The organism is Nocardiopsis xinjiangensis YIM 90004, from assembly GCF_000341145.1.
GTDB lineage: Bacteria > Actinomycetota > Actinomycetes > Streptosporangiales > Streptosporangiaceae > Nocardiopsis > Nocardiopsis xinjiangensis.
This window is the reverse complement of the sequence record NZ_ANBE01000017.1, coordinates 115,166-167,469: the sequence shown is the minus strand read 5'-3', so window position 1 is coordinate 167,469 and position 52,304 is coordinate 115,166. Positions and strand designations below refer to the sequence as shown.

The window sequence follows — 52,304 nt, the reverse complement described above, 5'->3', positions numbered from 1 at the left end:
CCGGCCCCCCCCGCCTGCTCGCCTGCCCGTGCACGATCCGCCCGAGGCCGCCTTCTCCAGGCTCGTCAGCAGTCTCCAGGGCATCTGCGCCCGCAGGCCGGGCCAGGAGTTCCCGGGCCGCATCGCACGTACCTGGGGCGAACACTTCTGCTCCCCGTCCTACCTCACGGCCTCCTGTGGGGGTGGCGCCGCTCGCCGTGGCCGAGAAGTACATCGCGAGCCTTGGGAAGCGATTCCTCCCGGCGTGAACCAAGAGATGACCTTTTCCTTATCATTCAATTCACTACGATCAAAGAGCATGACCTCAGAAGGAACTCGGTGCCACTTCAGGGCATGCCAAGAAGTGGCGTGGCCGATATCGGACAAAGAGGAGCTGCGTCGTTGAGACTCGTATATCTTGTCCAGAGCTTTCGCGGCAATCACACGCTCGAAAGGACCGGTAAACTCTTTGACTGAAACAGGAATTTTCTCTCTCTGTATTGTGGAGTGTGCTGTCGGTAGTTGTCGGAGAAAACGGCGGCGGCCCGATCCGCGCGCGACCAGGATGCCTTGACGGTGGCGGCGGTCGAGGACTTCGTGGCGAGGGTCGCAGGAGGGGAAGGGGGCGTGCTCTTCATCGAGGGCGAACCCGGGTCAGGAAAGACCCATGCCCTCGACCATCTCGACGAAGAAGCTCGAACGAGCGGGGTCCGAGTCCTGTACGCGCAGTGCTCCCGGCGCGAAGCAGCGGAACCCTGGGGTGTAGTCCGGCAACTCCTGGACTTTTCACTACAGGAGAATCTTGCCGAGAGCGCCCCCGACACCCTGCATCAGCTCGAGGCCGAACTAGCGGGCATCGCGGCGTCCCGCCGGCCGCGAACGGACTCCGTCTATGACCTCGTTTCCTGCGTCCATGCGTTCTTCGTCCGTTTGTCCTCCACCATGCCGACGGTCGTGGCGGTCGACGGTGTACCGCATTCCGACGCCGAGTCCCTGAGAGTGCTGGCCTTCATCGCCCAAAGAGCACACAGAGTAGGCCTGGGCGTGGCGGTGACCGCCGGGCTCGAGGGAACTGCCGTTGGACCGGAAGCACTGTCCGACCTGTATTGGACGAAGACGGCGCGGGTCCACACACTCGGTCCGCTCGGGGAGGAAGAGGCTGAAGAGATTTCGCGGCAGGTTCTCGGCCGGACGAGCCCTGCTCTCACTTCCCTGTGCACGCAGTTGTGTGGCGGGAACCCGCTCTTCTATCGCGAACTGATGAGGGCCCTCCACAAAGAGGGAGGAGACCTCGACCTGGTGCGCCGAGGCGGCCCGGAGCGTTTGGACCTGCGTTCGCTCGCCCGGTACGTGGCCGACCGCGTCGAGGAGCAGGCCCCAGGTGCCCAGCGTCTGCTCATGTCGCTCGCGGTTCTCGGCCCTGTCGGACCGGAGCTTCTCCTGGCCGCCTCGGGAATGGAACCGGGGCAGGGCGAGAACGTACTGGCCCACCTCATCCGAACGGGAACCGTGAAGGAGGGAGGACACCTGCGGTTCGCCCAGCCGGTGATCGAACACGGTTTCCGGCAGATCGCGGACGGCGGGCTGACCCAAGAGGTCCATGCCGAGTGCGCCCGCCGGCTGTTCGAAGCCAGGGAGCCGCATACCCGGGTGGCCCGACACCTTCTGCAAGCCCGTCCCGAGGGAGACCAGGCCGTGGTCACGGCCTTGCGCAGGGCCGCGAGGGAGGCCGTCCTGGGACAGGACACTCATGCGGCCCGCCTCTTCCTGGAGAGGGCCCTCGGTGAGGGGTGTTCCGGAACTGCCGCCGCACGGGCAGTGACACGCGACCTGGGGGGACTGCTCCTGGAACACTGGCCCGATGAGGCGACCGACGTCCTGCGCCGGGCCCACGGTGCCGAACGCAGACCCGCCCACCGTGCCGCACTCGCCTGCGCCCTGGCCGAATCCGTCAGCTGGAGCAAGGGACCACGAGAAGGGCTCAGGATTCTGCGGCAGGCGCAGGCATCCTCGAGGCGCCCTGCCGCTGCCCGGATCATCCGTTCTCGGCGTCGGCTGATCGAGTGGCCAGAGGAACCCGGGTCCGAACAGGTGCCGAACGGCACGGTCTCCCGCCGCGAAGCCTCATCTCCGAGTACCGAAGAGACACCCTCGGTCGGAGCTGCTGTGGAACAGGCCATGGCGGGTGAGCGCGACAGCGCTCTGGTCTCCGCGAGGGCCGTTCTGAGCGGCGGGCGCCCCTGCCACAACAATCCAGGGACTCCCCCGCACTCGGTGTTCGCGGTCCTCCCACTGATCTGGGCGGACCGAACGGAGGAGGCCGAGGTCGCTCTGAAGAACGCATCGGGGAACCTGTCCGCAGGGCGGGGGCCGCTGTCTTGTTGGACAGCCGCTTTGGAGAGCGGGATAGCGCTGAACAGGGGCCGGGTCGAGGAGTCCGCGCGTTCGGCGGAGCTCGCCCTCACCCGCCTACCTGTCGAGCCCTTCGGTTGGTCGGACTGGCTCCTGCGTTTCCATCTCCTCCAGGCTCTCTTGACGGCCGGAGAATTCGACGCGGTCCGAGAGCAACTCGACCGGCTCCCCCCGGCGGCGGCATCCACGTGGGCGAGTGCGGTTCGGGGCCAGATCGAAGGCGGCTTGTCGGCGTTCTCCGGCTACTACGGCGAGGCGGCGAGGGCTCTGAGCGCCAGCGGATGCGTGCTGGAGCGGATGCGTGTGTCGAACCCCGCCGTCACCCAGTGGAAGAGCTGGACAGCCCTTCTGCTGACGGAGTGCGGCCAGATCCGGTCCGCAGTACGCATGTCCGAGTCCGCATCAGAGGTGGCGCTCCGATGGGGCACCCCACGATCGATCGGCCGGGCGAGGATCACCATGGGGTATGTGCTCCAGCGCGACGGTGCACCACCCCACCAGTATCAGGGCCTCGTCAAGGACGGATTGGCTCTGTTGGAGCAGTGCAGCGACCCGGTCTCGCGGGCCATCGGTTTCCTGGTCGCGGCGTTGTCCGCTCAAAAGGACCGTGACCCCCGTGTGGTGCGTGAACGCCTCGCTGCCTGTTCACGGCTCGCCCGATCCGCGGGCGCCCGGAGCTTGGACGACCATGCCAACATGCGGCTGCGGGAACTCGGGGATACGGCCACGGCCCCCGAGACAGCCGCCGCGTCCATCTCCCTGACCGATTCGGAGCGGCGGATCGCCGAAACGGTGGTGAGCGGTCTGACCAACCGCCAAACTGCCGACCAGCTCTTCGTCACGTTGCGCACCGTCGAGTTCCACCTGACGAACATCTACCGGAAGCTCGCGATCAGCGGCCGTGACGAGCTCCGAGAAGCACTGCACCACTGTGGGAAAAGAGGAATCCGATGAAGTACGAAGTCATCGTCGTCGGAGGCGGTCCTGCGGGCATGAGCGCCGCGAACCTGCTCGCTCGTGCCCGGCGCAAAGTTCTGCTCCTCGACTCGGGCTCCGGCCGGAACGCGAACGTGGACAGCATCCACCTGTTGGTCTCCCGGGACGGGATCGCTCCCGAGGAGTTCAGGTCCGAGGCCCGCCGGCAGTTGGAGGAGTATCCCGAACTACAAACGGTCGCCGGTGCCGCCGTACGGGTCTCGGGGCAAGAGGGTGATTTCACCGTCGAGGCCGAGAACGGGACCGAGTACAGGAGCAGCCGCGTGCTGCTGACGACCGGGCTGGCCGACGACCTTCCACAGATCGAGGGGCTGGAGGAGAAGTGGGGCAGGAGCGCCTTCCTCTGTCCTTACTGCGACGGTTGGGAAGTACGTGACCGTCCGATGAGCGTGCTCGTGACATCGCCGGAAGACCTCCCCTTCGCGATGATGATGACGCGCTGGAGCCCGAAGGTCACGGTACTGACCGGAGGAGAGCTCGACATCAGTGAGCGTGACCGCGGGATCCTCGGCTCGCTGGGCGCTGCTGTCGAAGAGCGTCCCGTTGCCGGGGTCACCGGCCCGGGGGGATCCATGGACAGTGTGGTCCTCGATGACGGGGGCACGGTCCCCAGTTCGGCGATGTTCCTGCACACGAGGACCCAGCAACGCAGTGACCTGCCTCGGCAGCTCGGCTGCACCCTGTTGGAGGACGGGTGTGTGGAGGTCGACCACGCCAACAAGACGAGCGTGTCCGGCGTCTACGCGGCCGGAGACATGGCCAGGCCCGTCTACCAGCCGGTCCCCATCGCCTACGTGGCGGCTGCCGCCAGCGACGGACTGGTCGCCGCCGGGTTCCTCGATGCGGACCTCTTCGGCGCGAGCTTCCAGCAGTGACCGGGAAGGAAGGGGAGCACATGGACACCGTCAGTAAGACGGCCCGATGGACGGCGGCGGCCAGGGCGCACGAGAACGAGCGGGAGGACCGCCTCTTCGAGGACCCCTGGGCACGTTCCTTGGCGGGGACCGAGGGGCTGCGCTTGGAAGAGAGGTTCTCGGCGATCGCTGGAGGCAACCCCTACCTGCCGATCCGCACCCGTGTCTACGACGACCTGTTGAACGGACTCATCGCGGACGGCGCCGACCAGATCGTGCTCCTGGGCGCTGGTCTGGACACGCGGTCCCTGCGCCTGGGCTGGCGGCCCGGTGTCACGATCTACGAGGTCGAAAGGCCCGAACTGCTCCAGGCCAAGGACGAGGTCCTCGCCGAATACGGGGCCCGGCCCACCTGCAACCGCAGATTCGTCGGTGCGGATCTGAACGGCGAGTGGACCTCGGCCCTGATGGAGGCCGGATACGAGTCCATCCGCCGGTCCGTGTGGGTCGCGGAAGGACTGTTGTTCTATCTGCCGGGGGAGAGCGCCCGCGATCTGTTGTCCGAGGCTTCCGCGATCGCAGCGCCCGGAAGCCGCCTCATGGCTGATCTGATCGGGGAGGCTGCCCTCTCGGACCCCCAGATGCGCCCGTACCACTCGGCGCTGCGTTCGGAGGGGGCACCCTGGGTCCACGCAGAGGACCGGCCCGAGGAGATGCTGGCCGCATGCTGCTGGCGCCTCGACCGCACCCTGCGCCCAGGTGACGAGGGTGCGCACTTCGGCCGCTGGCCCTACCCGAGAGTGGACCCGGATTCTCCGGGGGCGCCCTGGTCCTACGTCATGGTGGGGTCACGCGCCACCTGACCCCCATGTGGCCGCGCTTTCCGGCGCGGCCACCCCCATGGCCTCCTCCACCGTGCGCGCAGCCGTGTGGCACAGAAGGTAGCGTTCCAGAGGGCCGACCCCCACACGCGCCATCTGGGCGTAGGTGGCGTTGAGCAACAACCGGTAGCAGCGAAACCATGGCGCGGTACGGATCTCGTCCCACTCCCCCGACCGTTGGAGACCCTCGAGGAAGCCGCTCGCTCGCGCATCCTGGGCGGAGGCGGCGTCAGCGTCGTCGAAGTCAGCCTGTCCCAGTTCCAACAGACGGTGTGCGCGGGCACGGTAGGTCTCCCAGACACCGATCCACTCCGATATCCCCAGAACGTCCTCGGAAGTGGTGGGGTCGGCCGAGCGCAGGGCGTGGTCCAGGATCCGTGCCGAGCGCTCACTGTTCGCGGTGTAGCGCTCCTCGAAAGCGGTGCGAGTCCGTTGTGGAGCGGAACAATTGGCCAGGAACGCTTCTGCGTGCGAGTGGTAGGAGAGGAACCCCCGGGAGACGGGCGGGCACTGGGTGTGCGCCAGGGCGAACATCAGACCCAGACACAGCTCCTGCCTGGAGTCCTGTGCACGGATCCGGTCGAGCATCCGCAGGACAAGCGCGTTCGTGTCCGCGTGGAAATCGTTCATGAAAGCCAGGACCGTGTTTCCGCCCAGATAGCGCGACCGGTCTTCTTGAACACCGAACTGGAGCGAGTTGTCCGGGTACCAGGGCAGGAGCGGTCCCTCGACGTGTTCCAGGACGGCCAGCCTGCGGTGCTGGAGGGCTTCCCGCTCAGGGTCCGGGCAGCCCAGCGATGGGGCCCCGGACAGGTGGGCGCCGATGTGCTCCTCCAGCGTGGGGCGAATGTGTTCGGCCCACACGCGCGGGGTGGCGGCCACGTTCAATCGGATGTGCGGCCCCAGGTGCCAGCCTCGATCGAAGAAGGTCCCCGAGTGCGTGCCGGCGACTGCCTCGAGGGCGGGACCCACGCAGTCCAGAATGAGGTCGTCGTGCCGGTCGCGTGCGTAGTAGCGGACCGTGCACGTGTGCCAGGCTGTGCTCTGCTCATTCATCCCGGTCTCCGTTCTTCGCAGCGATGTTCTCCAAGGCCTCGCAGGCCAGGGCGAACAATGCGCCCTCCGCATCGCCGGTGAGTCCTGTGCGGTTGTTGAACAGGTGGGTGCATCGCAGCAGCAGCGGCAGATCCGGTGCTCCCTCGGGGCCGGGTCCGCCGTGGGGCAGGAAAGGTGAAGCCGCCCGTGCGCCCGCCTCCGTCGATGGTCCGGAGTGTGCAGCGCGCAACCGTGCCAGGGAGCGCGCCCACATACCGAGGCCGTCGCCGCTGTCCAGCGAACCGGGCGAACGGGCGGCGTGCCAGAGCCGCTCCGCCTGGTCGAGAAGCGAGGCATCGGCCCGCATGCCGACGGCCGGCGGGAGTTCTGCCGTGGTCGAGGCGCGCCAGTCCTCCCAGGACGTTCGGAGCCAGCGGCTCAGCGTCCTGGACCGGCACGGGCTGCCGGCGAGAGCGATCATGAGCAGGAAGAATGCGGTCCTGGCGCGACTGCCGCCCTGATGTGTCCTGTTCAGGACCGAGAGGGCGAGGGCGCTGGACTCCTCGAAGTGCGCCTCCGCCGCGGCGAGGGCGTGGCCCGTACCGAAGACCCCGTGTTCGGGACGATAGGGAACGGTCTCCACCGTGTCGTTGGGGCACAGCGGGAGCGGAGGGCGCTCGAACCCCTCCTGTGCGGCGAGGATGCGCGCTCGTTCCGAGTACTCGTCGGCGTCGAGGCGCGTTGTGGAGGGGTTGTGCGTCAACCAGTCGCCCATGGACCGCCTGGCTGTGGACAGCACGGCGGCGTCCGGGTCCCCGCGGTGTCGCGGCAGGAGGCGCAAGCGCAAGTGCGGGCCACCGTCCCAATAGCGGAGAAAGAACCAGCGTTCCAATTCCCCTTCGTGCTGCAAACGTTTCACCAGGGGTGCGACCCCATCCACCAGGAGGTGGTCGAGATTGCCCTGGTGATGGATGTGCAGACCGACCCAGCCGTTACTCAAGGCTCGCTCCGTCGGAGAGTTCGGCCACGTACTCGGTGGTGTACCGCTCCGCTCCCAGGTACGGAGCCTCTCGAGGGTCCGGGACGGCCTCCTGGAGGATGACGAGGTCGTCGTCCGAGGTGATCGCGCGTTCCAAGGAGGCAGACAGGAACATGTTGTCGAAATCCACGTACATGGGTTTGCGGGCCTTGGTGAGGGCCGAGCCGCGGCCGGAACGCCACTCCGGGTTCAGGACCCGCACGAAACAGCGCCGGGGCAAGCCGTGTTCCCGTAGCCAAGAGATGAGGCGTACCACATGGGCGGCGTCGTCGGCGCCCTTCTTGCGCACCGGGAAGTTCCGGGCGTGCACGTAGTGCGTCTTTCGGGCGACGACGAGCCCTCCCACTGTCACACGGGGCGCTTCGAGCACACCGTCCGGTTCTCCCCCGTCGGCCCAAGGTGTCATGTCGACGAAGGGCGACCAGGCTTGGTAGATGAGTGACGGGGGTTCCCCGAAGGCCTTGATCAGGAAGGCGAACGCACTCGGAAGCAGGAAGTCCCCCAGCAGGCCCAGGTGGAGTGGCCGTACCGGGAGCCCTATTCGTGGAGATCGGAGCTGTAGCAAGCCGCTCGCCGGATCGGACTCGACCACGAGCTCGCTGAGTGGGATCCGCCGCTCCCCGGGTCGGTCACTGAAGGATCCGGGGTAATCGATGCAGTGGTCGGTGGCGGGTGGTCGCACGTTGAGGCGGTGGCCGAAGTTCGCGTCGCACTCGGCCAGAACCAGATCGCGGTGCCGATACCGCTGAGGCGCGTAAGGGGCTTCTGAACGGCCGCGGAGGAGCCCGTCGAGCCGTCGTCGCCCGCGCCCGTATCCCGTGGCACATTCGTTCATGACTGCGAGGGGTCCGGTCCCGTCGCTCGGGCCGGGCAAGAGCTGCAGGTAGAAGGAGACCGATTCGGGCGCCCGGACGTGTCCGGGCCATTGCGCCGATATCCGGTTCAGGGCAGAGCGCTCCAAGTGGATCCCATGCTCACCGGTCGGACCGTTCAGCAGGGATGAACGGGCCCGGTCGCGCAGCTCGGCCACCTCTTCGAGAGCGGGAACCGTGCTCTCTTGCAGATCCCACTGCGGGCCGAAGGGACCCGAGAGGTGGGCGGCGAGCTCGGATCCTATCGTCCTCTCCGTATCCGTTCCGTTCATCGACCGGATCGCGTCCCGGTAGAACTCCATGAACGGCACCTGCCGTCCGCGGGGGTAGTGCTCGGCGAAGAAGTGCGCGCATGCCAGCTTGAAGGGCAGATCCGGGCGGAACAGCGCCGTGAAACGCCTGACGGAGTCGAGGTCGGGACGTATCTCCTCCCAGCGTCCTTCTTTCAGCGCGGGCGGCACTTCCGTCAGGAGTGCGGTCTCGTGCACGGCGTTCTTCGGCGGCAGCGCGGCCGGGTCGAGCCCCAATCGTGTGAAGGTCTCCCCCAGCACGGTGTGGATCTCGCGGAGCCGCTCGCTGCGCGCCTCCGCCTCAGCGGTGCGGGGCAGAACGGACATCAGGGTGTCGAGCTCGCCGAGCACGGACCCGAGAGTGGGGTCTTCGGCCTGCCCCGAAGGTTCCGTGTCCATGGCGGGGACCGGATCCTGGTCGGCCCGGGGCGGACACGGTTCCAGGAGCCCGGCCGAGATCACTTGCTGCACGAACTGCCCGCCCGAGGACTCTTGACCGCTCACCGCTTCCAACCGTGATGTCAGGTCGGAACGGGGGATCGGTCCGGCTCGGGTCAGGTCGTCGATGACGTGGAGGACGGCCGGCGCCGCGGCGATCGCACGGACCGCTTCCCTGCCCTTCTCCCCGACGAGCATGATGACGTGTTCTCCGAGAATCACCGCGCTGGGGTTGAGCCGCAGTGGTGTGTCCGGGTCCATCCTGCCCTGCTGCCACAAGGCGGAATGGATGCGGTCGCTGATCCACGTGTTCAGCTCCAGCACGCTGTGCTGGTGAGAGGCGATGCTACCGTCCTCGACGTTTTCGGTCCCGGGTCTGCGGGGACCCGGCTCGAGCGGCAGGGTGCCCGCTGAGACGAATGTGCTGTACGGGCTCGTCTTAGCGACCACACGGGCCAAGTACTTCACCGCGCGGAGGGCGATCTTGCGGTCCGGTTCGTTCTCCGATTCCGCGGTGAGCCATGCCCGCAACCGTTGGAAGAGGACCGGACTTCCCTGGATCAGGCCGTGTTGAAAGGCCGGATCGGCGACCGCTTTCCGCAGGGCCGGGTACTTCTGGGTGCGTTCTTCGGCAAGCAGCTCCGGCAGGTCCGCGTAGTCGGTGCGTCTGCGCTCGAGGTCCTCGAGCCAGGTCCGGAGTAGTTCGTGGAGGTGTTCGGGGACGGCTGCGAGGACTTTGGGGTCCCGGGTCCGGGGCGCCGGGAGACGATTGCCGTGCACCGCCCGGCGGAGTGCCACAAGAAGAGGCTTGATCTCGGCGTTGACGGGGTCCCCGATCACGGGGTAGAGCCCGTCCGAAATCTTCTGTCCTGTGGCGGTGAGCCGGTCCTCAGTGTCCAGGATCCGCTCGACCAGCTCCATGCTGTGAACGAATCGCAGTTCCTCCAGACGCTCCACCGGGATGTTCGAGACCCGGACGGCGAGGCTCGGGGCGAGGAAGGAGACGGTCTCGGGTAGGTCTCGGAATTCCATTGCGCCTCTCAGAACAGGATCTCGGGTTCGTACTGGCCATTGTTCCGTCGCCGTCCCACGACGATCTGGAACAAGGGCGCCTGGCGTCCCTCGGGCAGCCCCAGGGCCCGTTCCAAGGCCTCAGCAGCGAGTCCGTTGTGGATGCGCGCGGCGAACCCCAGCGATCCGCAGCGCGTCGACACCCGCTGTGCCACGACACCCGCGTCCTGGGTGAGTACACGGTAGCTACGGTTGCCCAACCGCCGGAGTGCGCTCTCGTGGTCGGAGACGAGGTAGAGGATCGTGTTCGCGGAGTGCAGGTTTACCGACGGGGGAATGACCGACAGTTCCTCGAGCAGCTCGGGCACCGGCCGGGAGGGGAGCTGCTCCAGAGTGTCCGTTCCGGGCACTGCCTCGTAGAGGCCGGGATCTATTCCGTCAACGGCGTTGACAATCATGAAGAGGCGGGGGTACGGCGTCGGCCCGGTGTCCGAAGGGTAGGGCGACTGCACGTCGCGGACGATGCCCGCGAGCGTCGCCGCCGGCATGTCCTCCGGCAACGGGTTGAACATGATTTCACCGGAATGGCGGCGGCGCAGTGCCTCGCTCAACGGCATCCGGCGCTCCGGTGCGTGCGGCAGGGTCACCGGGGTAGTGTGCCGATCTCCCGAAGGTACGGGCGGCACATGCCAGGTGAAGGCGCCGGTGGACTCCAGCATGCTGTTCGCATCCATGCCCAGAGTGAGCGACCAGGCCTCACGATCGCTCTGCCGCCAGGGCCCTGCCCAGTCCTGGGTCAAGGGTGGGATCTCTTGGGCAAGCAGCTCGCCGTTCTGCTCCCGCTCCGGAGCGGGCTCTCCGTGTGCATCGGAGGTGTCGGGGCGGAGGGCGACGAGTGACATCGTGCTCTCGGTTCCCGGGGACAGTCCGAGCAAGCGGTTCACCGGTTCGTCGAGGAACTGGTAGTGGACGTGCCCATGCAGTCCGAGCGCCTCGGCCACTGCGAGCACGTTGCCCGATACGAGCCCGGCCTCCTGAGCACAGAGCCGGTAGGAGTAGTGCCGGTAACGGAACGCGTTCTTCCAGAACATCGATGTCAGAGCCAGTACATACGTGGCCCCGTCGAACCGTGTCCCGCTCGCCTGTGCGAGGAGGCCGGTCCAGTCACCTTCCCGGAGCAGGACCAACCGGTGATGCAACGGGTCGTAGTGGTAGACACCGGCGGGGACGCCGCTGCCTTCCCGAGCGCAGACATACATCTCCGTGGGAAAGAAGCAACGGGCGGAGGCCACGAAGCGATGGTGGGGCCAGATGTCGGCAGGGCCGAGCACGACACGGGAAAAACCGAACGAGTAGTGCAGGAGTGCGGTCAGCTCGTCCGGGCCTTCGAGGTCCTGGGTGCGGGGGCCCGTCGCCGGCACTCCGCCTCCGGCCTCCTCCAGATCGAGCAGGGGTGTCCCGGACAGCGGAACATCCGGGCGTCCGCGCAGGACCTTGAACTTCGGCGGTTCGTCGGGGCCTCCTTCGGCACCGGTCCCGAGAGCAAGGATCTCCCGCCAGTCGTGGATACTGAGCTGCCAGTACTCAGCGCCGACGGAGATGTCTGAGTTGGTCATCGGTCGCCTCCCGGACGTCAGGGGAACGGGTGCGGGTGGGGGTTGAGTTCGTCGGGAACCAGGTGCCGATCCCGATAGCCCAGGGTCTTCGGGGCCGTGAGGAGCCGGGGAAGGCCGGTCAGCCTGCGGTAGTCGTAGCCGAAGGTCATGGGCACGAGCCCGGGGACGATGACCTTGGCGCAGGAGAACCCGCCCGCCTCGTGTTCAGCAGTGGTCTGGTCGACCGAGACGACCTGGAGGCCTCGTTCGGACAACCGGGCGACCGTGGCGCGAAGATCGTCGCCGATGTCGGTGTGCCTCGGCCGGAAGGCGTCGGCGAAGCTTTCCCCGATGGGGTGGAGCTTCTCCGTCCCGAACAGGAACGCGAACCGTTCGAAGGCCTTCGGGTGGGCGTACAGGAGGGAGTGGTCGTCCATGACACGGACCTTTCGCGGGTCCTCGACCATGGCGCTGACACGTTCGTACTCGTTCGCGAGGGTGACGCTCTGACGGGGGATCATCACCGCCATCTCCAGTACCGCCGCTGCCAAGGCCCGTTCCGGGTCGAACCCGGCGCCACCGGCGCAGAAGGCCTTGACCTGACGCGGGTCATCACCCGGGTGCACAGCCATCACCCAGACGCTCGGGATGCCGTGTTCCATGGTCGTGTCGAAGGCGTGCACCTGGTACCCATCGCGCTCCGCCAGGCGCTCGGCCATCAGGGGGAGGGTGGGGTCCGAGGCGCTGGAGAGGTCCAGGCGCGCGGCGGGTAGGCGGCCGTACCAGGTCATGAGGAAGGAATCGCGCTCGACGAGTTCGATCAGCCCGTGGAACACGGCCTCTTCCGGGCAGCCTCCCAGAGCACAGCCGTTGGAGATCTCGTACACGAAGGGGGGCGTGTCGGGACCGTAGTTGTGCGCCCGATAGTAGGCGTACCCCTCGGGAACCAGGACGGGTCTGTCTTCGGTGTGCGAATAACCCCAGACCCAGTTCAGTTCGAGGTCGTCGTCGTACGAGCGCATCCGAAACCCCGGAAGGGCGTACTGCTCCTCCGAGTGCAGCCCGAAGGAACGGGGGTCGAGTGCGTCGTCGCCCAGCTCAGCGCGGGACGCTCGTACCACGGTCCGGCGCCCGCCCGGACGGGCGCCGCCGATCCGTTCCACGGCCTCGGTCACGGCGGTGAGTGTGCAGGACCGGTAGTCAAGGTCGCGCCCGAAGCCGCTCTCGTTCATCTTCGGCATGGCCAGAGGGGCCGCGACATAGGGGTAGGCAGCGATGGTGGCCTTCTCCAGCTTACGGATGACCCCGCTCTGCCGGTCGACGTAGGTCTGCAGGAGCGATTCCTGCTGGCCCGCGAGGTCGTTGACCCGGTACTTGTCACGGTCGGCCTTGGGCCGCGGGACCCGGGACGGAACCGCGCTCTGCGGGTCGTCGTCCGGAAGGTCACCGCACTCGGTGCACAGCGGGTAGGGCAGGAACCGATGGGGCTCGCAGGACAGGTCGGCCAGCCTGAGGTGCAGGACCGTACGCACGGTTCTCGGGCCAGTACGCGAGACCGCGCGAGTCGCTTCGTCGACCGCGGTGGCAGCCGCGACGGGGGCACCCGGTACGGCCAAGTGCGAGATGTGCACTTCGGGCTCAGGGAGCTCCGAGATACCGTGTTCACCCTCGCGGACAGCCTCACGGCGTGTGCGCGCACACTCGTCGCACCCCTGTTCTCCCGGCAGGACCATGGGGCCGATGAGAATCTCGTCCGCGAACACCTCGATGGAAAGCAGGGGTACGCCGGCGGCCGCTGCGGCCTCACGTGCGGATCGGCGGAGTGTCTCCTGTGCTGGACCGTCGGCGGCGCTGATCACCGCGTCGAAGACCGATTCGGCCCGAGGCACCCCGTCGTCGGCCCGGCGGACGTGCGCGGGTCCGAGCTCCGCGGCGACCGCGGAAGCGAGGACGGAGTCTCCCAGTACCAGGACGATCGGGCTCTGCTCAAGCATCGGTGATCACCACCTGTGCGATGTAAGGGAACGTGTCGCGGACACCGGGCCCTGCGTCCAAGGGAAGGACGGCGGCCCGGTGACCGGCGGAGGCCAGTGCTCGGACGATGTCCGCAGTACCGCGCGGGGTGTCCACGGACGGCGGTGGCGCAGCCGTGGCACGTCCCCCTTCCGGGAGGGCGGGGACCGGGGACAGCAGAACGTCCTCGTCGGAGTTCCTGTGTGCTTGATCCTGCAGAACCGCGGCCCGCAAACATGCCTCGACGGCTTCCCGCGCCGTCCGAGCACCGCGGTATGCCAGGGTCCGGCCTTCCATCTCCAGGGCGTACAGGGGAAGTCCGAGGATCCCGGAGAGGTCGTGGACACCGAACCGTGCACCCGCGATACCGAGGACACGCAGCCACCGGCGTGAGGCTTCGTCCACGTCCAGGTCCTCGTGACGGATCCGGGGAAGCTCTGGTACGCCGTACAGGACACGGCGGGCGGCCAGCGCGGCGCACGCGTCGAGGAGTGCGCGTTCCACGGCCCCGTCCCACGTGGCCGCCGATGCGACCACAGAGGGGCGGGCTCCCCCCGGACGCCCCGTGTCGGGGAGTGTGTAGACTGCGTCGATGTCGATCTGCCTCGGTGACCCGTCGTGCAGGTCCATGGCCCAGAAGCCGTTCTCGGCACGGACGGCGCCGTCACTGGTTCCCGGCCCCGCTGCGAGGTGTGCGTAGAGCTCTCCGGCAGCACGCGTCGCGTCGAGCCTGGCGGCCGCGAAGTCGATTCCGTGGCCGAGCACTGTCGGCAGTGGGGTTCCCGGACCACTCCGGGGATCGGCGAGGGTCACCTGGGCGACGTGGAGAGGGATCTGGGTGAATTCGCGTTCGTCGATCTCGGTGAACACACCGACACGCGGGTCGAAGAGCGAGGGAGATCGGTCGGCCACGGCCGTGTCGTCCACTGGTTCGCCGCGGGTGAGTTCCGTGATCGTTGCGCACAGAGAGTCGGAGGTCCACGCGGCCGGAACACGCACAGGTGCGATGGGCACGACTTGGCGGGTGCGGGTGGTGAGCGTCTCCAGCTCGATCTCGGTGAACCTGTGCGGGTCCGGAGCAGGACCGATGCCGGTGAGGTGGCGGAGGAGCCCGAAGTGGAGATGGTGAGCGACGAGGGAGACCGTCGGCCCGGAAAGATATCGGCTGGGTCCGGTCGACTCCGGCACATCGGAGGCTGTGCCGCGCAGGCGCGAGCGCAGGGCCGGCCATGTGTCCTCACCCTCGATGACAGGACCGATCCAGGCGCTCTCGCCCAGGATCTGGGCCTGGACGAGTAGGGTGCCGCCATCACGGCAGGACTGCTCCAGGACACTCGTGGCTCGGGGGTCCGTTCCGGTGTCGATGTGCAATACGGCGGCCGCCTCGGCCGAGCGCGCGGCCAGGGAGGCATCATCGGCGTCGATGTGTGCGACATGTCGGAGGCTCTTGTCCGGAGCGGCGCGTTCGATGAGTTCGTCGAGCCTGGGGTCGGGCCCTCCGTCTCCGGCACGATCCGCCAAGAGTACGTGTCCTGCCCCGGAGCGCAGGGCAGCGTGGGCCAGGCATCGGAGGGTGAGTCCACTGCCGACGATCAGCAGAGGCGACCTGCGGTAATTCTGGAACGCGCGCTCGGGGGATGAGCGGTGGTAGGCGAGGTGAGCGATGGTTTCGCCGTAGGCGCTCAACTCGGACGGGGACAGGTCGTGCGGTGCGTCGTCCGAGGCGTCCACGAGGTAGCCGGCTTCGGTGAGGACATCGACCAAGCGCGCGACCATGTCCCGTTGGCCGCGAGGCAGGTGGCCGGTGATCTGCTCGAGGGTCCGGCTCCCGTCGAGGTGAGGTGCGAGCCGGTCGATCCAGCGGTGGAGCGAACGACCCTTGAGTGTGCGTTGGCCCGGGCTGCCGAGAAGGAACACCCCTTCAGGGACCTGGGTCCAGTAGACGTCGGGTTTCATACGCGGTTTCATCGCACTCCCTGCTCATAGACCGTCGTCGTTCTGTCGGATACGGGTCGTCACCCGGGCAGAATGAAGAGCACGGCGAGCAGAGGCCCCGGCCAGATGCGTGGCACCGCTCCACGACGCGATGGGCGTTGACCGTGGAGCGGTGGAGAATGCCTCGCCCTTCTCGGCTCAGCTCAGTGCCAGTTCAGGGACGGGCTCAGCAGCAGCTGGAGCTGCCGCAGATGCCGCAGGAAGCCCCGATCTCGGTCATTCCCTGGCCGGTGGTCAGGGTCTCGAGGGAGGCGGCCTCGTCGGTGTCGGCGAAGTCGACGCTCTCAACGAGCAGGTCGTCGAGACGCAGGTTCATGGACTCGGACATACGGTCCTCCTTCTCGTCTCACGGCATGGTCGGAATGGGGGTCCTTCTCGACCGTGCGGGCGGACGTCCGGGCCGTGAGTCGCCGGCAGCGCCGATCCCCGCGTGTTCAACTGTCCGGGCCAGGAGCCTCGGTGAAGCGGAACAAGTAAACTCTCGCACCCGTGAAGCCGACGGGGCACTGTGGCTCGACCACAGGGATCCGGACGAGCTGCCACAGTCCGGGAAGCGCGAGCCGCAGTCCTCCCACAGTTCCCGTCCTCCGGGGTAGTGGCCGCGCGGCTCACCCACCAGGATGTAGACGCACGTACTCCCTCTCCGATTCCGATCGAGCACTGAGAGTATTCGGTCCCACCCCTTGTTCTCGTGTCACCACCGTGCGAATCTATAAGTAGAAGTATGCGTATACCAATTTCATGCCGGGGGACACAGCAGTGCCGAACAAAACGATCTATGTCTCCGACGAGGACGGCCCTCTGTTCCGAAGAGCCCAGAACATCGCAGGAGGCAACCTCTCGGCAGCCATCGCCAGAGCAGTACGCAGATTCGTGGAGACGGAGGAGAGCAGGATGGCCGGGTTCGAGGATTTCACCGTGCGTGTCGGCACCCCGGGAGAGCGCCGGGCCAAGCGCTTCAAGGGACGGCCCGTGGCCCATTGGACCCACGAGGACAGCCAGGGCCGGGGAGAGACCTACACGGTCTACCGGACCGAGGGCGGCCGCTACGCCGTCCACCAGGAACAAGGACCTCCCTGGCAGAGACAGTCCGAGCCGTGGCGGTGGATGCAACAGTTCACCGGCATGCGGTGGCCGGGCGCGCACGGCCACCACCACGGTCCGCAGAGCCCCTGGCACAGCGGAGGTTGGGAGCGCTTCGCCTGTGCCGGAATGCCACACGGCTCGGACAGGAGTGGAGAGAGCACGTTGCGTGTCTTCGACACCTTGGACGAACTCCGGGCGTCGGTGCCCGCCCCGGTCCTCCAACAGGTCGAGGAGAACGAGTCCGAGCCGCCGGTGGACGACCTGGACATCTGAGCGAAGGGACCGGATGCGGCACGGCCGCCCCGCCCCGACTTACACGGAGAGAAAGAGAGGACCATGACGTACTCGGAGCCGCAGTCCCCGGGGACGGGCATCCCCATGCTCGCCACCGAGGGCCTGAAACGTGAGTTCCACACCAGGAACGGAACAGTGAAGGCGGTGCTCGGTATCGACATGACTGTGCATCCCGGTGAGATCGTAGGGCTGCTCGGTCCGAACGGGGCCGGCAAGACCACCATGATGCGCATGCTCACCACACTGCTCGCTCCCACCGGCGGACAGGCACGGATCGTCGGCCACGACCTCCGATCCGACCCGGCAGGGGTGCGCGGCCGCGTCGGTTACGTCGCGCAGGCAAGCGGGGTCGACCCGGCCTGTACCGTCGAGGAGGAACTGGTCCACCAGGCGCGGTTGCACGGGTTGCCACTGCGCAGAGCCCGCGCTCGTACCGCCGACCTCGTCGACAGCCTGGATCTGGAAGGGTTGACCAGCCGCAGGACCGGTGAGCTCTCCGGCGGCCAGCGCCGCAGACTGGAGGTCGCGATCGGGCTCGTGCACGACCCACCGCTCGTGTTCCTCGACGAACCGACCACCGGGCTCGACCCGCAGTCGCGCAGCAATCTCTGGAACCACGTCCGTCGGCTGCGGGACACACTGGGAACCACGGTTCTGCTGACGACTCACTACATGGACGAGGCCGACGCGCTCTGCGACCGGGTCCTCATCGTCGACCACGGTGCGATCGTGTCGGAGGGACGCCCCTCCGACCTCAAGCACGAGGTGGGCGGCGACGTCGTCCGGATCGAGGCCCCGGGGGACGCCGAGCGCGCCAGGTCCCTCCTCGCGTGCCACCAGGACGAGCTACCGGGGGTGTCCCTGGTTGAACGTGCGGACGACACCGTCAGGATCCTCGCCCGGGACGGCGAACGCATCATGGTGGACCTCCTGCGTGTCCTGGTCGACGGGGGTGTGCACGCGAGCGGTGTGAACGTCAGTCGGCCCACGCTGGAGGACGTCTTCCTCGACATCACCGGCCGCTCGCTCCGTGACACCGCCCCACTGACCGCCTCGGCGCCCGGCGTCTGAACACAGAGGAACCATCCATGCGTTTGTTGACCGAAATCGGACTCGTCTTCACCCGGCAGACAACTCTGTCCCTGCGCAGCCCGGCCTGGATCATCATCGGCCTCGTGCAACCCGTCCTGTACCTCGCCCTGTTCGGCCCGCTCCTGGGCGCGGTCGCCGAGGTCGCGTCGTTCCCCGCGGGCGACTCGTGGCAGGTTTTCGTGCCCGGCCTCCTGGTCATGCAGAGCCTCTTCAGCGCTGCGTTCGTCGGTTTCGGGGTGATCGCCGAGCAGCGCAACGGGGTACTGGAGCGTATGCGCGTGACCCCGGTGAGCCGCCTCGCGCTGCTTCTGGGGAGGGTGTTCAGGGACATACTCGTGCTTCTGGCCCAGTCCCTGGTCCTGCTCGCCGCGGCCTTCGCCTTCGGACTGCGCGCCCCCGTACCGGGGATGCTGATCGGACTGGGCCTGATCGTGCTGTTGGGCACAGGGGTGTCCTCCCTGTCCTACGCACTCGCGCTGCGCCTGGGCGACGAGAACGCCCTCGCACCCATCGTCAACTCGGTCACCATGCCCGTCCTGCTGCTTTCGGGGGTGCTGCTTCCCCTGTCCTTCGCGCCCGCTTGGCTCAGCGGGATCGCCTCCGTCAACCCGTTCCTCTACGTTGTCGAAGCCACGCGGGAAGCCTTCCTGTCCGACTACACCGCCCAGGCGCTGATGCTCGGTACGGCCGTGGCCGCCGGTTTCGCCGCGTTGGGGCTCTTCGCCGGGACCAGGGCGTTCCAGCGCCAAGTCACCTGAGCCTTTCCGCCGGCCACCACCTCGGAAGCCCCACAGCCGAGGGTCCGGGACCGGGCGGGTGCCACCCGCCCGGTCCCGGACCCTCGCACCGAGCCCTTCAGCGGACGGAGCGGGCACCGCCCACGTGCCCCGGCCGCCGGGCCCGGCGACGGTACACGCCGCTCTCGGTCACCGGGCCGGTCCTTGTTCCGCCACGAGGTCGTTGAGTGACCTCAACACCTTCGGGTCCGAGAGAAGCTCCGGGTCGGCCTCGCCCGGCATCCGGACGTGGAAGACGGTGCTCTCCCCCGGCATCAGGTCGACCAGCATCCGGTCGGCCACGGCCTCCGGATGTGCACGGTCCACGAGCAGGGCCAGGTCGCGTACCAGGTTCACCGCGGTGACGTGCACGTACGCGCCGTCCTCGGCCGTGGAGACCGACACGTCGAGTTCGGCCGCCCCGAGCCCGGAGTTCCTGGGTTCGGCGAAGTACCAGGTGGCGGACGTGTCGCCGAGACGCGCGACCACCACCTCCCGTGAGGGGTCCCCCGGTGAGGCCACGGCCTCGGGCAGGTCGATGGTGGCGATGCCCCTGGCGGCCACCCGGACCGGCACCTCGGCCGTAACCAGTTCGGTGCCGTCGAAGTCGAGACGGCGCAGGAACAGCTCCCCCGACCAGGCTCGGCCCTCGTCGTTGACCACGACCGCGGCCAGGCCCGTCTCCGCGTCGGTGCGCGGCTGGATCGTCAGGAGACGGTCGGCGAACGCGTGCCGCACGGCGTAGAAGAGCGGCTTGCGCCGGCCGTCGCCGTCCACGGCCGCCCACGAAGTGACCGGCCAGCAGTCGTTGAGCTGCCAGAGGACCGCACCCATGCAGCGCGGGGTCCAGGAGCGCAGGTGTTCCAGGGCGACACGGATCGCCGTCGCCTGGTTCCAGGACATGGCCCAGTGCCAGTCGTCCATGTTCTCCGGCAGCCGCACGTGCGGCACCAGGCCGTCGGTCAGCTTGTCGTTGCCCTGCATGGCCTTCTGGTGCACCTGCATACCGGGGGACTCCGGAGTGAGCGGGTCGTCACCGATCGCCCGGGTGAGCGTGGACCACGCGGGCGGGCCCTGCCAGCCGAACTCGGCCATGAAACGCGGGACGGTGTCGCGGTAGTGCGGCCAGTCCTGCCTGTTCCACAGCTCCCAGGAGTGCATGGACCCGTGGTCGGGGTGGTTGGCGTCCCGGTCCATGTCGATGGGCATCTCCCCGGACCAGGGGCTCGAGGGGGTGTACTCCCGGCCCGGGTCGAGTTCGGCCACGATGGCGGGCAACAGGCGCTCGTAGTAGTCCAGCCCCCAGGACTTGCCGTCGAGTCGCTCGAGGAAACCCCACTCACGCATGCCCCAGATGTTCTCGTTGCTGCCGTTCCACAGAGCCAAGGAGGGGTGGCTCATGAGGCGGGACACGTTGTCGCGGGCCTCGGCCTCGACCTCGCTGCGCAGGGGTTCGTCCTCGCTGTAGGCGGCGCAGGAGAAGGCGAAGTCCTGCCACACCAGGATGCCGCGTTCGTCGCACAGGTCGTAGAAGTCGTCGTCCTCGTAGATGCCTCCGCCCCACACGCGCAGGAGGTTCATGTTGGCTTCCTCCGCCTGGCCGATGCGCTCCGCGTAGCGCTGCCGGGTGATGCGCTGCGGGAAGGCGTCGTCGGGGATCCAGTTCGCGCCCCGGATCCACACGGGGCGGCCGTTCACCACGAAGGTGAACGGCGTGCCTTGCTCGTCCGGGCTCACGTCGAGGCGCACGGTACGGAAACCGATGCGCCCGTTCCAGCGGTCGTGCTCCTGGCCGTCAGGGGCCGCGAGGAGCACCTCGAGGTCGTAGAGCGGCTGGTCCCCGTGGCCGTGCGGCCACCACAACCCGACGTCGGCGACCTCCAGGGTGAGCACAGCGGAGGTCTCCCCCGCTGCGACGGTGACCGTTCCCCCGGCCCGGGCTCCGTGGCCCGTGAGCACGGCCTCCACGCGCGCGTCGGCGGGGGCCGTACGTTCCAGGTCGATGTGGAGCGTGACGCGGCCGTTCGGGGTTCCCTCTCCGTCGGGCCCGGGTTCCCCGTCGACCTCGACCACCGGGCGGGCCCGGGCGATACGCACCGTGGACCACGACTCGAGGTGCACCGGACGCCAGATGCCGGAGCTCGCGGTGTCGATGCCCCAGTCCCACCCGAAGCTGCAGGCCATCTTCCGGATCGCGTTGAAGGGGTGGTGGTTGACCTGGGGACGGTAGCCCAGTTCCAGGCTCTGGGCGTCGGCGTGGCGCACCGGTGAGGAGAAACGGACACGGAGTTCGTTCTGCCCGGACACGAGCGCCCCGCGTACGTCGAACCGGTAGGTGCGGTGCATGTTCGCGGTGTTGCCCACGAGCGCGCCGTTGAGGCGGATCTCGGCGACGGTGTCCAGGCCGTGGAAGAGGAGGTCGTGGCGATCGTGGTCACCGGGTGTCCACTCGAACGTGGTGCGGTACTCCCAGTCGCACCGGCCGATCCACCGCAGCAGCGCTTCGTTGTCGTCCAGGAACGGGTCGGGGATCAGTCCGGCGGCCATCAGATCGGTGTGCACACAGCCGGGCACCGTGGCGGGTACCTCGCGGATGGTCGTGTCCCGTGGTACCGGCCCGGCCACGGCCGAGAGGGTCCATCCTTCGTGCAGTTCACGGCGGGAGAGGGCGTTCGCAGGGGGGTGAGGGGGCACGTGAGCGCTCCTGACTTGGGTCCGTTGTGGGGGTGGAGTTACAGGAAGAGTGGTGAGGGGCGGGGACGAGGGCCGTTCCAATGTAAGCGCCGGGACGCTTCTCCGGCTCGACGCACGAGGACGGCTCCGGCCCCCTTCCGGCCCGGCCGGTGTGCGTGTCCTCATGCCCCGAGCTGCGCGTCAGAAGGCATCCGCCCTGGTGAAAGCCGGGTCGGCTTGCCAGTATGGGCAGGAGGGAGGGTGCGTCGCGGGCACCGGTCCGCCCGGTTCCGCGGCTGATCCCCGATCACGATCCGGAAGGAAGCACCGACCCATGCCGAACGTACTGGTGCTCGGCGCCGGGGGACGGATCGCCCGCTGGGCCGTCCCCATGCTGGCGCAGGCCGACGTCGAACTCACGCTCTTGGTCCGGAACACGGACGACCTGACGGATGTGCCCGAGGGGGCCCGGGTGGTGGAAGGCGATGTCCTGGACCGGGAACGGCTCGACGAGGCCGTCCGCGGCCAGGACCTCGTCTACGCGAACCTGTCCGGCGACCTGGGCGAACAGGCGAAGAACATCGTCGCCGCGATGACGGCCGCGGGGGTGGGACGGCTCGTGTTCGTCACTGCCCTGGGCATCTACGACGAGGTCCCCGGAGCCTTCGGTGAATGGAACCGGGACATGATCGGCCCGGCCTTGGGTCCCTACCGTGAAGCGGCCGACACGATCGAGGCCTCCGAACTGGATTACACGATCCTGCGTCCCGCCTGGCTCACGGACACCGACGAGGTCTCCTACGAGGTCACCCGCAGGGACGAACCCTTCGGCGGGACCGAGGTCTCACGCAAGAGCGTGGCGTCCCTGGTCGTCGAGCTCGTCGCGCACCCGGAACTGTGGCCGCGCGCGAACCTGGGCGTGCACGAGCCGGGGACGGACGGGGACAAACCGTCCTTCCTCTGAGGCACGTGCGCCTTCGTCCCTGAAGCAGCGCTCAGCCTGGTCGAAGCTCCGAAAGCCCCGTTAGTAGTGCTCTTGTGAGCACCAGCAGCGGACGTCGGTGCTGCCGGAAGCGTCGGCAACGGGCGGGGCGCCCCGCCCGTGCCCCCGAAGGTTCCCCCGAGGACCCCGGATCAGGAACCTGTTCTGATCAGGGGTGATCTGGGCCCGAACCCCGATGTGTGCGGGGCCCGCGGAACGTAACGTGCCGCTCATGCCGATATCACTCCGTGCAAGNGGGCCCCGCCGCTGCGGCCGACACGACCGAGGACCTGCCCGAACGCGTCGACGCCTTCGTCGCGGACTACGTGGACCGCCAGAATCTGGCCGGGGTCTCGGTCGCCGTGGTCCGCGACGGCGAGGTCCTCCACACGGCGGGCCACGGGCACGACTCCGCCGGCAATGCGGTCACCGACGACACCCCGATGGCGATCGCCTCCGTCTCCAAGTCCTTCACCGCGATGGCGGTGATGCAGCTGGTGGAGGAGGGCGAGGTCGACCTGGACACGCCTGTCGTGCACTACCTCGACGGCTACGCACCGGTGGACCCGCGTGCCGAGGAGCTCACGGTGCGCCAACTCTTGGACCAGACGTCCGGGATGGCCTCGCAAGGGCTCCTCAGCCCCGACCGGGGGGCGTTCGAGAACGCCGAGGAGGCCGTGGACGTCCTGGCCGGGATGGAACTGGCCGACGATCCCGGTGCACGGCACCAATACTTCAACGGCAACTACTGGATGCTGGCACACCTGGTCGAGGAGGTCACGGGCGAGCCGTACGGGGCCCATCTCGAACAGGCCGTCTTCGAGCCTCTGGGTATGGACGACAGCGCCTCGGTCACCCGGACCCAGGAGCTGAACGAGCTCGACGGGCTCACCGACGGCCACATCAACGTGTACGGGATCCCGGTGCCGCGGGAGGAACCGGCGAACATGATCGCCGGGGCGGGAGGCGTGGTCACCACCGCCGAGGACATGGCCCGCCGGCTCGCTCCCTACACCGACGAGGGCCGCACTGCCGGGGGAGAGCCGTACGCCGAAGCGTCGACCCTCGAGGAGCTCCTGACCCCTTCCCATCCGGAAGAGAGCTACGCCATGGGCTGGCGTGAGGTTGCGGGCGAGGACCGGATGGCGCACGGCGGGACCCACGCCAACCACCTCGCCTACCAGACCGTGACTGAGGACGGTGTGGGTGTGGCGGTGATGAGCAACAGCCTCACGGCCTCCTACGACACCGTGCAGCCCTTGGCCGTCGGAGTCCTCGAGCTCGCCGACGGGCAATCGCCCGAGCAGCCTCTTCCGGTCCCCCGGCTGATCGACTACGGGTTGCTGGTGCTGACCCTGATCACGGTGGCGTTGGGCGTGCGCAGGCTGATGCGCGCCCAGGCATGGGCCGGGCGGCTGTCGGACCGGCCCGTGTGGCGGCTCGTCCTGCGGCTGGCGCCCCGCCTTCTCCCGCTCGCGCTCGTCCTCGGGTACGCGGTGGCGGGGATCGCCACCGTCATCGGAGTGGGTACCGACCCGGGGTTCGTTCTGATCCTCGGGGCTGGAATCTACTGGCCGCCGTCGTTCACCGTGTGGGTCTGCGTCGCGGCGTTGCTCAACCTGGCGACGATCGTGGTCCGGACCCGCCATCTGCGCCGGGCACGGTCTGGCTGATCAGGGCGGGCAGGCCCCGGGCTCGCTGCACCAGGCCGGGCCCGTTCACGGGAACGCCGTCGGGTCCCCGCCCGGGGCCGGCACGAAGGTCCGGCCCCGGGCACGGCGGTCACTCCTGGCAGGCCCTGCGGACCTCCTGCACGGTGGCCGGGGCGTCGAGGCGGAACGCACCGTGGCGGCCGTTCTCCCGCCGGGCCTCCCGCACGGCGGCCTTGACCGCGAAGAACACCGTGGAGGCCAGGACCAGCGGCGGCTCGCCGACCTCCTTGGACGACATCAGGTCGTTGGGGTTCTCGGGGACGGAGTCGGCCTCGTCCCGCGGGAAGAGGTGGGTATTCATCCGCACCGGGATGGTGGAGACCGCCGGCGGCTTGTATCCCCAGGTGTTGGTGCTGTTGAGGCGGCCCTTCTCCTCGCCCTCGGGTTCGTAGGCCAGGTGTTCGGTGAGCAGGTATCCGATCCCCTGGACGAAGGCCCCTTCGATCTGTCCGACGTCGACGGCGGGGTTGATGCTCCGGCCCATGTCGTAGACGATGTCGGACTTGAGCACGGTGGCCTCGCCCGTGAGGACGTCGATCTCCACCTCCGAGCAGGCGGCGGAGTAGGTGAACCCGGTGAAGGAGTCGACCCCGCCGCCGGGGGTGGCGTCCTCGTCGATCTCGATGCCGGGGATCTTCTTCTGGTCCCCCGTGGGTTTGTAGGTCAGCGCCGGCAGGGGCGCCTCGCCTCCGACGATGGGGGCGTTGAAGGCGACGATCAGGTCGACACGGTGGGCGTAGGCGAGCTGGACCAGGTTCTGCCAGATGAACTTGCCGGAGGGGGTCCTCGCCGACCAGCCCTCCTTCGGGTGATTCCAGTGGTCGATCCCCTGCTGCTCACACCACGCATCGCCTTGTTCCCGGCGCAGCTGGGTGGCGAAGTCGCTCAGGCGCCGGCGCAACCGTTCGCAGACCTGTTTGACGGCCTCGCCGTTGTAAGCAGTTCCGGTGGAGGCCCCGGTGCTGGTGGGGTTGGGGATGACGCTGGTGCGCGGTCCTTCCACCCTCAGCAGGCTGAGCGGGACATCGAGGATGTGTGCGGCGATCTGCTCGACCTTGGTCACCACCCCTTGGCCCATCTCCACACCGCCCTGGTGGATGACGACACTGCCGTCCCCGGCGTGCACGGCGACGTGGGCGGCGGCCTGTTCGAGCATGGCCAGGTTGTAACCGGACCCGTACTTGACCGGGATCATCGCCATACCGCGCTTGCGCCAGCGGTTCTCGGCGTTGAACTTCTCGACCCGTTTCCGGGTCTCCTGGTGGTCGCAGACCCTCTTGAGGTAGTCCCATACCTCCCGCACGTAGCAGTAGGTCAGGGTCTGACCGTAAGGGGTGGCCTCACCCTGCCGGTAGAGGTTCTTCTCCCGGACCTCTTCCGGCGTCATACCGACGGCGTGGGCCGCATCGTCGATGGCGTTCTCGGTGATGATCTTGCACTGGATGTCCCCGAAGGCACGGAAGGCCGTGTTCGGTGCGGTGTTGGTGCGGCAGACATCGATGCTGCTCTCGAAGTTGCGCACGTGGTAGGCGTTGTCCGTGCGCAGCTGGATGCAGTTGGAGACGATGAAGGAACAGTCGTAGAACGCTCCCCCGTCACCCCACATGTCGGTGCGCACCCCGCGGATGATGCCCTTGTCCTTGTCGTGCTTGCGTCCGTCGTCGAGGGCGATCTGGTACCGGCCGTAGTAGGGGTGCCGCTTGCCGATGAGCGCGGTGTCCAAGTCACGGGGCAGCGCCAGACGCACGGGGCGGCGCAGAGCGTGGGCGGCCACGACCGCGGGGCCGGTGACGAACCGGGCCGACTCGGTCTTGCCGCCGTATCCCCCACCGAGCTGGCTCACCTCGACCTGGATCCGGTGGTGTTCGACACCCAGGGCCATGGCGGCGGTCTGGTGCATCTCCATGGGGCTCTGGCTCGCGGGGCGCACCAGCCACCGGTCCCCGTCCAGGGGTTCGACGACGCAGGCCTGCGATTCCATGTAGAAGTGGGCCTGGCCGCCGGTGCTCTGTGCGTGTTCGACGACGGTGCAGGGAACACCGTCGACCTCGGCCCGGCGCTGGAGGGGCTTGCGATCGAGCGGCGCCCTGTCGAGGGTCCAGTCGAAGCGGCTCCCGGGGCGGGTGACCTTCCAGATGTGGGAGACGAAGGAGGCGCTCTTGGGGCAGTCGGGGAAGACGCTGCCGCGCTCGATCGCGTTCTCCAGGCCCAGCACCGGGCTCTTCCACGGCTCGGGCCAGCCCACCTCGCCATAGCGCACGCACGCCGTCGCGACGTATTCGGCGATCTCCTGTGCTTCGTGCTCGGTGTGCGCGGTGACCAGGGCCAGGCACTGGCCCACGTAGTTGACCTGCTCCTCCGCGAACAGTGGTTGGTCCGAGGCCATGCCGTGTTTGTTGATGCCGGTGGGCGGCACGTCGTCGTGGCAGACCAGGTGCAGGTAGGAGGAGGGGTACCGGGCCGCGAGGTGGGCGCGCAGTTCCTTCAGGCCGGTCTTGCCGGTGCCGGGTACGACGAAGGTGAAGGCGGCCAGCGCCCGGCGTGCGGCCACCACGGCCGCGTGTGCGGTCGTCGGGGTGGTCGGCAGGTCCTGGGTGTAGCGGAGCCGGCCGGAGGCCTGGTACATGGACAGGCGTTTGACGTGGGGCTGGGCGACGGGTTGGCGGTGGTTCTCCACCTCCCAGGTCTGGGTGCCGTCGCTGACGGTCCGGTTCCCCCACGTGACCTTGGCGGCGGAACGCTCGCGTTCGGGGACCTGCACGCCTCGGTTCTGGAGCGCCGCGATCAGGGACTTGCGCAGGAAAGCACAGGCCAGATCGGTCAGGTAGGCGTCGGTGATGCCTTCGGACGGGGAAGCGTGACGCCGCGGTGCCGAGGCCCTCAGGGCTTCACCGGCCTCCGTGCGCAGGGTGTTCACCAGTGTGTCCACGCGTGCGGGGGTCAAGGGTTCCCGGAGGAGTTGCTGTGTGGTCCGGGTCGCGTGCCACGGGGTCGCGCCCAGCCCGCCGAACACGAGGTGGGCCGCGCTGAGGTGGACGGCGTGCTTGTCCTGCGAGCTGTGGGTCTGGTCCGCGACCACCCGGATCGTGGCGTTGACCAGGGCGTGTGCGTTGACCTCGCGCAGCGCGGTCTTGTGCGCGAAGACCTCCACGCCGCTCGTGGCCAGGGGCAGTTCGTAGTGGAGCAGGACCATGTCGTCGAGGTCGGCGGGGTACTCCGTTGCCAGGGCGGCGAGCTCGCCGGCGTTCACCGTCGAGGCCTGTTGGGTCGAGGCGCGCCAGTAGGTGATCCGTGCGCCGACGGCGACCAGGGCCGTGAACAGGTCGGAGGGAAAGACCTCACCCTCGTGGATGTGTCGCAGCACCAGCATGGTGTTGCCGCCCACGGTGGCGGTGTTGCGCAGGACGGTTCCGGCGGTGCGGCGGGCCATGTAGCGCAGGGCTCCCAGCGCAGTGGCGCCGCTGTTCTTCTGTGGGCCGATCGCCCGATCCAGTGCGGTGATCAGGTCGGTGTAGGTGGTGGCGGCCCCCACCTTCAGGTATCCGCCCTTTTCTTCTGTTCCGTGGAGCTCGGGGATGCGGCGGATGTCGACGAGCTCTCGAGCGGCTGCGACCTCCCGGGGATAGACGCCGTAGGAGGTGTTGGCGCAGACCAGGCGGCGTTCGGTGCTCTCGGGCCCGACCATGACGGCCCTGAGCTCGTCGAGGGTGGTCACCGTGTGCCAGGTGCGCCCGTCCGATTCCACGCAGAAGGGCTGCGTGGCCGTCTTCGCCCCGTCGGGGAAGGAGAGGCCGGGACGGTCGTTCTCATGGTCCGGAGGAAGGTGGACCTGCTCGGGCACACACCGCATCCGGTTCTTCTCGTCCTCCTTCGTCCAGTCCTTGGCGAAGGTCTTCATGCCGGTGAGGATGGACCGGTATCCGGTGCAGCGGCACAGGTTGCCGTCGAGCGCGTGCTCGATGTCGGCCTTGGTGGCGTGGGGGCGGTTGGTCAGGTACTCGGTCATGTTCATGACGAACCCGGGCGTGCAGAACCCGCACTGGGTTCCGTTGTTGGCGGCCAGCCGGTACGCGACGGGGTTCATCCGGCATCCACGCTCTCCGGCGTCCTCGGCTCCTTCGTTCTCTCCGGGATCCCCGCCGGAGGGGTCCTGCGTCGCCCGCGCGATCTCGGCCGCCGCGTCCGCGGCCTCGGCGACGACGGGCGGTGTGTAGTCGGGCGGGGCACCCGAGCGGGAGTTGAGGGTCTGGTGGGTCAGGCTCTCGGGGACCGGACGGCAGGCCGTTCCGGTGCCCTCGATGGTGGTGACCGCCATCCCGTCGAGGGCGCAGACCGGGACGAGGCACGCGTTGGCGGCCCGGTGCACCGCCTTGGCCTCGGTCCGGTCCCAATGGGAGAGGACGACCGTGCAGGCGCCGCAGCCCCCTTGGCCGCAACCCTTCTTCGTGCCGGTCAGTCCCACGCTCGCGGAGCGCAGGTGGTCCACGAGCAGCAGCCCCGGGGAGGGGTCGTCGAGTTCGGTCTTGTCGCCGTTGAGGTGGAACACCACACGGTGGGCCATGAACGGTTCCTTCCGTTCTCACGGATGGGAGCACCCGTGGTCGTGCCTGGGCAGGGGGCGTTCGTGGCCCGGTACCCGCGGGTGCGGACCGGGCCGGTGCGGGGTCCGGTTCAGCCGCGGTGGACGCAGAAGAGCGGGCCGTGGTACGCGGAGACGTCGAAGCCCGGCGAGGAGATCGCGCGGCCCACCTGCTCGGGACGGCTCCAGCCGTGGCCGCTGTTGTGGCGGGTCCACCACAGGCGACCGGTCCCGAGGGAGTCCTCCCGCCGGAAGACGCAGTACAGGTGGTCGTTGTAGCGGGTCAGGGCCGGGGCCCACGAAGTGCGGATCGGGGTGCCGTCGGGGTCCTCGATGCGCCGGCTCTCGCTCCAGCGGCCCGAGACGCTGTCGTAGGTGCACCAGTGGAGTTGGCCGTCCCTGCGGTCGTGGACGCAGTGGAGGAGGTCCTTGAACCGGTCGACGGCCGGGGTGTGGTCCGACGTGAGGGATCCGGGGATCTCGCGTTCGCTGCTCCACTCCTCGGTGTGCGTGTCGTGGCTGAGCCAGCGCAGGCGGCCGTCATCGCCCCTGAGAACACAGTAGAGGCGCCCGTCGTAGACGGTCAGGGAGGCTCCCGTGGCCCGCACTTCCCGTCCCCCGGGGACCGTCACGGGACGGTCCGTGGCCCAGCCGGTCCCACCCTCGGTGTTGTAGCGGGCCCACCAGAGGCGGTGGTCGTGGGAGCTGCGGTGGTGGACGTAGTAGAGGTAGTCGTTGGCGTGGGAGAGCGACGGCGGACCGTGGTTGGGAACCGGGTCCCCGAGCGCATTGTGGAGTGGGCGGTCGCCCCGCCAGGATCCGGTGTCCTTGTCGTAGACGTCCCACCACAGGTAGGCGTTGCTGGCCGTGTCCTGGTGCAGGCAGTACAAGCGACTCTTGTAGGCCTCGATGGCCGGCGCGTACGGCGACCAAGCGTTGGGCACCTGCAGGTCCTTGGACCAGCCCTGGCCTTCCTCGAAGTTGACCCAGCGCAGTTCCTTGTCGAGCGACCTCGTCCAACGGTGGTGCTTGGAGCGGTCGGGTTTGGGGTCCAGACACGGGTTGCGTTCGTGTGCGAGGCGGCCGTTGACGTAGGTGGCGGCCACGGCCCGGTCATCACCCAGTTTCGCGAGCGCGAAGAGCAGGTCGTCGACGGTCTCGCTCTCGGCGGTGCGGACGGCGAGCAGTCGGGTGGCCGAGGGGTCCAGGACCACGAAGTCGGCCTCGTGGCCCGGAGCGAGCGAACCCACCACCCCGTCCAGGCCCATGGCGTCGGCCCCGCCCTGGGTCGCCAGGTAGAAGAGTTTGGTCCCGTCCATGGGGTACCGGCCGAGTTCGCCGACCTTGTAGGCCTCGTTCATGGTCTGCAGGAGGGAGAGGCTCGTCCCGCCGCCGACATCGGTGCCCAAACCCGTGCGGACCGGCCGCTGCGCCGCCTTGGCTTCGGGCATGGAGAACAGGCCGCTGCCCAGGAAGAGGTTGGAGGTGGGGCAGTGCGCGATGCCGCTGCCGGTGGCCGCCAGCCGCCCCCACCCGCGCTCGTCCAGGTGGACGGCGTGGGCGAAGACCGCACGGCGTCCGAGCAGTCCGAAGTGTTCGTAGACGTCGACGTAGTCCTGGCGGTCGGGGAAGAGCCTGCGGACCTCCTCGACCTCGTCGAGGTTCTCCGCCAGGTGGGTCTGCATCAGGGTTCCGGGGTTGGCGTGCCAGAGCTGTCCGGCCAGGCGGAGCATCTCGTCGGTGCAGGCCACGGCGAACCTGGGGGTGATGGCGTAGAGACCGCGCCCCACACCGTGCCACTTGCGGATGAGTTCGGCGGACTCCTCGTAGCCCTGTTCAGGGCTGGGGTCGAGGAGGTCGGCGCGGGCGTTGCGGTCCATGAGGACCTTGCCGGCGGCCACACGCATGCCCCGACGGTTGGTCTCCTCGAACAACGCGTCGACCGAGACGGGGTAGGTCGCGCAGTTGACCAGCGCCGTGGTGGTGCCGTTGCGCAGGATCTGGTCGCAGAACAGGGCTGCGTACCTGCGGGCGTAGTCGGGCGAGGCGAATCGTGCCTCTTCCGGGTAGACACTGTTCTGCAGCCAGTCCAGGAGCTGGTTGCCGTAAGCGCCGATGATGCGGGTCTGCACGTAGTGGACGTGCGGGTCCACGAACCCGGGCACGATGAGCTTGTCCCGGTGGTGGACCACGGTGACACCGGTCGGGAGGGAGCCGACCAGTTCTTCGTAAGGGCCGACCGCTTCGATCCTGCTGTCGCGGACGACGAGCAGTCCGTCCTCGATGAATTCCAGGGCCTCTTCGCTCGAGGTGAGGAAGGGGTCGGCGGTGAACCAGACCAGGGATCCGCGCACGGCACTGACGTCGGAACAGCCCCTGCCTGTGCCCGCCATGGCACGGTGGCCGCTCGTTTCCTGGTCTCCCTCCGGTGGCGCCGGTTCTCGGTCCGGGTGTGCTCTGCTGGTTTCCTGCGTCACGGGTGGCTCCTGNCCCCAGACATGAATTCGCCGCAGGTCGGAGCGGTATGCGGCATTGGCCCGCATTCATCGCGCGCTCACGCCGAGTAACGGGCGGACCGGAGGCCGGACTCCGGATGAGCAGAAACAGTGGTGTACGGAGCAGCTGTGGCCGGGACGAGCGCGCTCTGCGCGGTTGTCAGGGCAGGCGTGCCAGGACCGGCGCGCCCTGCGCGGGTGCGTCGGCGGACGTGCCCTGCCCGGGGTCAGCCGTGGTCCTCGCGCAGGGTGCGCTTGAGGATCTTGCCGGAGGCGTTGCGCGGCAGCTCTTCGACCAGGTGGACGGCCTTGGGCACCTTGAAGGGCGCGAGGTGGTCCTTGACGTGGTCGGTGAGCGTGCCGGGGAGGGCGTCGGTGCCGGCGTCCGGGGTGGGCACGACGTAGGCGGTGACCGCCTCGATCCACTTGGTGTCGGGCACACCGACGACCGCGGCCTCCGCGACCCGGGGGTGGGCGAAGAGCACGTCCTCGATCTCGCGGGAGGCGACGAGCACGCCGCCGGTGTTGATGACGTCCTTGATGCGGTCGACGACCTCGATGTAGCCCTCGGCGTCGGCGCGTACGAGGTCACCGGAGTGGAACCAGCCGCCGCGGAAGGCCTCGGCGGTCTCCTCGGGTTTGTCCCAGTAACCATCGCACAGCTGCGGAGAGCGGTAGATGACCTCGCCGAGCTCTCCCGGAGCGACGTCGCGGTCCTGACCGTCCACGACCCGCAGTTCGACGAAGAGTGCGGCGCGGCCGGCGGAGGCAGGGCGGTCGGCGTGTTCCTCGGGGCGCAGGACGGAGACGAGGGGGCCGATCTCGCTCTGGCCGAAACAGTTGTACAGGCCCAGGTCGGGCAGGGTCTCCTGGAGCGTGGACAGGACGGGCCCGGGCATGACCGAGGCCCCGTAGTAGGCCTTGCGCAGACTGGTGAGGTCGCGTTCGCGGAATTCGGGGTGGTTGGTCAGCGCCACCCAGAGGGTGGGGGCGGCGAAGAAGGCGCCGTGGCGGTCGGTCTCGATACGGCTGAGCAGGTCGGCGGGGTCCGGGGTCTCCACGAGGGTGTTGGTGGCGCCCACGGCCAGCCACGGCAGGAGGAAGACGTGCATCTGGGCGCTGTGGTACAGCGGCATGGCGTGCAGCGGACGGTCGTCGGCGTCCAGGTCCAGGCCCACGAGACAGGACATGTATTCATGCATCAGGGCGCGGTGGGTCATCATGGCGCCCTTGGGCCGGGAGGTGGTCCCGGAGGTGTAGAGGAGCTGGACCAGATCGGTGTCCTGCACATGTACGTCCAGGTCCGGCACGGGGCCCGCGGAGGCCTCCTCCAGCAGGCAGCCGGGGCCCTCGCGCAGGTCCAGGACCCGGCGCACACCGGTCTCCTGCAGGACGTCCTCGAGCGCGGGGCGCAACGCGGGGTCGGTCAGGGCGAGGGTGCTCCCGGACTGGTCGAGCAGGTAGGTCAGCTCCTCCCCCTGGAGCGCGTAGTTGATCGGCACGTGGACGAGTCCGGCGCGGGCGCAGGCCAGGAAGCCGATGAGGTAGGCGTCGGAGTTGCGGCCGTAGGCGGCGACCCGCTCGCCGGCCACCGCGCCGAGGCCGAGGAGGCGGGCGGCTGCGCGGGTGACGGCCGTGTCGAGCTCGGCGTAGGTCCAGGTGCGGGGACCGAAGTGCAGGGCGGCACGCTCGGGGACGCGTGCGGCACTGCGGCGGAGAAGGTCGTCGACCCGGCTCGCCGTCGTCGATGCGGACATGGCACCTGCCCTTCCGTCGGCACGGCCCACGGGTTCGGGGCCGTTGCAGTGGGAACCATCCTGTGTTCCCGCCGTTCTCTCCGCAAGAGCCCGGCCGGAAGCTGTGGAGGGCCCCGGGCGGGGCCGACGTCCGGGCTCGTGCGCACAGGCCGCACCGATACCTCGGCCGCGGGGCAGTGGGAACGGACGCGCTGCGCCCCGGCGAGCCCGGCCCACTGCGGGCCAGGCGCCGCAACGGATCAGGTGGCGGGGCGGCGCACCCACAGGCGACCGTCCGCGGTGGAGGTCTCCAGCGCTTCCAGCGAGGCCGTCGCGGGCCCGTGGACGACCGTCCCGTCGTCGAGGGAGAACTCGCTCCCGTGCCAGGGGCAGCGCACGCATCCGTTCACCGGCTCGCCCTGCGCCAAGGGAGCACCCATGTGGGTGCACACGCCCAGCATGGCCGATACGGTGCGGTCCCGGCGCGCCACGACGACGGGGACACCGGCCGCGTCGGCCCCGCCCACACCACCGTCCGGGAAACCGTCCAGCGGCCCGAGGTCACACCAGTCCCGGGGTGTGCGGTCGAGGAAGGCATCGGCGCTGTTGGCCCCGCCCGCGCGGTAGTAGGAGATGTGTCCGCCCAGGTAACCGCCCAGGCCGACGGCGCCGGCACCGCACAGGGCCAACGCCTTGCCCTCCGCCTCCCGCTCGCGGTACCGCGCGACGGAGGAGGCGGCGAACAACACCGCACCGGTCGCGTTGAGCGCCGCGTGCACGACACCCACGCGTTGCTGGCGCTCGTGCTGTTGCGACCAGTCGGCCAGACCGCTGACCACGGCGGGCAGGGCAGTGAGCAGACCCACGTCGACCAATATGTGTGCGCTGCGGGAATGGTTTCCGGGGAACAGGTCCAACACGACTGCGGCCGTCCAGCTGCCGATGGGCAGATGCACCATGACCGGATGCAGGGGATGGCCGAGCGGCACCCCGTGCAGGAGGTCGCGCGGCTTCCCGGAAGGCAGGCGTCGGGCGAGCTTCTTCATCCTGGAAACGGTCGGGTCGAGACGACCTTCGCGTTCGATCCGCCGGAGGCGTTCACCGAGTCTCATGGTGGGTCAGCTACCCGGCCATGGGTTCACCACGCATCCGGTGCCCGGCTCCGCAGGACCTTTGATCTGCTCTTTCCGTCCGGCCCGGGTGCCGACACGGGTGCTCCCTACGGCCGGGGCGGCAGGCCTCGGCCGTAGGGCGCGGCAAGAGACTGGGGCGGCCCGTGCGGTCAGGCCTCCTGTGGCACTTCCCCGGAGGTCACGCCCTCGACCGACGGCCTCTGGGCGGGGACCTGGGCGGCGGTGACGACCGGGATGTTCTTCGCCTCCATGGACGGCTCGGCCGTGCCCCGCACCGTGATCCGGAGAAGGCCGTCGCTGATCTCGGCGTCCACCTCTTCCCGGGAGACCCCGGGCTCGAGGGCGATCTCGCGCCGAAAGCTGCCCCTGCAACGTTCGCTCCGGTGGCGGGTGACACCGTCACCGGGCCCGTGTTCACAGTTGCCCGTGATGAGGAGGGTGTCTCCGATGTGGGTGACTGCGATGCCGTCGCGGCGCACTCCGGTGAGGTCGCAGCAGATCAGCACGTCGTTGTCGCGAACGATCAAGTCGGTGAAGGGGCGCCAGGACTCTGGCCCTGAGCACATCTGCGCCAGCTCGTGGCTGGTCGTGGAATCGGCGATGCGGCTCATTTCCCGGACCAGGTCCCACAGGCCGCGGAACGGGCTGGTGAAGGTGGACCGGCGAAATTCTCTCGTGGTGTCCATACGTGACTTCCTCTCGCCACGGGGGCACGGTCGCAGCTCGGGAACGCCGTGAGGCGGCCGTGCACCCTGGGTCAGGTTCGGGGTCCTGACGTGGACGACTGTGAAGTGGGAGCAGCCCGGGGGCGGCACCGACCGGGATGACCCACTTCATTACAATTGCGGCGCTCGGCCCCGACGAGAGATCGGGTGGAGTTCCTGCCCATATTGTGCCGTCCCTAACGGGCCGAACACAACGGTTTGGTTGAGTTTCTATATGGGCCAGATCACATTAACCGCGCGGCCTTGATCCGGCCTCCTCGCGGCCTCGACCCCGGTCAAGGTCGACCGTGCGATCGAGGCGATCGCACGCCGGGGAACCTCACCCGCGAAGTCGGCGGCACCACCAAGACCGGGGAGGTCACCCGGGCTCTGCTCGACAACCTCGGAGCCTGAGGCCCCGGGTGCCCCGAAGGGCCGTGTTCAGGGGGTGTCACGGGCGCGGGACCGCCTGTAGGGTCGGCCGCACAAGGCACGGGGTGCGCCCTCCCGCGAGGGTGCGGCGCTGAGATGAGACCCGTCGAACCTGCTCTGGTTAGTTCTAGCGAAGGGATCGCCTGATGGCTGGATTCTGTGATGACGTGTGGGCGGAGACCGCGAGGACGCGTGAGGCCATCGATGAGCTGCCGTTCGTGCGCGGGCTCGGGAACGGAACCCTGGACCGCGATCGGTTCTCCTACTACATGACCCAGGACGCCCTCTACCTGCGTGGTTTCGCACGGGCCCTGGCGTCGGCGGCGGCCAAGGCCGACAACGGCGAGGAGATCGCGTTCTTCGCCAAGGCCGCATACGACACGATCGTCGTGGAGAGCGCACTGCACGAGGGTGCGGTGGGCCGGGTGGCCGACGAGGCCACTGCGTCGCCGACCTGCAACGCCTACACCTCGTACGTGCTGTCGGTCGCCCACACCCAAGGGTATCCGGAGCTCGTGGCGGCGGTGCTGCCGTGTTTCTGGGTCTACGCCGACGTCGGTGAACGGCTCATGGCCAAGGCCGGGGACCTGTCCGGGCACCCCTACGGCGAGTGGCTCGCCACCTACGCCGACGAGGAGTTCGCCCGGACCACGGAGCAAGTGAAGGCGATCGCCGACCAGCTGGCCGAGCACGCGAACAGCACGACGGTCGCGCGCATGCGGGAGGCGTTCGTGCGGGCCACCACCTACGAGTGGATGTTCTGGGACGCGGCTTGGCGCCGTGAGGAGTGGGCGTACCCGGTTTGACCCGGCTTTGAGGGTCCGGGCTCGGCGGTAGCGCCCGACCGGATGTCGGGTGGCCCCTCCCTGAACCGCTGCGCCCGGGGCCCGTACGGACCCCGGGCCGTCCCGTCATCCCTTGATGGCGCCCTGGGTGATGCCGTTGACGAAGCTGCGCTGGAAAAGCAGGTAGATCACGACGATCGGCGCGATGACGATGAGGCTCGCGGCGGCCAACAGCGGGATGTCGGTCCCGTACTGGCCCACGAAGAGCCCCAGGCCGGTGGGGGCGGTACGCATCGAGGGGTCCTGCATCATCACGAGCACGAGCAGGAACTGGTTNGCCCCCGCCAAAGGACGGTGCGGTTGCGGGCACCGTCCATGCGGGCGGCCTCCACGAGTTCGCGGGGCACCCCGGCGAAGTGCGACTGCATCCAGTAGACGCCGAAGGGCAGGAACAGGGCGACCTCGGCCAGGACCACCCCGAGGTAGGCGTCGGTGAGACCGACCTCGCGGAGGTTGTAGTACAGCGCGATGACCAATAGCTCGACCGGCACGGTCAGGCCGAGCACGAACCCGAGCGAGATGACCCGTCCGCCCCACACCTTCAGGATCGACAGGGCGAAGCCGGCCATGGTCGCCAGCAGCACGACCAGCGGCACGACGGCCCCGCTGATGATGAAGCTGGAGCGCATGAGGTCGTCGAACCCGCCGGCCTCCCACGCCAGGCCGAAGTTCTCCCAGGACCATTGTTCGGGCAGGGCCACACCGTTGACCTGGCTCCCGGAAGGGTGCAGGGCGGCCAGGACGATCCCGACGAAGGGCAGGAGCACGAGGAGTGCCAGGAGGCTCAGGAGTCCGTAGCGCAGGGTCGTGCCCAGGGTGCTGTGTCTCATGAGTCCTCCCTGGCCAGGTAGCGGATCGCGCTGACGAGCACGATGACGAGCACGGTCAGCACCACGGCGAGGGCGCTCGCGGCGCCGATGTCACCCTCGTTGAAGGCCAGCCGGTACACGAGCAGGGCGGGCACGTTGGTGGCGCCGGCGGGACCGCCGTTGGTCGTGACGAAGACCAGGTCGAAGCTGGCCAGGGCGGCGATGGTGGTGATGACGCCTGCGATGCTGATCTCCTTGCGCACCCCCGGGAGGGTGACGCTGAGGAACTGCCGGACGGGCCCGGCGCCGTCGATGGCGGCGGCCTCGTGCAGGGAGGTGTCGACCTTCTGGGCGCCGCTCATGAACAGCATCATGCACAGCCCGCTCATGGTCCAGGTGCCGATGAGGCCCAGGGCCACGAGGGCGAACTGTTCGTGGCCGAGCCAGGCCCGGGTGAGGCCGTCCAGACCGACCAGGCGCAGGAACTGGTTGATCATGCCCTCGTCGCTGTAGACCCAGCGCCAGGTGGTACCCACCGCCACCAGCGGGAGGACCTGGGGCAGGAAGAACACGACCCGGTAGAAGGTGGTGCCCCGTTGGACCCGGCCGACGAGCAGCGCGGTCATGAGCAGACCGATGGCGATGGGGATCAGGGTGAAGAAGACGATGAGCAGGAGCCCGTTGCCGATCGCCTTGGCCAGCAGCGGGTCGGTCAGAACCTGCACGAAGTTGTCCGGCCCGCCCCATTCGGGCGGTGCGATCCCGTCCCATTCCAGGAACGAGAACTGCAGGGTGCTCACGGCCGGGTAGATGAGGAACCCGACGTAGACGGCGACGGCCGGCAGCAGGTAGAGCCAGGCTCCGCTGTCGCCCCGGCCGGGCCGTCCCCGGCGCTTGCCCCTGCTCTCGGTGCGGGGTGCGGTCGTTGCTCCCTCATTCATGGTGTTCGTCCCATTCCTGCTGGAGCGAGCGGAGGAACTCCTCCTCGCTCGTCGTTCCGGTCACCAGACCCTGGACCCCGGGGGTGAGCTGGTCGACCATTCCGGGACTGGCGAAGTCGGGGAAGGGCAGGAGCGCCTCCTGCTCGATGACCTCGCTGAACCCGGCGTTGACCTCGCCTCTCACCCCTTCGCCCTCGGAGGGTGCGTCGGGGTCGACGGGCATGAACCCGCTCTCCAGCTGGATCTGTGCGGCCTCGGGCGAGCCGAGGTAGTCGAGGAAGGCGGCGGCGGTGTCGTAGTTCTCGCTCTGGGACGAGACCGCATAGGACACGCTCGAACCCGCGGCGACCGGGGGCTCCTGTCCCGTGGGGCCGGGCATGAGGAAGAACCCGACGCCCTCGCCCATCTCCTCGGCGAGTTCGGCGGTCGCCCAGTTGCCGGTGACGAGGAAGGCGCTGTCCCCCGCGGCGAAGTCGGCCTGGGCGTCGATGTCGGAGACGGCGCTGGTGCCTTCGGGCAGGTACCCCTCCTGCGCCCACCGGGTCAGGGTCCGGGTGGCCTCGTCGGCGGCCTCGGTCTCGATGTCGGCCCCCGGCACCCCGTACACCCAGTCGCGGTACTCGTCCTCATCGCCCAGGACGTTCAGCAGGGAGCTCCAGATCTGGAACCCGCCGACCTCGAGGGCACCGTTGCCCAGGGGTGTGGCGTCGGTTTCGTCGTGTACCCGTCCCAGGGCCTGCTCGAACTCCTCCAGGGTCTGCGGCGGTCCGTCCACACCGGCCTCCTCCAGCAGGGACTTGTTGTAGAAGACCCCGAGGATCGACAGGGCTCCGGGGGCGGCGTAGAGGCTGCCGCTGCCGTACTCGCTCGCCTCGGGGTCGGTGCGCAGGGACTCCAGCGCGGTGGCCGGGAAGGTCTCCTCCCAGCCGTAGGCCTCGTTGTGCTCGTCGAGGTCGAGGATGAGCCCGGCCGGTACGAGCGAGTCCATGGCCCCGGAGTTGTACTGGGCGATGTCGGGCGGGTTCTCGGAGGACATCGAGAGCTTCACCGTCTTGATGTAGTCGGTGAACTGCGTCTGCTGCAGTTCGATGTCGACGTTCGGGTGCTGTTCGGTGAAACCGTCCACCAGGGCCTGGGTGGGCGGGTCGTCGGTGTAGGCGAGCCGGAGCGTGACCGGTTCGTCGGGCACGCCGGTGGAGACGGACTCGGGTGTGTCGTCCTCGCGCACGCTCGTGGACAGTACGGCGCACGAGCTGAGGACGAGGGCTGCGGCCGTCCCCGCGGCGGCAGCGGCCGCCGGGCGCCGTAGGCCCGGTGTGGTGGGCATGCTCTCTCCCTGCGGTGTGGGGCCGGCGACCGTGCGGTGGCCGGTGTTGCGGCAGAGGGTCCCGGGGTCATGAGAAGAGCCTCGCCGTCGGTGGCAGTGCCAATGCACCGCGCTCGACCTCGGCGAGTGCGTGGTGCAGTGCGCCGCGGACGATCGCGTCCTCCTCCAGGGCCGCCAGTTCCAGGCGCGGCGGGTCGAGGCGTTGCTGTTGCAGGTGTGCGTTCAGGGCGGTGAGCAGGTGCTCTCCGCAGCGGGCCATGGGGCCGCCGATGACGACGACCTCGGGGTCGAGGAGGGCGCGCACGGCACCGAGCCCCTTGGCGAAGCGCCGGGTGATCTCCTCGAGCGCCTCGGTCGCGGCGGGATCGCCCCGGTGCAGGGCCTCGGCGGCGGTGTCCATCCCCCGGTCGCCCTCCTGCAGGGATCGGGCCAAGGTGTGGTCGCCCCTGCGTTCGGCGGTCTCGCGGACCAGGGAAGTCAGTCGGGTGGTACCGACCCAGGCTTCGAACGCGCCGAGCCCTTGGGCGTCGGCGTCGGCCTGTCCGGTGCCGGGGTCCTCCACGCACAGGTCCAGGAAGCCGAGGTCACCGGCGTCGTTGGAGGCGCCTCGGTAGAGCCGGTCGAAGACGACGATGCCCGCGCCGACGCGTTCGCCCCACTGGACGAGGACCATGGGGCCCTCGTGCCGGTCGTGTCCGGCGCGGCGGCGTTCGCCCTCGGTGGCGAGTTTGACGTCGTTGTCGAGATGGACGGGGCAGGGCAGGCAGCTGCCGAGCGTGCGCAGGAGCAGGTCGCCGGCGATGTGCGGCATGCTCGCGGTGAACCGGATCTGCTGGGTGTGGCGGTCCACGATCCCGGGGGCGCCCAGGCAGGCGTGCCAGACCTGGTCCGGGGTGAGCCCGGCCGAGTCCAGGGTCGCGGTGACAGTGGCGGTCAGGGTCCGGGCCAGATGTGCCCCGTCGGTTCCGGTGAGCGGTGCCGTCTCCTCGGCCACGACGGTGCCCCCGAGGTCGGCGGCGACCACCCGCAGCTCCTCGGGTGTGAGGGCCAGGCCGAGGACGTGCCCGGCCTCGGCGCGGAACCGTACGACCTGGGGCGGGCGTCCTGTGCGTCTGCCCGGCCGTTGCGGGGCCAGCAGTTCGACCAGGCCGCCCTCTTCGAGTCCGGAGATCGAGCGGGTGACCGCCTGGCGGGAGAGACCGGTGGCGCGCGCGAGTTCGGTCACGCTGGTTCCGGTGCACCGGCGCAGTTCGGTGAGGACCGCCGCGGTGTTGACCTCGCGCATGTACCGGGTGCCCGACGCGACCGGTGTGTCCACGTCCACTTCCTCGTTCCTGCCGCTCTTGCTCGCGTTCGAATTAGTTATGTACTGTACGGAACTAATTGTGAGTCGGGCAACACCTCGGAGGGAAAAGATGGGCGACGACGCGGCGCAGGTCCCGTGGGGCACGACCGTGGCCGGCCTGGCCCGCAGGATCCTCGGCGAGAACCATCCCCCGATCGCCTTCGGCGAGCTCGACCCCAGTGAACGCTCCTTCGAGTACCGCGCCGAGGGCGGCACCCTGACGGTCCGGGCGACCGACGGTGTGGCCGCCGCCGTCGGGCTGCACACCTATCTGCGCCGGGTCTGCTCGGCCGCCGTCGGCTGGGACACGCCCCTGCCCCTGGAGACCGCCCGTTTCCCCGACTCCCCGACCACACGTCTGACCGCCCGGATCGCACAGACCTACCACCTCAACTTCTGCACCTACGGCTACACGAGCACGTACTGGGACTGGTCGGACTGGGAGCGCGAGATCGACTGGATGGCGCTGCACGGGGTCACCGCTCCCCTCTCGCTCGTCGGCCACGAAGCCGTGCTGCGCGAGGCCTACACCCGGCTGGGCCTGGACGAGGAGACGGTGCGTGCCTTCCTCGGCGGCCCCTCGTACCTGCCTTGGCAGTACATGGGGAACCTGGACGGCTTCGCGGGGCCGTTGACCACCCGCTGGATCGACACCCACCTGGAGCTGGGACGCCGGATCCTCGAACGCCAGCGCGCCTTCGGCATGCGCCCGATCCTGCCCGCCTTCACCGGACACGTGCCCCCGCAACTGGCTCCGGAGCGGACCACACCGCGCACCTGGCACAGCTTCGTCACCGAGGTGCTCTCCCCCACCGACCCCCTCTACGCGCAGGTGGCCGAACAGATCACCCGCAGCCAGATCGCCCTGCTGGGCACCGACCACCGCTACGCCGCCGACCCCTTCATCGAGATGCCGCCGGTCGAGGCCGACCTCTCCTACCCCGGAGCCGTGGCCGAGGCGACCCTGGACGGCCTGACCACCGCCGACCCGGAGGCGGTGTGGGTCCTGCAGGCGTGGCCGTTCTCCTACCAGCGCGAATTCTGGACCGATGACCGCGTCACCGCCTTCCTCGACGCCATCCCCGACGAACGCCTGCTCGTGCTCGACCTGTGGGCCGAGGCCGACCCGCAGTGGGAACGCTTCGACGCCTTCTCCGGCAAGCCCTGGATGTGGTGCGCACTGCTCAATTTCGGCGGGCGCACCGACCCCATCGGCGACCTCCAAGGGGCGACCGACGCCCTCAACCGCGCTCGGGAGGCCCCCACCGCCCCCGCCGGCCTGGGTCTGGCCATGGAGGGCACCCACAACAACCCGGCCTTCTTCGAGCTGATCCTCGACCAGGCCTGGACCCGCGTGGACGACGTCGGACGCGACTGGCTCCCCGGCTTCGTGCGGGAACGCTACGGGCCCGACCACGACCCCGCCCTCCTGCGGTCCTGGCAGCGGCTGAACACGACCATCTACCGCACCCCGGGACCTCTGGTCTTCCCCGAACGGTTCAACGGTGTACTGACCGCACGCCCCGACTACCGCGACCTGGCCGAACCACAACGGCTGCGCGCCCAGGCCGAGGAACTGGTCGGCTACGAGCCCGCCGAGCTGCACCGTGCCTGGGAAGAACTGGTCGAGGCGGCCGAGGCCGACCCGGAATCGGCGCGGGGCCCGTTGGGCCACGACCTGATCGACGTCGCCACGGCGGCCCTGGCCCGCGTCGCCGACCGCGCCTACCTCTCCCTGGTCGACACGGCCCTGCGCGACGGTGCGGTCGGCGCCGAGGACACCGAGCGGTTCCTGGCCCTGTTCGAGGACCTGGACGCGCTGCTGGCCACGCGCACCGAGTACACGTTCCGCCGGTGGGAGGAGAAGGCCGCTTCCTGGGCCGGGGACGCCGACGAGCGCACGATGCTGGTGGACAACGCCCGGCGGTTGCTGACCGTGTGGGACAGCCACGACAGCCCCTTCCTGAACGACTACGCGGGCCGGCTCTGGTCCGGCCTGGTCGGGGGTTACTACCGCGACCGGTGGCGGATGTGGGCCCAGGACCTGGACCGGGCGCAGGCCGATCCCGAAGAGGCCGCCGTCCGGCTCGACCAGCGTCTGGACGAGCGGGCACGTGTCTTCCTGGCCGAGGGCGCATCCGAGACGGAACCGGCCGACGGCGATGTCCTCACCCTGTCCCGGACACTGCTGGAGCGCTACGGAAATCCCCGGTGAACCCGGGCCTGACCACAGCGGCGACAGGGACGAAAGAGGAGTACATGCCGGAGCGATCACCGACCGAGGCCCGCAACCCGCGCACGGTCGACATCGACACCGTGGCCACGCAGGAGATCATCGGCCTGCTGCAGAACGAGGACGCACGAGCCGTGCACGCGGCCTCGGCGGCCTCCGCGCAGCTGGCCGCAGCGGTCGACGCAGCCGGGGTGCGGTTGCGGAGCGGCGGCCGGGTGCACTACTTCGGCGCCGGCGCATCCGGGCGGCTGGCCGTGCTCGACGCCACCGAGGTCACCCCGACCTTCGGCGCGGACCCGGAGCTGTTCACCGCCCACTTCCCCGGCGGGGCCGCCGCGCTGGCCGACTCCACCCTGGACCTGGAGGACGCCGACACACTCGGTGAACAGGACGCCGGTGCGCTCGGCCCCGGCGACGTGGCCGTGGCTGTGACCGCGTCGGGGTCCACCGCCTACGCGGCCGGGGCCCTGCGTGCGGCACGAGGGACCGGTGCGCTCTGTGTGCTGGTCACCTGCAACCCGCAGGCGGCCCTGTTGCAGGCGTGCGACCTGCCCGTCGTGGCCGACACGGGCCCCGAGGCGATCACGGGATCGACCCGGCTCAAGGCGGGCACCGCCACCAAAGTGCTGCTCAACTCCTTCTCCACCGCGCTCATGGTCGGGGCGGGACGCACCTACTCGAACCTGATGGTGGGGCTCGTGGCCACCAACGACAAACTTCGGGACCGTTCCGTGGGCCTGCTGGTCGAGGCGTCCGGGCAGCCACGCAGGCACTGCACCGCCGCCCTGGAGGAGGCCGGAGGCCGGGTCGAGGCGGCCCTGGTGAGCCTGCTCGCGGAGGCCCCGGTGGAGCGGGCACACCGGGTGCTGGCCGAGCACGGCGGTGTCCGCGCGGCGGTCACGGCGTTGGAGGAGAGGTGAGCGGCTCTCCGGTCCTGGCCGGTGTCGACGTCGGCGGCGGCGGGGTTCGTGTGCTCGTGCGCTACGGCGGGGACACGGCCCGCGCCGAGGACGGGGCCGCGGTGCCGCGCGTCGGCGGGGGGATCGACGTGCCGAACCTGGTGCCGCGTGTGATCACACTCCTGCGCAAGGCCGCACACCGCATCGGGGCCCCGGGGTTCGACCGGGTGGCGGCCGGTCTGACCGGCCTGCCCGACCTGATCGAGGACCCCGGTGAGCTCGTGCGCATGCTCCGCTCGGGGCTTTCCGCCGGGGACGTGATCGCGGCCGCCGACGCGCTGACCACACACACCGGGGCGCTCGGCGGGCGTGCCGGTGTCGTCGTCGCCGCGGGCACCGGGTCCGTGGCTCTGGGAACCGACCTGCGGGAGACGTGGCGCCGCACCGACGGGTGGGGCTACCTCCTGGGTGATCGCGGCAGTGGTTCCTGGGTCGGCCAGCAGGGCCTGCGGTATGCGCTCCGGGCACGCGATGGGCTGTCCGACGGCTCTCCGGAACTCCTGGCACGCTCACAGGAACACTTCGGCGGGGCCGGTGAGCTGCAGACCCAGCTCTACCGGGGCCGAGTCGCGACCTCCACCCTGCTCGCGGGGTTCGCTCCGCGCGTGGCCGAGGCCGCTCACGAAGGCGATCCCGTGGCGCAGCGGATCTGGTGGGAGGCCGGCACGCACCTGGGTGAGACGGCGGTCGCGGCCTCGGCCCCCGGATTGGCGTCCCGTTTCTCCTGGGGCGGCAGGCTCTTCGACTCCGGTGCGCTGTTGGCCGAGCCCTTCCGCGCCGAGGTGCTGCGCCGCCTGCCGAACGCGTGTCTGCTCGCTCCTGCGGGCGACTCCGTGGACGGCGCCCTGGCCCTGGCCGAGTCGGGACCGGAGCTCGTGCACCGGCCGCCCTACCTGTACCGCTGCGGTTGAGCCCCCGGGCGATGGGGCCGTGATCCCGACCGTGGGTGCGGGCCTCAACCATGGGCGCGAGCGTAGCGCCGCGCCAGCAGGGCGACCTGTTCGGCGAGTTCGGGCGGCTCCAGCACCTCGAAGTCGGCCTCCAGGGAGCCCAGCCACGGAGCGAGCACGGTCACCGACTCACCACCGATGAGCAACAGGCAGGTGTGTTCGTCCACGGGCTCGACCACACCCATCCCGTGTGCGGAGACCTCCTCGGCGGGGGCGTACACACGCACGCGCGCACGCAACGGCCACATGTGCGCACCGAGCCGGCGCTGCAAGTACAGGGCCACGTCGCCCTCCGGGTCCTCGCGCGGTGCGAACCGCTGCCCGGTGGGGCGGGGCTCCCGCAGCCGGTCCACGCGGAAGGTGCGCCAGTCGTCGCGGGCCAGGTCCCAGGCCACCAGGTACCAGCGCTGCCACCAGCTGACCAGCCGTTGCGGCTCGACCCGACGGTGCCCGTCCCCGCCCTCGTGGTCCACATAGGCGAAACGGAGCCGTTCGCAGGAGCGGCAGGCCGAGGCGACCACGGCGAGGGTCTCGTGGTCCACGGTCGGCGCGTCCTGGTCGGAGACGGTGACGGTGGCGGCATGGAGGGCGCGCACACGCGGCCGCAGCCGGGAGGGCAGTACGTGGTCGAGCTTGGTCAGGGCCCGCAGGGAGGCCTCCTCGATCCCGGTCACCGATCCCTGAGCGGCCGTACGCAGCCCCACGGCGACAGCGACCGCCTCCTCGTCGTCCAACAGCAGCGGCGGCATCCGCCCGCCCGGGCCGAGACGGTAGCCGCCGGCGGCGCCGGCGACGGATTCGACGGGATACCCCAGATCGCGCAGCCGTTCGACGTCGCGCCGCACGGTACGCACGGTCACCCCCGTCCGGGCGGCGAGGTCGGGCCCTGAGCGGTCCGGCCCGGACTGCAACAGGGACAACAGAGCCAGCAGGCGGGCCGCGGTCGGTTCCGGCATGGGTCCAGTATGCCGGGGAAAGAGGACCGCAGCTGTCCTCATCGCTCTCTAACGTCGGAGCCATGAGCAACAAGAACACCCGGATCCACCCGTTCCGTATCCGTATCGCCCCTGAGGAGATCGACGAACTGCACGAGCGCCTGGCCCGGACCCGCTGGCCCGATTCCCTGCCCGGCGTGGGCTGGTCCTACGGGGTCCCCGGCGACCACCTGAAGGAACTGGCCGAGTACTGGCGCACCGGGTTCGACTGGCGGGCCGCCGAGGAACGGCTCAACGGCTTCCCGCAGTTCACCACCGACATCGACGGTCAGAGGATCCACTTCCTGCACGTGCGCTCACCCGAACCGGACGCGGTCCCGTTGATCCTGACCCACGGGTGGCCGTCCACGGTCGCCGAGTTCTGGGACGTGATCGGCCCGCTCACCGACCCGCGCGGGCACGGGGCCCCGGACGCGCCCGCCTTCCATGTGGTCGCGCCCTCGGTCCCCGGTGTGGCTTTCTCCGGTCCCACCACCGAGCCGGGGTGGAGCATGGAACGGATGGCACGGGCCTGGGTGGAGCTCATGGACCGCCTGGGCTACGAGCGCTACCTGGCCCAGGGCGGTGACACCGGCTCCCTGGTCTCCCCCGAGATGGGGCGGGTGGCACCCGACCGGGTGATGGGCGTGCACGTCAACGGGCTGGTCTCCGCATCCATGGTCGACTGGACCGCCGAGGAGCCCATGGCCGGCTTCACCGAGGAGGAGAAGGCCACTGTGTACGCGGGCGAGGCCGAGTGGGAGGAGCGGCAGGGCTACGCGGCCCTGCAATCCACACGTCCGCAGACCCTGGCCTACGCGCTGACCGACTCGCCCGTCGGGGTCCTGGCCTGGAACCTGGAGTGGTTCGTCGACTACGACCCCGAACGCGGGGTGCAGCCGCCCGTGGACCGCGACGTGATCCTCACCCACGTGTCCCTGTACTGGTTCACGCGCACCTCCGGCTCGGCCGCCCGCATGTACAAGGACGGCGGGGACGCATTCTACGGCGGACGGAACTCGGGGGTGCCCACAGCGGTGGCACTCTTCCCCGGGGACGCCCCCGTGCGCACCCTGGCCGAGCGTTCCAACTCGATCGTGCGCTGGACCCGCTACGAGCACGGTGGGCACTTCGCCGCGACACAGGCGCCGGACCTGCTCACCGCGGACGTGCGTGCCTTCGCGGATGAACTGGCGGGGGCAGGCTGAGGGGACGCACGCACTCACCGTCGCCCGCCGGCCCCGGTCCGACGTGCTGGAGGGACGGGCTGAGGAGAAGTGCACCCGGTGTCCTACCGTGGTCTTCTCCGGTCCCTCCCTCCTCCGGCGCACCGGGGGATGCCGAGCACCTACGAGCCGCCGGCCCGGCCGCACCCCGTGCGCGCCGTTTGGAGTACCCGTGAGAACAGTCCCGACGGCGGCCCTGACCGCCGTCCTCGCCTTGGCCGTGTCCTCCTGTTCCGCGAACGGGGACGAGGAGGAGAACCCCGGCGCCGACCGGTATCTGTCGGTCGGCGACTCCCTGACCGTCGGGGTCCAGCCCACTGGGGGGAGCGAGAACCCTCCCGAGGAGACCGACGAGGGCTACACCGACTTCCTGGCCGCGTCGCTGGCCGAGCAGGGGCAGGAGCTCGACCATGAACGGAACGGCTGCCGGGGCGAGGACACCACGACCTTCCTCGAGGGCGGCAACCCGGCCTGCGGCGACCGCTACGACGGCGGTTCCCAGGCGGAGACGGCCGAGGACTTCCTCGACGAGAACGGGGAGGAGGTCGAGCTCATCACCCTGAGCCTGGGCATCAACAACATCAACGGGTGTTTCGAACAGGTCGATCTGAGTGATCCGGTCGACGCTTCCCGGCTGGACACCGACTGTGTCGATGAGGGCCTGGAGCGGGTCGACGAGGAACTGCCCGAGGTCACCGAACAGCTGCGCGAGGCAGCCGGGCCGGACACGCAGATCGTCGGGATGACCTACTACAACCCCTTCCTCGCCCCGTGGGCCGTCGAGCACGCGGGCGAGTCCGACCCGGGAACCCCCGGCGGCGAACTCCCCGACGGCCGCGGGGTCGTCGACTACGCGGTCGAGGTGATGGAGCAACTCAACGAGACCCTGCGGTCCTCCTACGCGGAGCAGGACATCGACGTCGCCGACGTCGAGGCGCACTTCGACTCCGGGGAGTTCGGGGTACCCGAGGACAGCGGGTCCGACCTGCCGCTCAACGTCCAGCGGGTCTGCGACTGGACGTGGATGTGCAACACCGAGGTCGGTCCCGACATCCACACCACCCCCGAAGGTGCGCGGGAGATCGCCCGGGTCCACGAGGGGCAGGTGGAGCCGTAGGGCGTGTTCGGCGGACCGTTCCCCGTCCGCCGAACACGCCCCGGACCGGTCAGCCCGCGGTGGCCGTCTCCCCGGCCTGCATCTCGGCCAGGTGCTCCTCGCTCAACTGGACGATCTGCACGTAGTTGCCGTCGGGGTCCTGTGCGGTGGCGAACAGGCTGCCGTCGCGGTCCTCCAGCGGCGCCACCCACGTGGTGTTCTGCGCGTCCATGCGCTCGGCCACGGCGCGAGCGTCGCCCACGTCGAAGTTGAGCACCACGCGGGCCGGTTCGGCGGTGACCGGGGCGATGCCCTCGCGCGGGTCGATCATGAGGTGGAAGGTCCCGAACCTGAGGACCCGGTAAGTGCCCATGGTGGCGCTGTCCGCGGGGTCCAGGACCGCGGCGTACCAGTCACTCAGGCGGTCGGGATCGGCGCTGGACAGGAGCATGCTGTCCAAAGCGGGGCGGCGTGTCATGGTGTCCTCCCGGTGGAATCGGAACTGTCGTTGTACCGGTACCGACCCGGGCCGCGCCCGGAACTCATCGCCCGCGGCCGGGCCGGTTCCTCTCATTCCTGGATGAGGCCGACGACGTTGCCCGCAGGGTCCTCGAACCAGGCGACGAGCGGCTCGCCGCCGCGGGCGATGCCTTGCTCGTCCTGGTCGAAGCCCTCGTAGCGCAGCGTGTTCACACCGCGTCGTGCGAGTTCGTCGACGGCGGCGCCGATGTCGTCGGTGACGAGGTTGAGGACGGTGAAGACCGCCGGGACGTGGTCGGGTTTCGGATAGACGAGGACGCCACGGCCCTCGCCGAGGTCGATGTCGAGCAGGCCGTCCTCCTCCATCCCGGGGACGTCCTCGACGTCGAGTCCGAGGGTGTCGCGGTAGAAGACGCGGGCCTGTTCGGTGTCGGGGACGGCGAAGGAGCCGAAGGCCTTGGTGGTGTCGAACACGGTGTCCTCCCTGGTCGGGTCATTCACCCGGTACCGACCCGGCCGAGCGCCGAAACTCATCGTGCGGGCCCCGGATCCGGGTCGGAGCCCGTACAGGCGTGCCGCCGTGTCACGGGCGAGGCACGGCCTCCTCGACCCCGCGCCCGGCCGCGCGTGCGCCCGTGGTGAGGCCCGGTCAGGCCACGCCGGCGCTACGGGCCTGGAGCGCGCGGATCTCCTCGGCCAGCTCCGGGACCGGGCCGCGTGTGGGGACCTCCGGGGCCACGGCGTGGATCGGCAGCGGCGCCACCGGGCCCGGTTCCACGCCCCACTCGGCGTGCCAGGAGGTCAGCTGCTCGGTGCCGACGGCGTACACGATCGGTCCCAGCCCCACCCAGGCGTGCGCTGCGCTGCACATGGCGCAGTGCTCACCCGAGGTGTAGGTGACGGAGGCGGCCCGCTCCTCGGGGGTCAGGTTCTCGGCGGCCCACCGGGCGATGGCGAACTCCGGGTGCCGGGTGGAGTCGCCGCCGGAGACCCGGTTGCGGTCCTCGAAACGGACGGTTCCGGCGCCGTCGACGAGGAGGGATCCGAAGGGCTCGTCCTCTGCCTCGAGCGCCTCGCGCGCCAGGTCGACGCAGCGGCGCAGGTGGACCAGGTCCTGGTCGGTGATCGTGTGTGTGCTGGACATGGGGCGAACCTAACACCGGGGGCCACTCCGGGAACTCCCACGGTCCGGGGGCGAGAAGGGGTGTGTGACCGAAACTCCGAGCAGGGTGTCCGGCCGAAGGGCGCCGGGTAATTGGGCTGCGTCGGCCCAGCTCTCGAACACGAAGGAGCCCACTGTGGCCCCACACCCTGCCCTGCACCCCTATGACCTGCACCGTCAAGCGAGCGGACTGCGTGAGCGCGGCCCCGTCGTGGAGGCCGAGATCATCGGCGGGGTGACCGTGTACGTGCTGACCGGGCACGAGGTCCTGACCGAAGCCCTGTCCCACCCCGGGGTCCGCAAGGAACTGCGGTACTGGCGCGCGTGGAACGAGGGCGAGATCCCGCAGGACTGGCCCTTGTTGACGTGGGTGACACCGGACAACATGCTCACCGCCGACGGGGAACGCCACCGCCGCTTGCGCAGGCTCGTCTCGCAGGCCTTCACCCCACGCCGGGTCGAGGTGCTGCGACCGCGAATCCGGGAGATCACCGCGGAGCTCCTGACGGATATGGAGGCGGCCGGCCCGGCCCCGGTGGACCTGCGGGCGGGGTTGTCCTTGCCCCTGCCGATGACGGTGATCTCCGAACTGCTCGGGGTCGCCGAGCACGACCGCGACCACATGCACCGGATGGTGCACACGATCTTCGACGCGACCACGCCGCCGGAGAAGGCTGTGGGGGTGCACACCGAGTTGCAGTCCACGCTGGGTGCCCTGGCCGAGCACAAGGCCCGGGAGCCCGACGACGATCTCACCAGCGCACTGCTGCAGGTCCGTGCCGAGGGGGACGGCGAGCTCACGCAGAGCGAGCTGGTGTGGACGCTCATCCTCATGATCGGTGCGGGCTACGAGACGACGATGAACCTCATCGGTAACGCGGTGCACGCCCTGCTCACCCACCCCGACCAACTGGAGCTGGCCCGGTCCGGCCGGGTGTCCTGGTCGGACGTGGTGGAGGAGACCCTGCGCTGGGACCCCAGTATCCAGTTCATGCCCCTGCGCTACACCGCCGAGGACCTCACACTGGCGGGTGTGCCCGTGCCCGCGGGCGAACCCCTGCTCATGGGTTACGGTGCGGCCGGGCGCGACCCCGCCCGCCACGGGGCCGACGCCCACCTGTTCGACCTCACCCGGGAGCAGAAAGGGCATCTGGCGTTCTCGCACGGACCGCACTTCTGCCTGGGGGCGGGGCTGGCGCGTTCGGAGGGCGAGACGGCCCTGAGCATGCTCTTCGACCGCTTCCCCGGTCTGCGTCTGGACGAGGGGGCGGGGCCGGAACGGGAGCCGTCGCTCGTGGCCAACGTGTGGGAGACCCTCCCGGTACGGCTGTGGTGACTGTCCGGGGCGTTGCCACTCTGTGACGGCGGTCCTGGAACCAGCCGGCTTTCGCCGGGGTCCAATGGGGTGAAGACATCCCCTGCCCGAGAGGATCCCCCGCTTGTTCCCCGACCGCCCCGAACACGGGCCACCCACGAGCGCATCGGTCTCCCCTGCCCACGGCTCGGAACCCACCGAAGCCGCCCCTTCCACCCCTCACCCTTCCGAGGCCGGAGAGCAGCGCCGCCCCTGGTGGATCACCGCCCTGTGGATGGGCCACGGCCTGCTGCGCATGGGCCTGTTCGGTTACCTCCTGGTCTACGGCTGGACGAAGCTGATCCTGATGCAGATGGGGCAGGCCGACTACAGCGGCGCCCTGGTCACCATGGGTGAGAAGAGCCCCATGGGCCTGCTGTGGGACTTCATCGCCTACGCACCCACGGTGCAGTTCCTCTCCGGAATGGTGGAGGTCATGGCCGCGGTCCTGCTGATCTGGCGGCGCACCGCCTGGCTCGGGGGCCTTCTCGGTGCCGGCGCGATGGGGGTGGTGTTCCTGCTCAACATGGCCTACGACGTGCCCGTCAAGCAGCTCGCCCTGGCCCTGGCGATCGCTGCGCTGTTGGTGGCCGTACCGGAATCGCGCCGTGTGGGCCGCTTCCTGACCGGGCGCGTGGTGGGCGCCCTCACTGAGCCGCGGCCGGTGCCCTGGCCGCGTGTGCACGCCGTCACCCGGTGGGTGTTCGGTTCCCTCGGTGTGCTCATCGCCGTGGCTCCGGTGGCGGTGGCCCCGACGATGTGGCTGAGCGAGCTCGACTCCGACCTGCCGGGTGTCTACCGCGTCGTGGAGGACACGGCCGAACCCGCCGGGCAACTCGCCGAGGACGGCCGTTGGCAATCGATCGCCTTCGGCCAGCACGGCGACCGGGGCAGAGGCCAGCTCGCCCTCAGGTTCGCCGACGGCTCTCTCCAGGAGGGGTGGTACGAACACGATGACGAGGGCGGTCTCCGACTCGAGCTGTACCCGGTCATGGAGGGCGACCGGGGCCTGGTCCGGGATACCGAGGAGACCGTGGAACTGACCTGGCAGATCGACGGCGAGGGGCATCTCCACCTGGAGGGTGACGGGCACGAGCTCGTCGCCGAGTCCGACCCCGAGCTGACCTACCTCTACGACCGCGGGTTCTCCTGGGCCCCGGACACACCCATCAACCGCTGACCGCCGACCACCGTTGGGGCGCCCTCGGCCGTGCAGGTCGGGGCGCCCTTCGCCGTGTCCGGACGGCGACCGAACTGTGAGCGGATGCACCGAGTGCATCGTTGCACTCGGTGCATCCAGCGCCATACCGTGACAGGGTGAACGATCAGGGCAATCCTCCCTCGCGCGATCGGCGCGAGGCACTGAAGTCGCGACACCGTCGCGCGATCATCGACGCCGCAGCTGCGTTGATGTCCGAGATCGAGGGCACATACTTCACCGTCGACCAGCTCGCCGAGCGGGCCGACGTGTCCCGGCGGACCGTCTTCAACCACTTCGG

The 52,304-nt window shown here is 69.3% G+C and carries 37 protein-coding genes, 1 pseudogene and 1 riboswitch (1 of these 39 cut by a window edge); of the genes and pseudogenes, 17 read left to right on the top strand and 21 right to left on the bottom strand.

Features of this window, described 5'->3' with window-relative positions:
• The first annotated feature begins 501 nt into the window (after nt 1-501).
• From D473_RS0110475 to D473_RS0110465, 3 genes are read left to right on the top strand one after another with little or no spacing between them, the layout of a single operon-like run.
• Nucleotides 502-3,345, top strand: coding sequence for a helix-turn-helix transcriptional regulator (locus D473_RS0110475; RefSeq protein WP_083917968.1), 2,844 nt, complete (start codon nt 502-504; stop codon nt 3,343-3,345).
• Complete coding sequence (locus tag D473_RS24645; protein ID WP_017609025.1) at nt 3,342-4,262, top strand: NAD(P)/FAD-dependent oxidoreductase; 921 nt, start codon at nt 3,342-3,344, stop codon at nt 4,260-4,262. The genes D473_RS0110475 and D473_RS24645 overlap by 4 nt, the downstream gene beginning before the upstream one ends.
• Nucleotides 4,263-4,282: 20 nt before the next feature.
• Nucleotides 4,283-5,104, top strand: coding sequence for a class I SAM-dependent methyltransferase (locus D473_RS0110465; RefSeq protein ID WP_017609024.1), 822 nt, complete (start codon nt 4,283-4,285; stop codon nt 5,102-5,104).
• Here D473_RS0110465 and D473_RS0110460 read toward each other — a convergent pair.
• From D473_RS0110460 to D473_RS27140, 7 genes are all read right to left on the bottom strand, one after another.
• Entirely contained in the window at nt 5,090-6,178 is a 1,089-nt protein-coding gene (locus tag D473_RS0110460) for a thiopeptide maturation pyridine synthase (RefSeq protein ID WP_017609023.1), read from the bottom strand. The genes D473_RS0110465 and D473_RS0110460 overlap by 15 nt on opposite strands.
• Entirely contained in the window at nt 6,171-7,157 is a 987-nt protein-coding gene (locus D473_RS26030) for a thiopeptide-type bacteriocin biosynthesis protein (RefSeq protein WP_017609022.1), read from the bottom strand. The genes D473_RS0110460 and D473_RS26030 overlap by 8 nt, the downstream gene beginning before the upstream one ends.
• A complete protein-coding gene (locus D473_RS0110450) occupies nt 7,150-9,828 on the bottom strand; it encodes a lantibiotic dehydratase (RefSeq protein WP_017609021.1) in 2,679 nt (892 codons plus the stop codon). The genes D473_RS26030 and D473_RS0110450 overlap by 8 nt, the downstream gene beginning before the upstream one ends.
• 8 nt (nt 9,829-9,836) lie before the next feature.
• Entirely contained in the window at nt 9,837-11,423 is a 1,587-nt protein-coding gene (locus tag D473_RS0110445; RefSeq protein WP_017609020.1) for a SagB/ThcOx family dehydrogenase, read from the bottom strand.
• Between the two features lie 17 nt (nt 11,424-11,440).
• Nucleotides 11,441-13,396 carry a TOMM precursor leader peptide-binding protein gene (locus D473_RS0110440; protein ID WP_017609019.1) on the bottom strand — a complete coding sequence of 652 codons (1,956 nt, stop codon included), beginning with the start codon at nt 13,394-13,396 and terminating at the stop codon, nt 11,441-11,443.
• The gene (locus tag D473_RS0110435; protein ID WP_017609018.1) at nt 13,389-15,383 is read right to left on the bottom strand and encodes a hypothetical protein; all 1,995 of its coding nucleotides are present in this window, start codon (nt 15,381-15,383) and stop codon (nt 13,389-13,391) included. The genes D473_RS0110440 and D473_RS0110435 overlap by 8 nt, the downstream gene beginning before the upstream one ends.
• Before the next feature lie 193 nt (nt 15,384-15,576).
• Entirely contained in the window at nt 15,577-15,738 is a 162-nt protein-coding gene (locus D473_RS27140; RefSeq protein ID WP_017609017.1) for a thiomuracin/GE37468 family thiazolyl RiPP peptide, read from the bottom strand.
• Nucleotides 15,739-16,169: 431 nt separating this feature from the next.
• Between D473_RS27140 and D473_RS0110425 the strand changes: the two genes are divergently transcribed.
• From D473_RS0110425 to D473_RS0110415, 3 genes are all read left to right on the top strand, one after another.
• Entirely contained in the window at nt 16,170-16,769 is a 600-nt protein-coding gene (locus D473_RS0110425) for an EXLDI protein (protein WP_026126810.1), read from the top strand.
• 63 nt (nt 16,770-16,832) lie between these two features.
• Nucleotides 16,833-17,861 carry an ATP-binding cassette domain-containing protein gene (locus tag D473_RS0110420; RefSeq protein WP_017609015.1) on the top strand — a complete coding sequence of 343 codons (1,029 nt, stop codon included), beginning with the start codon at nt 16,833-16,835 and terminating at the stop codon, nt 17,859-17,861.
• Between the two features lie 17 nt (nt 17,862-17,878).
• Complete coding sequence (locus tag D473_RS0110415) at nt 17,879-18,640, top strand: ABC transporter permease (protein WP_017609014.1); 762 nt, start codon at nt 17,879-17,881, stop codon at nt 18,638-18,640.
• A 168-nt stretch (nt 18,641-18,808) separates the two neighbouring features.
• On the opposite strand, the gene D473_RS0110410 is transcribed toward D473_RS0110415, so the two are convergent.
• Complete coding sequence (locus D473_RS0110410) at nt 18,809-21,352, bottom strand: glycoside hydrolase family 2 protein (RefSeq protein WP_017609013.1); 2,544 nt, start codon at nt 21,350-21,352, stop codon at nt 18,809-18,811.
• 313 nt (nt 21,353-21,665) lie between these two features.
• Here D473_RS0110410 and D473_RS0110405 point away from each other — a divergent pair, with 313 nt between their 5' ends.
• Nucleotides 21,666-22,295: an SDR family oxidoreductase gene (locus tag D473_RS0110405; protein ID WP_017609012.1), complete on the top strand. Its 630-nt coding sequence runs from the start codon at nt 21,666-21,668 to the stop codon at nt 22,293-22,295.
• A gap of 218 nt (nt 22,296-22,513) precedes the next feature.
• Nucleotides 22,514-23,986, top strand: a complete 1,473-nt coding sequence (locus D473_RS24635) for a serine hydrolase domain-containing protein (protein ID WP_083917964.1) — start codon at nt 22,514-22,516, stop codon at nt 23,984-23,986.
• 109 nt (nt 23,987-24,095) lie between these two features.
• Here D473_RS24635 and D473_RS0110395 read toward each other — a convergent pair whose 3' ends face one another.
• The 5 genes from D473_RS0110395 to D473_RS0110375 all read right to left on the bottom strand — a co-directional run bounded on the left by D473_RS0110395 (nt 24,096) and on the right by D473_RS0110375 (nt 34,654).
• A complete protein-coding gene (locus D473_RS0110395) occupies nt 24,096-28,586 on the bottom strand; it encodes a molybdopterin cofactor-binding domain-containing protein (RefSeq protein ID WP_017609010.1) in 4,491 nt (1,496 codons plus the stop codon).
• 110 nt (nt 28,587-28,696) lie between these two features.
• Nucleotides 28,697-31,081, bottom strand: coding sequence for a guanine deaminase (gene guaD, locus D473_RS26535; protein WP_241474755.1), 2,385 nt, complete (start codon nt 31,079-31,081; stop codon nt 28,697-28,699).
• A 245-nt stretch (nt 31,082-31,326) separates the two neighbouring features.
• Nucleotides 31,327-32,856 (bottom strand): fatty acyl-CoA synthetase, encoded by a 1,530-nt coding sequence (locus tag D473_RS0110385; protein ID WP_017609008.1) that lies wholly within the window; start codon nt 32,854-32,856, stop codon nt 31,327-31,329.
• A gap of 239 nt (nt 32,857-33,095) precedes the next feature.
• A complete protein-coding gene (locus D473_RS0110380) occupies nt 33,096-33,947 on the bottom strand; it encodes a Rieske 2Fe-2S domain-containing protein (RefSeq protein ID WP_017609007.1) in 852 nt (283 codons plus the stop codon).
• Nucleotides 33,948-34,117: 170 nt separating this feature from the next.
• Nucleotides 34,118-34,654, bottom strand: a complete 537-nt coding sequence (locus D473_RS0110375; RefSeq protein ID WP_017609006.1) for an Hsp20/alpha crystallin family protein — start codon at nt 34,652-34,654, stop codon at nt 34,118-34,120.
• A gap of 501 nt (nt 34,655-35,155) precedes the next feature.
• Nucleotides 35,156-35,261, top strand: a riboswitch (TPP riboswitch).
• Between D473_RS0110375 and tenA the strand changes: the two genes are divergently transcribed.
• Nucleotides 35,251-35,910, top strand: coding sequence for a thiaminase II (tenA, locus tag D473_RS0110370; protein WP_193373267.1), 660 nt, complete (start codon nt 35,251-35,253; stop codon nt 35,908-35,910). (Overlaps the previous riboswitch by 11 nt.)
• 105 nt (nt 35,911-36,015) lie before the next feature.
• Here tenA and D473_RS25665 read toward each other — a convergent pair.
• The 4 genes and pseudogenes from D473_RS25665 to D473_RS0110350 all read right to left on the bottom strand — a co-directional run bounded on the left by D473_RS25665 (nt 36,016) and on the right by D473_RS0110350 (nt 40,344).
• Nucleotides 36,016-36,779, bottom strand: a pseudogene (locus D473_RS25665) (carbohydrate ABC transporter permease).
• Entirely contained in the window at nt 36,776-37,699 is a 924-nt protein-coding gene (locus D473_RS0110360) for a carbohydrate ABC transporter permease (RefSeq protein WP_017609004.1), read from the bottom strand. The pseudogene D473_RS25665 and the gene D473_RS0110360 overlap by 4 nt, the downstream one beginning before the upstream one ends.
• Nucleotides 37,692-39,026, bottom strand: coding sequence for an ABC transporter substrate-binding protein (locus D473_RS0110355; RefSeq protein ID WP_017609003.1), 1,335 nt, complete (start codon nt 39,024-39,026; stop codon nt 37,692-37,694). The genes D473_RS0110360 and D473_RS0110355 overlap by 8 nt, the downstream gene beginning before the upstream one ends.
• Before the next feature lie 67 nt (nt 39,027-39,093).
• Entirely contained in the window at nt 39,094-40,344 is a 1,251-nt protein-coding gene (locus D473_RS0110350) for an ROK family transcriptional regulator (RefSeq protein WP_033353148.1), read from the bottom strand.
• A 97-nt stretch (nt 40,345-40,441) separates the two neighbouring features.
• Between D473_RS0110350 and D473_RS0110345 the strand changes: the two genes are divergently transcribed.
• Genes D473_RS0110345 through D473_RS0110335 form a run of 3 tightly spaced genes read left to right on the top strand, consistent with a single transcriptional unit; the run spans nt 40,442 to nt 44,474 of the window.
• Nucleotides 40,442-42,586, top strand: coding sequence for an alpha-N-acetylglucosaminidase (locus tag D473_RS0110345; RefSeq protein WP_017609001.1), 2,145 nt, complete (start codon nt 40,442-40,444; stop codon nt 42,584-42,586).
• A 44-nt stretch (nt 42,587-42,630) separates the two neighbouring features.
• Entirely contained in the window at nt 42,631-43,524 is an 894-nt protein-coding gene (locus D473_RS0110340) for an N-acetylmuramic acid 6-phosphate etherase (RefSeq protein WP_017609000.1), read from the top strand.
• Nucleotides 43,521-44,474 carry an N-acetylglucosamine kinase gene (locus D473_RS0110335; protein ID WP_017608999.1) on the top strand — a complete coding sequence of 318 codons (954 nt, stop codon included), beginning with the start codon at nt 43,521-43,523 and terminating at the stop codon, nt 44,472-44,474. The genes D473_RS0110340 and D473_RS0110335 overlap by 4 nt, the downstream gene beginning before the upstream one ends.
• Before the next feature lie 44 nt (nt 44,475-44,518).
• Here the strand turns inward: D473_RS0110335 and D473_RS0110330 are convergent, their stop codons facing one another.
• Nucleotides 44,519-45,469, bottom strand: a complete 951-nt coding sequence (locus tag D473_RS0110330; RefSeq protein WP_017608998.1) for a helix-turn-helix transcriptional regulator — start codon at nt 45,467-45,469, stop codon at nt 44,519-44,521.
• Nucleotides 45,470-45,531: 62 nt separating this feature from the next.
• On the opposite strand from D473_RS0110330, the gene D473_RS0110325 reads away from it, so the two are divergent.
• Both D473_RS0110325 and D473_RS0110320 read left to right on the top strand, forming a co-directional pair.
• Nucleotides 45,532-46,695, top strand: a complete 1,164-nt coding sequence (locus tag D473_RS0110325) for an epoxide hydrolase family protein (RefSeq protein WP_017608997.1) — start codon at nt 45,532-45,534, stop codon at nt 46,693-46,695.
• A 190-nt stretch (nt 46,696-46,885) separates the two neighbouring features.
• Nucleotides 46,886-47,830: an SGNH/GDSL hydrolase family protein gene (locus D473_RS0110320; protein ID WP_017608996.1), complete on the top strand. Its 945-nt coding sequence runs from the start codon at nt 46,886-46,888 to the stop codon at nt 47,828-47,830.
• Nucleotides 47,831-47,879: 49 nt separating this feature from the next.
• On the opposite strand, the gene D473_RS0110315 is transcribed toward D473_RS0110320, so the two are convergent.
• From D473_RS0110315 to D473_RS0110305, 3 genes are all read right to left on the bottom strand, one after another.
• Nucleotides 47,880-48,287: a VOC family protein gene (locus tag D473_RS0110315; protein WP_017608995.1), complete on the bottom strand. Its 408-nt coding sequence runs from the start codon at nt 48,285-48,287 to the stop codon at nt 47,880-47,882.
• A 92-nt stretch (nt 48,288-48,379) separates the two neighbouring features.
• Complete coding sequence (locus D473_RS0110310) at nt 48,380-48,763, bottom strand: VOC family protein (RefSeq protein ID WP_017608994.1); 384 nt, start codon at nt 48,761-48,763, stop codon at nt 48,380-48,382.
• Nucleotides 48,764-48,938: 175 nt separating this feature from the next.
• Entirely contained in the window at nt 48,939-49,433 is a 495-nt protein-coding gene (locus D473_RS0110305; RefSeq protein WP_017608993.1) for a nucleoside deaminase, read from the bottom strand.
• Between the two features lie 253 nt (nt 49,434-49,686).
• Between D473_RS0110305 and D473_RS0110300 the strand changes: the two genes are divergently transcribed.
• From D473_RS0110300 to D473_RS0110290, 3 genes are all read left to right on the top strand, one after another.
• A complete protein-coding gene (locus D473_RS0110300; protein WP_083917971.1) occupies nt 49,687-50,787 on the top strand; it encodes a cytochrome P450 family protein in 1,101 nt (366 codons plus the stop codon).
• A 103-nt stretch (nt 50,788-50,890) separates the two neighbouring features.
• Entirely contained in the window at nt 50,891-51,985 is a 1,095-nt protein-coding gene (locus D473_RS0110295) for a hypothetical protein (RefSeq protein ID WP_017608991.1), read from the top strand.
• 137 nt (nt 51,986-52,122) lie between these two features.
• Nucleotides 52,123-52,304: the 5' portion of a TetR/AcrR family transcriptional regulator gene (locus tag D473_RS0110290; RefSeq protein WP_026126808.1), read on the top strand. Its footprint extends 481 nt past the window's final position; only the first 182 of its 663 coding nucleotides appear in the window; its start codon is at nt 52,123-52,125; its stop codon lies off the right edge, out of view.

Bases quoted from the DNA above. Each gene is read 5' to 3' on its own strand.
- D473_RS0110440 (WP_017609019.1), bottom strand. From the start codon at position 13,396: ATGCTTGAGCAGAGCCCGATCGTCCTGGTACTGGGAGACTCCGTCCTC.
- D473_RS0110330 (WP_017608998.1), bottom strand. From the start codon at position 45,469: ATGCCGGAACCGACCGCGGCCCGCCTGCTGGCTCTGTTGTCCCTGTTG.
- D473_RS0110385 (WP_017609008.1), bottom strand. From the start codon at position 32,856: ATGTCCGCATCGACGACGGCGAGCCGGGTCGACGACCTTCTCCGCCGC.
- D473_RS0110405 (WP_017609012.1), top strand. From the start codon at position 21,666: ATGCCGAACGTACTGGTGCTCGGCGCCGGGGGACGGATCGCCCGCTGG.
- D473_RS0110465 (WP_017609024.1), top strand. From the start codon at position 4,283: ATGGACACCGTCAGTAAGACGGCCCGATGGACGGCGGCGGCCAGGGCG.
- D473_RS0110360 (WP_017609004.1), bottom strand. From the start codon at position 37,699: ATGAATGAGGGAGCAACGACCGCACCCCGCACCGAGAGCAGGGGCAAG.
- D473_RS0110355 (WP_017609003.1), bottom strand. From the start codon at position 39,026: ATGCCCACCACACCGGGCCTACGGCGCCCGGCGGCCGCTGCCGCCGCG.
- D473_RS0110325 (WP_017608997.1), top strand. From the start codon at position 45,532: ATGAGCAACAAGAACACCCGGATCCACCCGTTCCGTATCCGTATCGCC.
- D473_RS0110305 (WP_017608993.1), bottom strand. From the start codon at position 49,433: ATGTCCAGCACACACACGATCACCGACCAGGACCTGGTCCACCTGCGC.
- D473_RS0110435 (WP_017609018.1), bottom strand. From the start codon at position 15,383: ATGAAACCGCGTATGAAACCCGACGTCTACTGGACCCAGGTCCCTGAA.
- D473_RS24645 (WP_017609025.1), top strand. From the start codon at position 3,342: ATGAAGTACGAAGTCATCGTCGTCGGAGGCGGTCCTGCGGGCATGAGC.
- D473_RS0110340 (WP_017609000.1), top strand. From the start codon at position 42,631: ATGCCGGAGCGATCACCGACCGAGGCCCGCAACCCGCGCACGGTCGAC.
- D473_RS0110460 (WP_017609023.1), bottom strand. From the start codon at position 6,178: ATGAATGAGCAGAGCACAGCCTGGCACACGTGCACGGTCCGCTACTAC.
- tenA (WP_193373267.1), top strand. From the start codon at position 35,251: ATGGCTGGATTCTGTGATGACGTGTGGGCGGAGACCGCGAGGACGCGT.
- D473_RS0110450 (WP_017609021.1), bottom strand. From the start codon at position 9,828: ATGGAATTCCGAGACCTACCCGAGACCGTCTCCTTCCTCGCCCCGAGC.
- D473_RS0110420 (WP_017609015.1), top strand. From the start codon at position 16,833: ATGACGTACTCGGAGCCGCAGTCCCCGGGGACGGGCATCCCCATGCTC.
- D473_RS0110445 (WP_017609020.1), bottom strand. From the start codon at position 11,423: ATGACCAACTCAGACATCTCCGTCGGCGCTGAGTACTGGCAGCTCAGT.
- D473_RS0110415 (WP_017609014.1), top strand. From the start codon at position 17,879: ATGCGTTTGTTGACCGAAATCGGACTCGTCTTCACCCGGCAGACAACT.
- D473_RS0110345 (WP_017609001.1), top strand. From the start codon at position 40,442: ATGGGCGACGACGCGGCGCAGGTCCCGTGGGGCACGACCGTGGCCGGC.
- D473_RS0110315 (WP_017608995.1), bottom strand. From the start codon at position 48,287: ATGACACGCCGCCCCGCTTTGGACAGCATGCTCCTGTCCAGCGCCGAT.
- D473_RS0110375 (WP_017609006.1), bottom strand. From the start codon at position 34,654: ATGGACACCACGAGAGAATTTCGCCGGTCCACCTTCACCAGCCCGTTC.
- D473_RS27140 (WP_017609017.1), bottom strand. From the start codon at position 15,738: ATGTCCGAGTCCATGAACCTGCGTCTCGACGACCTGCTCGTTGAGAGC.
- D473_RS0110380 (WP_017609007.1), bottom strand. From the start codon at position 33,947: ATGAGACTCGGTGAACGCCTCCGGCGGATCGAACGCGAAGGTCGTCTC.
- D473_RS0110395 (WP_017609010.1), bottom strand. From the start codon at position 28,586: ATGGCCCACCGTGTGGTGTTCCACCTCAACGGCGACAAGACCGAACTC.